The organism is Pseudomonas sp. NPDC086566 (assembly GCF_050280885.1).
Taxonomy (GTDB): Bacteria; Pseudomonadota; Gammaproteobacteria; order Pseudomonadales; family Pseudomonadaceae; genus Aquipseudomonas; species Aquipseudomonas vlassakiae.
In genome coordinates this window covers 511728-567922 of the sequence record NZ_JBNNWD010000003.1, presented here as the reverse complement: position 1 = coordinate 567922, position 56195 = coordinate 511728, and the positions used below count along the sequence as shown (strand labels likewise).

Genomic DNA, 56195 nt, shown 5'->3' with positions numbered 1-56195 from the left:
GCCGGTCGAGAAGGCCGCCGAAGCACAACAGGTTTGAGATGGCGGGGGCGCTTTGCGCCCCCAACCCCCCTCTGTTTGATATAAGATAACGCCCCTCAGATTTCCCCGCCTCGCCTTGCCCCGGAGTTCCCCATGACGGCCCCTGCCGAGCTCTCGCCCACCCTTCAACTGGCCTGCGACCTGATCCGTCGCCCTTCGGTCACCCCCGTCGATGCCGACTGCCAGGCGCAGATGATGAACCGCCTGGGCGCCGTGGGCTTCCAGCTGGAGCCGATGCGTTTTGAAGACGTCGACAACTTCTGGGCTACCCACGGTACCCAGGATGGTCCGGTACTGTGCTTCGCCGGCCACACCGACGTGGTCCCCACCGGCCCGGTGCAGCAGTGGCAACACGAGCCGTTCGAGGCGCTGATCGACGCCGACGGCATGCTCTGCGGCCGCGGCGCCGCCGACATGAAAGGCAGCCTGGCCTCGATGGTGATCGCCAGCGAGCGCTTCGTGCAGGACTACCCGAACCACCGCGGCAAGGTCGCCTTCCTGATCACCAGCGACGAGGAAGGCCCGGCCCACCATGGCACCAAGGCCGTGGTCGAGCGCCTGAAGGCACGTAACGAGCGCCTGGACTGGTGCATCGTCGGCGAGCCGTCGAGCACCACCCTGCTCGGTGATGTGGTCAAGAACGGCCGTCGCGGCTCACTTGGCGCCAAGCTGACCGTGCGCGGCAAGCAAGGCCATGTGGCCTACCCGCACCTGGCCCGCAACCCGATCCATCTGGCCGCCCCGGCATTGGCTGAACTGGCAGCCGAGCACTGGGACGAAGGCAACGCGTTCTTCCCCCCGACCAGCTTCCAGATCTCCAACCTCAACGCCGGCACCGGCGCCACCAACGTGGTCCCCGGCGAGCTGACCGCGCTGTTCAACTTCCGCTTCTCCACCGAGTCGACCGTCGAAGGCCTGCAGGCGCGGGTTTCGGCGATCCTCGACAAGCACGAGCTGGACTGGACGGTAGACTGGGCGCTGTCGGGCCTGCCGTTCCTCACCGAGCCGGGCGACCTGCTCGACGCGGTGGCGGCCAGCATCAAGGGCGTCACCGGCCGCGACACCCAGCCGTCGACCAGCGGCGGCACTTCCGATGGCCGCTTCATTGCCACCATGGGCACCCAGGTGGTCGAACTCGGCCCGGTGAACGCCACCATCCACCAGGTCGACGAGCGGATCCTGGCCAGCGACCTCGACCTGCTGACCGAAATCTACTACCAGACCCTGGTCCGGTTGCTCGCCTGATGCTCGCCTGCCCCCTCTGCCAGGCCGCCCTGTCGCGGCTCGACAACGGCGTGGTGTGCCCGGCCGGCCACCGCTTCGACCGTGCCCGCCAGGGTTACCTGAACCTGCTGCCGGTACAGCACAAGAACAGCCGTGACCCGGGCGACAACCAGGCCATGGTCGAAGCCCGCCGCGACTTCCTCGACGCCGGCCATTATGCCCCTGTGGCCCGCCGCCTGGCCGAGCTTGCCGCCGAGCGCCAACCCGGCGCATGGCTGGACATCGGTTGCGGCGAAGGTTACTACACCGCGCAGATCGCCCAGGCCCTGCCGAGCGCCGACGGCTATGCCCTGGACATCTCCCGCGAGGCGGTCAAGCGTGCCTGCCGCCGTGCGCCCGAGGTGACCTGGATGGTCGCCAGCATGGCCCGCGTGCCGTTGGCCGATGCCAGCTGCCAGTTCATCGCCAGCGTGTTCAGCCCGCTGGACTGGGACGAGGCCAAACGCCTGCTCAGCCCCGGTGGCGGCCTGATGCGCGTGGGCCCGACCAGCGGCCACCTGATGGAGCTGCGCGAAGTGCTCTACGATGAAGTGCGCCCGTACGCCGACGACAAGCACCTGGCCCTGGTGCCCGAAGGCATGGCCCACGCCCACAGCGAAACCCTCGAGTTTCGCCTGAGCCTGGCCGAACCCAAGGCCCGTGCCGACCTGCTGGCGATGACCCCGCACGGCTGGCGCGCCAGCGCCGAGAAGCGCGCCCGGGTGATCGACCAGCCCGAGCCGTTCGAGGTGACGGTTTCCATGCGTTATGACTATTTCGTGCGCCAACACTGAGCACAACCGGAGCCTTTATGCGCCAACCCGATATCGAGATCTACCTGAAGGACGCCGACGTCGACCACAAGCAGATTGCCGAGTGGCTCAGCCAGGCAATCGGCCCGTGCAGCGAATGGAAACAGAAAGGTCAGACCTTCAAATGCCAGGCCAGTAACATTCCGGTCACCTGGTTACCCAAGGCTGTAGGGAAATGGAACAGCCTCTACCTGGAAAGCGACCAGACCCCATGGGCCGATGACGTCGCCTGCGCCCGCGCCGCGTTCGCCGCGCTAAACGTCGAGGTGCGTTGCGCGCCGGGTGGCTGGGTCGAGGAGGACGGTGAAGACGATGCCGATCGCTGGATCCGCATCAGCGCCGACGGTGAAGAGGAAATCACCTGGCGTACTTGACGACATGGTTTTCTCTGTAGGAGCGGGCTTGTCCCGCGAAGCAGGCACCGCGGTGACTGGCACCGGCTGCGCCGGTGTTCGCGGGGCAAGCCCGCTCCTACAAGCCTACAGCTAGAGGCTCAGAGCCCGACTACGTCTTCGGCTTGCAGGCCTTTCTGGCCCTGCACGCAGGCGTATTCCACCCGCTGCCCTTCGACCAGGGTACGATGCCCCTCACCGCGGATCGCCCGATAGTGGACGAACACATCCGCACCACCTTCGCGCTGAATGAAGCCATAACCTTTGGCATCGTTGAACCACTTAACATTCCCAGTCTCACGAGACGACATCTGAACTACTCCGGATTTTTATTGTGAAGATCGCCTTGTAGACACAGGGTGTCCTCCCTATGTCGACGCCGCTTGCCGAAATATCCTGCAAGTGGCAGGCCGAGTATATGACACAGAACAAAAAATTTTCATGACCGTCGCGCTATTTACCGAATTTTGCTGAACTTGCGCCGATACGGCAGACTAAATAGCTGTCTATTCTCTGAAATTCATTCCCAGGGCACTCACCCCATGACCCGTTCCCCCCTGCGCCGCCTGATCTTCGGCGCCCTGCGTCGCCTGATGTACCTGTGGGTGCGCTCCGAGACCATCAACCAGTCGTCCCTGACCCTCAAGCTCGACCGCAGCCGCCCGGTGTTCTACGCCCTGCCGTCACCATCGCTCACCGACCTGGTGGTGCTCGACCGTGAGTGCACCAAAGCGGGGCTGCCGCGCCCGGTGCTGCCGGTGGCCGTCGGCACGCTGCAGGAACCTGCCGCGTTCTTCTACCTGACGCCGGACCCGGACTGGCTCGGCCGCCACGACAAGCGCGGCGCCCCGCCGACCCTGGAACGCCTGGTCGCCGCCATCAGCCAGCACGCCGAGGAAGACGCGCAGATCATTCCGGTCAGCGTGTTCTGGGGGCAGACGCCGGCCAGTGAGAACAGCCCGTGGAAATTGCTGTTCGCCGACAGTTGGGCCGTGACCGGGCGCCTGCGTCGGCTGCTGACCGTGCTGATCCTGGGGCGCAAGACCCGCGTGCAGTTCTCCGCGCCGATCCACCTGCGCGAACTGGTGCAGCACAACAAGGGTCACGAGCGCACCGTGCGCATGGCCCAGCGCCTGATGCGCGTGCACTTTCGCAACCTCAAGACCGCCGTGATCGGCCCCGACCTCTCGCACCGCCGCAACCTGGTCAAGGGCCTGGTGCATGCGCCCCTGGTCCGCCAGGCCATCGCCGACGAAGCCCAGCGCGAGAACATGCCCGTGGCTAAGGCCGAAGCCCAGGCGCTGCGCTACGGCAACGAGATCGCCTCGGACTATACCTATACCGCGATCCGCTTCCTGGAAGTGGTGCTGAGCTGGTTCTGGAACAAGATCTACGACGGCATCAAGGTCAACCACATCGAGCAGGTGCAAGGCATCGCGCCGGGCCACGAAGTGATCTACGTGCCCTGTCACCGCAGCCACATCGACTACCTGCTGCTGTCGTACCTGCTGTTCCGCAATGGCCTGACGCCGCCGCACATCGCCGCTGGCATCAACCTCAACATGCCCGTGATCGGTGGCCTGCTGCGCCGGGGCGGTGCCTTCTTCATGCGCCGCACGTTCAAGGGCAACCCGCTGTACACGGCGGTATTCAACGAGTACCTGCACACCCTGTTCACCAAGGGTTTCCCTGTAGAGTACTTCGTCGAAGGGGGCCGCTCGCGCACCGGGCGCATGCTGCAGCCGCGTACCGGGATGCTGGCGATCACCCTGCGCAGTTTCCTGCGCTCCTCACGCACGCCGATCGTCTTCGTACCGGTGTATATCGGTTATGAACGCGTACTGGAGGGCCGCACCTACCTCGGCGAACTGCGCGGTGCGAGCAAGAAGAAAGAGTCGATCCTCGATATCTTCAAGGTCTTCGGGGCACTCAAGCAGCGCTTCGGCCAAGTCTACGTCAACTTCGGCGAGCCGATCCGCCTGGCCGCATTCCTCGACGAGCAGCAACCCGGCTGGCGCGAGCAGGAGCTGGGGCCACAGTTCCGCCCAGCCTGGCTGAACGATACCACCACCCGGCTGGGCGAAACCGTTGCCCGCCACCTCAATGAGGCGGCAGCGGTAAACCCGGTCAACCTGGTGGCCCTGGCGCTGCTCTCCACCAGCCGCTTGGCGCTGGACGAGCGCGCCCTGACCCGGGTGCTCGACCTGTACCTGGCCTTGCTGCGCCAGGTACCGTACTCCGAACACACCACCTTGCCCGAAGGCGACGGCCAAGCACTGATCGAGCACGTGCGCAGCATGGACCTGCTGGCCGAACAGAAGGACGCGCTGGGCCGCATTCTCTACCTGGATGAAGCCAACGCGGTATTGATGACCTATTACCGCAACAACGTCCTGCACATCTTTGCCCTGCCGGCCCTGCTGGCGAGCTTCTTCCTCAGCAGCTCGCGCATGAGCCGCGAACTGCTGGGCCAGTACGTGCATGCGCTGTATCCGTACCTGCAGGCCGAACTGTTCCTGCGCTGGGCGCCGGAGCAACTGGACGAGGTGATCGACCACTGGCTGGCAGCGCTGGTCGAACACGGCCTGCTGCGCCACGAAAACGACCTGTACATGCGCCCGGCGCCAAGCTCACGCCAGTTCGTGCTGCTGACCTTGATGGCCCGCACCATCACCCAGACCTTGCAGCGCTTCTACATGGCCACTTCGCTGCTGCTCAACAGCGGGCAGAACACCCTGAGCGCCGAAGAGCTGGAAGACTTGTGCGTGATGATGGCCCAGCGCCTGTCGATCCTGCATGGCCTGAATGCCCCCGAGTTTTTCGACAAGGCCCTGTTCCGCCACTTCATCCAGACACTGATCCTGCAGGGTGTGCTGCGTCCGGATGGCAACGGCAAGCTGGGTTACCACGACAAGCTCAGCGAGCTGGCCGAGGGTGTGGCCAAGCGTGTGCTGTCGGCGGAGCTGCGACTGTCGATCCGCCAGGTAGCGTTGCACCGTGAGGACTCGCTGGCCACAGCGGCCATCTGAGGTCACATCTGCCGGGAAAATCCGCTAAAGTCCCAGGGGTTGGCCACAAGCCAGCCCCAAGGACACCGGAGACTCCATGAAAAAGCTCTTTATGCTGTGTTGCGCATCCCTGCTCGCAGCCTGTTCCAGCCACACCCCGCCCAGCCAGGCCAGCCTGGAGGGTGAAGTCTTCTACCTGCAGCGCATCGCCCTGCCGCCTGCCGCCACCTTGAGCGTCGAGTTGCAGGATGTCTCGCTGATGGACGCCCCCGCCGTGACCCTGGCCCGCCAGGCCGGCCCGGTCAAAGGCAACGTGCCGCTGCCGTTCCACCTCACTTACGACCCGACCCAGGTCAAGCCCGGCCACCGCTACGCGGTCAGCGCCCGGATTGAGCTGGACGGCAAGCTGCTGTTCATCAACACCGAACACCACGGCGTCGCACTCGACGGCAGCGACCCGCAGCCGCTGCGGGTCAAAGTCGACCCGGTGCGCTGAGCCCGCCCCCCTTCATCGATAAGGAAATACCCATGATTCGCGCCTTCCTGCGCTTCACTACCCTGTGCGCCGGCCTGCTGCTGTCGGCCAGCGCCCTGGCCCTGTCGCTTGGCGACCTGAGCCAGTCCGACGCCACTGGCGGCCTGAAGGATGCCCTCACCCAGGGCGCGCAGATTGCCGTCAAGCAGTTGAGCACGCCAGGTGGCTTCAGCAACAACCCTGATGTGCGCATCGAGCTGCCAGGCAACCTTGGCAAGGCTGCCAAGGCCATGAAGATGTTCGGCAAGGGCGACCAGGTCGATGCCTTGGAAGCCAGCATGAACAAGGCCGCCGAAGCCGCCGTGCCGCAGGCCCAGGCGATTCTGGTGGATGCGGTGAAGAAGATGACCGTGACCGATGCCAAGGGCATCCTCAGCGGTGGTCAGGATTCGGCCACCCAATACCTGAACAAGAGCAGCCGCGAGCAGATCCGCGCCAAGTTCCTGCCGATCGTCAAGCAGGCCACCGACAAGGTCGGCGTCGCCCAGCAGTACAACGCCTTTGCTGGCCAGGCCAAAGGCCTGGGGCTGATCAAGGATGACGCCAATATCGAAAACTACGTGACCGAGAAGGCGCTGGATGGCCTGTTCGAGATGATTGCCAAGCAGGAACAGAGCATTCGCCAGAACCCGGCACAGGCGGCTACCAGCCTGGCCAAGAAAGTCTTCGGCGCGCTCTGATGCCCATGGGGAGGGCTTTGCCCTCCCCTGCAATCCTCAGCCTTTCTTGACCCTGAACCAAGCCGCATACAACGCCGGCAGGAACAGCAAGGTCAATGCCGTGGCGACGATCAGCCCGCCCATGATCGCCACCGCCATCGGCCCGTAGAACACACTCCGCGACAACGGAATCATTGCCAGCACCGCCGCCAGCGCGGTCAGCACGATCGGTCGGAAGCGTCGCACCGTGGCCTCGATGATCGCCTGCCACCGGTCCAGCCCGGATGCGATATCCTGCTCGATCTGGTCCACCAGGATCACCGAGTTGCGCATGATCATCCCCGCCAGGGCAATGGTGCCAAGCATGGCGACGAAGCCGAACGGCTGGCGGAACGCCAGCAGGAACAGCGTCACGCCAATCAGCCCCAACGGTGCGGTGAGGAACACCATCACCGTGCGCGAGAAGCTGCGCAGCTGGATCATCAGCAAGCTCAGCACCACCACGATGAACAGCGGCATGCCGGCATTCACCGACTTCTGCCCTCGCTCCGAGTCCTCTACCGTGCCACCCACCTCCAGCAGGTAGCCATCCGGCAGCTTGGCCTTGACCTCCTGCAAGGTCGGCAGGATCTGTTTCACCAGCGTCGCCGGCTGCTCCTTGTCATAGATATCGGCACGCACGGTCACCGTCGGCAGGCGGTTGCGGTGCCAGATGATGCCTTCCTCGAAACCATATTCCAGGGTCGCCACCTGCGACAGCGCCACGCTCTGGCCGTTGCTGGTGGGCAGCGCCAGGCTGCCGAGGCTGCCCAGTTCGCCACGCTCCTGCGGGGTGCCGCGCAAGAGGATCTCGATCAGTTCGTTGTCCTCGCGGTACTGGCTGACCGTGGTGCCGGTCAGCGAGCTCTGCAAGAAGCTCGACAGCTGCGCAGTACTGACGCCGAGGGCGCGGGCGCGGTCCTGGTCGATCTCCAGAAACACCGCCTTGCTCGGTTCTTCCCAGTCCAGGTGCACGTTGACCACATGCGGGTTCTCGCGCACCTTGTCCGCCACTTCGCGGGCCAGGGCACGGGCCTTCTCGATATGCTCGCCGGTGACCCGGAACTGCACCGGGTAGCCCACGGGCGGGCCGTTCTCCAGGCGCGTGACGCGTGCACGAAGGTCGGGGAACTGCTGGTCGACGGTGCTGATCAACCAGCTGCGCAGGCGCTCGCGGTCCTCCATCGACTTTGCCAGCACCACGAACTGGGCGAAGCTGGCGGCTGGCAACTGCTGGTCCAACGGCAGGTAGAAGCGTGGCGAACCGGTGCCCACGTAGGCGACGTAGTTGTCGATGCCGTCCTGCTGCTTGAGCAGCGCTTCCAGTTGCTTGACCCGCTCGGCGGTATTGGCCAGCGAGGCGCCTTCGGCGAGTTTCAGGTCGACCATCAGCTCCGGTCGCCCTGATGCCGGGAAGAACTGCTGCGGCACGAAACGGAACAGCAGAATGCTGCCGACAAAGGCGGCGATGGTCAGCACGATCACCGTCTTGCGCCGCCGCACGCACCACTCAACCACACGCCGTACGCGCTGGTAGAACGGCGTACCGTAAGGGTCCGGCGCGTGCCCGTCCTTGCCATGGCGGGCAGCATGCAGCTTGGCCAGGTCCGGCAGCAGCCGTTCGCCCAGGTAAGGCACGAAGACCACCGCCGCGACCCACGAGGTCAACAGCGCGATGGTCACCACCTGGAAGATCGAGCGGGTGTATTCGCCAGTGCTCGACGCTGCCGTAGCGATCGGCAAGAAGCCCGCAGCCGTGATCAGCGTACCGGTGAGCATCGGGAACGCCGTGCTGGTCCAGGCGTAGCTGGCGGCCTTGAGGCGGTCATAGCCCTGTTCCATCTTGATCGCCATCATCTCCACGGCAATGATCGCGTCGTCCACCAGCAGGCCCAGCGCCAGCACCAGCGCGCCAAGCGAGATCTTGTGCAGGCCGATGCCGAAGTAGTGCATGCTGGCGAACGTCATGGCCAGTACCAGCGGAATGGCCAAAGCCACCACCAGGCCGGTGCGCAGGCCAAGGGAGAAGAAGCTCACCAGCAGCACGATCACCAGCGCCTCGACCAGCACCTGGACGAACTCGCCGACCCCGGCCTTGACTGCCGCCGGCTGGTCGGAGACCTTGCGCAGCTCCATGCCGGCCGGGAGGTTGCGTGCCAGGCGCTCGAACTCGCCTTCCAATGCCTTGCCCAGCACCAGGATGTCGCCACCGTCCTTCATCGACACCGCCAGGCCAATGGCATCCTCGCCCATGAAGCGCATGCGCGGTGCGGGCGGGTCGTTGAAGCCACGGTGCACGTCGGCCACATCACCAATGCGGAAGGTGCGGTCGCCGACCCGGATGGGGAACTGGCGGATCTGGTCAACGCTGTCGAAACGCCCGCTCACTCGCAATTGCAGGCGTTCACTGGAGGTCTCGAAGAAGCCCGCGGTACTGACCGCGTTCTGCTCGCGCAAAGCTTGCTGCACTGCCTCCAGTGACACGCCCAGGGTAGCCAGCTTGAGGTTGGACAGCTCGATCCAGACCTTCTCGTCCTGCAGGCCGATCAGCTCGACCTTGCCCACGTCCTTGACCCGCTGCAACTGGATCTGGATGCGGTCGGCGTAGTCCTTGAGCACCGCATAGTCGAAGCCGGCGCCGGTCAGCGCGTAGATATTGCCGAAGGTGGTGCCGAACTCGTCGTTGAAGAACGGGCCCTGGATCTCCGGCGGCAAGGTGTGGCGGATGTCAGCCACCTTCTTGCGAATCTGGTACCACAGCTCGGGAATGTCTTTGGAATGCAGCGAGTCGCGGGCCATGAAAGTGACCTGCGATTCACCCGGACGCGAGAACGAGACGATCTTCTCGTACTCACCGGTCTCCATCAGCTTCTTCTCGATGCGCTCGGTCACCTGGCGCGACACTTCCTCGGCCGTGGCCCCGGGCCACAGGGTACGAATCACCATGGCCTTGAAGGTGAACGGCGGGTCTTCACTCTGCCCCAGCTTGGTGTAGGACATGGCGCCAATGGCGGCCAGTAGAATCATCAGGAACAGCACGATCTGGCGGTTACGCAACGCCCATGCGGAAAGGTTGAAACCCATCGGGACTTACTCCTTGGCCGCCAGGTTCACCACGCGGTTGGTGCGGTCCACCGGCCGCACCTCCTGCCCTTCGCGCAACACGTGGCCACCTGCAGCGACCACCCAGTCGCCTGGCGCCAGGCCTTCGAGCACCGGCACGGTTTCACTGCCATACGCGCCCAGGCGCACCACAGCGCGCTCCAGGCGGCTTTCCTTGTTGACGCGCCAGACATACGCCTGGCCGTTCTCGGCGGTGACGGCCGACAACGGCACTGCAAGCGGAATCACCCCGTCATGGGCAATGAAGACCCGCGCACTCTGGCCGAGTTCGGCCGGCACCTTGGCCGAGGTGAAGGCAATCCGTGCGGCGAAGGTACGTGAGCGCGGGTCGGCGGCAGGTGACAGCTCGCGAATGCGCCCCTGGAAGCGTTCGTTGGGGTGCGACCACAACTCGACGCTGACAGCCTGGCCGACGGCAAAACGGGAGAACTGCTGTTCCGGCAGGCCGATGGCAACTTCACGCTCACCGTCGGCGGCGAGTGTGAACACGGTCTGCCCAGCCGCCACCACCTGGCCGACTTCAACCTGACGCTTGGCGATGACGCCCGCCTGCGGGGCACGCAACACGGCGTAATCCGCCTGGTTGCCGGCCACTTCGAATTCGGCCTTGGCCTGCTTCAGGCGGGCCAGGCCTGCGCGGTAGAGATTTTCTGCGTTGTCGTACTGGGAATGGCTGACCATTTGCCGGTCGAGCAGCTTCTGGTAGCGGTCGCGCTCGGTGCGCACCAGCGCCAGGTTGGCCTCGGCCGCCGCCAGCTGGGCACGGTTGGCTTCGAGCTGCAGGCGCACGTCCTGTGGGTCGAGTTCGGCCAGCGGCTGCTCGGCCCTGACCCGCTGCCCTTCCTCCACCAGGCGCTTGCTGACCTTGCCGCCGATGCGGAAGGCCAGCTCCGGCTCGAAGCGCGCGCGCACTTCGCCGGGGTAACTGTCGGCAGCGGCTTCGGCCGGCTGCGGCTGCACCACCAGGGCCGGGCGCGGCACGGCAGGTGGAGCGGCTTCCTGACCGCAGGCGGCCAGCATCAGCGCGGCAGCGACGGGCAGAACGAGGGAAAAGGCAGGACGCAGCATGATGAATCCTTTCGCGAAGTGCACATCGAATATTTATACTGGCGAGTATATTAAATCAGGGAACCGAGGCCGGGAAGCCAGCATCGGAAGAAAATCAACATTAACAGGGGCCGCGACCTGCAGCCGGAAGCCGTCCGAGCCGGTAAGATGGGCGCCCCCTCAAACGAATGCGGATTCCAATGTCCAACGACGCACCCAACGGCCCAGGCCGGCCCAAGGACCTGGCCAAGCGCGAGGCCATCCTCGAAGCCGCCAAGGCCCTGTTCCTCAGCCTTGGCTATGCCAACACCAGCATGGATGCGGTCGCTGCGGCGGCAGGTGTTTCAAAACTCACGGTCTACAGCCACTTCACCGACAAACAGACACTGTTCGGCTCCGCAGTCATGGCGACCTGCCAGAACCAGCTGCCTGACTTGCTTTTCGAGTACCCCGAAGGGGCGGCGGTGGAAGAGGTGCTGCTGAATATCGCGCGCAACTTCCAGGCACTGGTCAGCAGTGACGAGGCGGTCAAACTGAGCCGGCTGATCATGGCACAGGGCAGCCTGGACCCAAGCTTTGGCGAGTACTTCTACGAGGCCGGGCCCAAGCGGGTGCTGGCGGAGATGGAAGCGTTGCTGCGCGGGATCGACGAGCGTGGATTGCTGCGTATCGACAATCCGTTGCAGGCGGCCGAGCACTTCTTTTGCCTAGTCAAGGGCGCGCCGGACTACCGCTTGCTGCTGGGTTGTGCTGGGCCATTGCGGGAAGATGAGGCCGAGGCGCACGTGTGCGAGGTAGTGGGCGTATTTATACGGGCGTTCCAGCCCTGAGGGCACTAGATGCCTGTCGCATCAATGACGCGGCCTCTTGAGCGAAGTGCTGTCGCATAAGGGCCGCGCTCTAATACCTTTTAGCACGTCCACCTAGCAATATTACCAGTATGAAGTTCGTGGTTCATATAGCATGCTTGTACCGACTCCAGTTCATGAGCTCAATCGCCGTGCCAACAACACACACGAAGCACTTTTACAACAAGAACCACTTATCGACAATGCTCTCAAACAATGCTCATCGCTCCATCATCAGCGCTAGTCACAGAAGGCTTTGCGAAACCTCCACCCCAAATAAACTGACGCAACTGCTGGCCACAGATGAACTAAATTCAACTATTTTCGCTCAATCTGCGCGCACATTTCCCGTCATCTTTTCGCCCTACGGCCATGACACTCTTACAGCAGCCAACATACTATGCACCCGGTTCACGGGTCAATGTCGACTATCTACAATCGGATATTTGCTGGGGAATGGCCACCGGCTTTTCAATCCAGTGTTCATGCGTTTTCATAGCGCAGACCAGCTGTCGCCTTTTAGTAAAGGGGGTATTAACTGCTACGCTTATTGTGGCAACGACCCCGTAAACCGTCACGATCCAACTGGCAAAACTTTCAGCTTCAAGGAAGGACTGTGGAGTAAGAAATACTCATTCAATACTCTTTCGAGGAAACTTAAAACTAAAGACCCCTTCTTCTCACCCAAAGAATACAAAGCACTAGAAAAGTCATTTGCCAAGCCAAAACGCAGCTCCGCCATCGAACTAGATGAATTGAGCGCCAAGTTCCACGCCTTGCAGAAGAATGAAGGTCCCAAATCAGGATATTCCATTTCGAAGCAGGACCTCAGCCCTTCATTACGAGATAATATATCACTCTCTTCGAGTACTGGAGCAGCAGAATCACCAGCGGTCGAACCCCCTCAATTTAGGCCTATGAAATCCACAATCCTACCTTTTAGAAGCAACGACCCCATCATATTCGACACACAAGACTCACACTGGACATTACAGAATAAGTCCCGATTTGTTAGAACTAACCTCATATTGGCTCAACAGTTCCCTGAATTCACCTAACTTACGCCTTCAGTGCTTTCTTCGGATAAATGTCATACCGGCTCGACTTGCCTTCCAGGCTATGACTCGGCTTCGGCCCATCGATGATCGGCGCCTTGCGCGGCCGCTTCACCACCACCCGGTGGCTGGCCAATGCCAGTGCCGCCTCAAGCAATGCAGGCGCATCCAGGTCATCACCGACCAAGGGCCGGAACACGCGCATTTCCTTTTTCACCAGCGCGCTTTTGTCACGGTGCGGGAACATCGGGTCGAGGTAGATCACCTGCGGCGCCTCGCCCTCCCAACTGCGCATGCGCTCGATGGCGTTGCCGGTCAGCAGGCGCATGCGCCCGACAATCGGCCCCACCTCTTCATCCAGGCGGGCCCGCGCCAAGCCGTCTTCCAGCAATGCGGCAATCAGCGGCTGGCGTTCGATCAACGTCATCTGGCAACCCAGGCTGGCCAGCACGAACGCATCCTTGCCCAGCCCCGCCGTGGCATCCAGCACCAGCGGCCGCACACCCTGGGCGATGCCCACCGCCTTGGCAATCATCTGCCCGTTGCCACCACCAAACTGGCGCCGGTGCGCGGCCTGGCCTTCGACGAAGTCCACCCGCACCGGCCCCGGGGCCTGCGGCCCCAACTGCTGGATCTGCAAGCCATCCATGCCCACCTGCACAGCAAACGCGGCCGTATCATCCTGCAGAGGCAGCGCCAGGCGCTCGGCCCATAGCGCGGCTTGCGCCTCGAACTCCGCCGTCAGCGCCTCGACCCGGATACCTGTGCCCTGCTCTTCCATCATTCACACCTAGAAATTGAACCCTGCCCCTCATGTATCGGCCGCCACGGCCGATACAGGCAATATTCCGCTATTCTGCCAGAGCACAGCGCGCACGACTGCCATGACAGATACTCTTCCCATCGGCTTGACCTACTTGTCGCCTGTCGGCAACTACGGTCGGCAGAATACCCAGGCACTCGGGGGCGTCAGCCACCTGTGGCAGGATTTCTTTGCCCGTGCCATGGCCGAGCAGCAAGCGGAAGAACCCGACAGCGTCAGCCAGGCCATGGTGCAGTACGACCAGGCCAGCGGCGAACCGATCGGCGGGGCCAAGGCCCTGGCCCTGATCGAAACCCAGCGCGCTTGCCCGGTGCAGGAGACCATCGTCGCACCGCCCGAGCCCCTGTTCCTGCCCAAGGCGGAACTTGAGGCCAACCTGCTGGCGCCAGCGCCCGAGCCGTTCAGCGTCGCCGAGATGATCCAGCAACAGCGCCAGCTCGACCTCAGCAACACCTGGCTGCGCCCGGTGGTGATGAGCCAGGGCCACCCGCTCCCGGAGCCAGGCCCAGGCCCCTCCCCGCGTCCGCTGCACTTGCCGATCGCCGAACTCGAGATGAACCTGCTCGACCCCGCGCCGGAGCCGTTTGACGAGGCGACCCTGGCCAAGCAGCAGCACGACCTTGAGTTCGACATGCACTGGGCGCGTCCGGTAGTGCTGAACAACGTTCGCGTGCACGCCTGAGATCAGCGACAGACCTGCCAGCGCCCCATGTCCAGATGAAAGTGATTGTGGTGGGCGGCGTTGTAGTCCGGCCCCAGCACCGTGCTGAAACTGTCGCACGCCGCTTGCCGTACCTCCCTTAGAAATTCACCCTTCTGCCCGCCCGCCTGCCAGTCTCGCGCCAGCACCACGCGCTGACCGTCTTGCAGGCGAAAGCCACTGATATCCAGCGCGTTGGCGGTAGCGTGCTGGCTCAGGCGCCCTTGCTTGCGGTTGTAGACATTACGGCAGGCAAAGCTGCCCAGGTGATCCACCTGCACCACAGGCTGGCCGAATACCCGCTGCGCAGCAGGCTGTAGCCCATGCCGCTCGAACAACGCATAGGCGACCGCCAAGGGGCAGCTGGCCAGAAAGCTGCTGCTCAAGCGAACTTCCCCTTGCTCGATACGCCACACGTTCTGCAGCGGGCAGTTCGCCGACGCGCGGCTGTCGGCCTGCGCACGGTAGCGCAGCCCGGAAGTCTCCAGCGCCTGGCGGCACAAGGCTGGGTCGTTGCGCAGCCGCGACAGCTTGTAGGCCGTCAGCCAATTCGGTGGCTGACGCACATCCAGCACGGCCCACGGGTTCCAGGCGTCCGGCAGGCGCCAGCCGAATTGCCAGGCCAGGCCTGCCATCACCAACATCAGGCTGCATAGCATCATCACAGCGCGCATGGCGCCTCAGCGGCGGAACAAGTCGTTGAGCTGGGCGAATGGCATGGCCTGCTCGCCGTAACTGAATGTGCCCTGATCCCGAATCTCCAGGGCCGCACGCTGGAAAGCGCCGAGTGCTGCCCGGGCCAACGATGAACCGACACTGATACGGCGCACGCCCAGGTCCTGCAGCTGGTTGACGCTCAATGGCACGCCCGCCAGCCCCATCAGCACGTTGACCGGTTTCGGCGCCACGGCCTGCACCACCGCCCGCACCTCATCGACACTGCGCAGCCCCGGCGCGTAGAGCACATCGGCACCGGCCTCGGCAAAGGCCTGCAACCGCAGGATGGTGTCGTCCAGGTCCATGCGCCCGTGCAGCAGGTTTTCCGCACGGGCACAGAGGGTAAACGGGAATGGCAGGCTGCGGGCGGCCTGTACCGCAGCTCGGACCCTCGCCACGGCCAGTTCGAAGTCGTAGATCGGCGCCTCGGCACGGCCGCTGGCATCTTCGATCGAACCGCCGACCAGTCCTGTTTCAGCAGCACGCAGAATGGTCTGGGCGCAGTCTTCCGGCAGGTCACCGAAGCCGTTTTCCAGATCGGCGGCCACCGGCAAGGGCGTGGCATCGACGATCACTCCGGCGTTAGCCAACGTCTCATCCAGGCTCAAGGCACCCTCGGCATCCGGCCGGCCGAGGCTGAAGGCCAGGCCGGCACTGGTTGTGGCCAATGCTTCGAAACCGAGGCTTGCCAACAGCTTGGCGGAGCCGGCGTCCCAGGGGTTGGGCATGACGAAGGCGCCATCACGCTCGTGCAGTGCCTTGAAGGCTTCGGCTCGCAGGGTCTGTACATCCATGATCACAACCTCCGGGGTCAGGGAAGGGTCAGAGTAGCCCCAGTTGTTCGACCTCAGGGGCGCGTGGCAATTCAGGTAATGCGGGCAAGCCTGGCAGACGCGCCATCAGCTGTTGGTGAAAACGCTGGGCCAGCGCGGCAGCCAGACGGTTGTCGGACGTATGCAGGAACATATAAGGACTGCGCCCCTCCTCGATCCAGGCGGCGACCTTGTCTACCCAGGGCGTGAGGAACGTGTCGTTGGCCTCAAGCTGCGGAAGGCCGATGAAGCGCACTTGCGGGTGCTGGCTGAAGGCTGCGGGACGCGGTGGCACCTTGGGCTTTTTCGACTGTGCATGCAGCACTGCCGGGTCGCGTGAGGTAGAGCTGAACAGGGCGCGGGGGTCAAGGCAGATGCGCTCCACGCCGCGTTCGTGGAGCAGGCGGTTGAGCAGTCGTTCTTCCTCGCCCTTGGCGAAAAACGCCGGGTGTCGCACTTCCACCGCCACCGGCACCGCGATCTCGTCGAGGAAATGGCACAGCTCGCCCAGCCGTGCGGGGCTGAACTGAGGCGGCAACTGCAGCCAGTACGGCGATACCCGCTGGCCCAATGGCGCCATCAGGCGGGTGAAGTCGAAGGCAGACTCCAGCTGATCACGCAGGTCACCTGCGTGGCTGATATCTCCAGGGAACTTGGCGGTGAAACGGAAGTGTGCGGGCATGACCTGCGCCCAGCGGGCGACGGTGCCGGGTGCCGGGCGGGCATAGAACGTGGTGTTGCCCTCGACGGCGTTGAATACCCGGCTGTAGTAGCCAAGCATTTCATGGGTGGTGGCGTCGGCGGGATACAGGTACTCGCGCCAGGCGTTCTCGCTCCAGGACGGGCAACCTACGAAATAAGGCAAGGGTGACGGACTCATCCGTCAAATGTACAGGTCGAGCCCCAGTACTTCCATGTCCCAGTCGGTAAAACCGGCCGTGCTGAGGTAGCTGGCCAACGCGGTAGCAGTGCGCCGGTCACGGGCGCGGGGGAAAACCATGTCCTGCTGACGAGCCGGCAGGCCCGCAGGAGGACGACGCGCAGCAGCCTCCTGAGTGACTTCGCTGTCCTCGATCAGCTCGGCATCATCGACACTCTCGTCACGCACCGCTGCTTTGCGCGGCGTGCGCTTGATCGGGTAGGACTGCGATGAAAAACCGTCGATACGCATGGCGTGAGCACTCAGGACCAATGATGGCAATCTAGCAGCATCAGGATTGCGTCGCTAATGCTCGAGTGATAACTGGACCACAGTTTGCGCCTAAAGGTTTTATCGCCAACCGCGATAACCGACGAACAGCACTCAGCGCGCCTTGGGCGTGGCTACATTATCGCGCAGGTAAACCGGTTGCGCCTGTTCGGCGGCGATTGCCTCACCACGGCCCCAGGCGAAGCTGGCCAGGCTGAGGATATCCAGGGCGCTTGGCAATGCTGAAGCGTTCGTGGCGCTGGCCTGCACCGCCAGGCGCTCGGCATAGCTCCAGCCGGTACCGGCACCGAACCAGTCACCGCTGCTGCCTACAGGCAGGGCCACGCGCTCGGGCGGGAGCACGGCTTCCAGGCCTTGCAGGCGCATCTCGCCGGCTTCGGCCTTGTAGCAACCCCAATACACTTCATCCATGCGCGCGTCGATGGCAGCAGCCACCTGCTGCACGCCATGCTCGCGCAACGCGCCCTGAGCCAGCGCGGCCAGGTTGGACACCGGCAGCACCGGGCGCTCCAACGCAAAAGCCAGGCCCTGCACCACACCGATGGCGATGCGCACCCCGGTGAACGCGCCAGGGCCACGGCCAAAGGCGATGGCATCCAGTGCATTCAGTGCCACACCGGAGTCCGCCAGCAGCTGCTTGATCATCGGCAGCAGCTTCTGCGCATGCATGCGCGGGATCACCTCATAGTGACTGGTTACCTTGCCGTCATGCAGCAGCGCGACGGAACAGGCTTCGGTGGCGGTATCCAGGGCCAGCAGGGTGGTCATCGAACGGGTATCCAGGTGCTAGGGGAAAGAGCAGCAGTATAAACGACGACGGCCCGCAAGCGGGCCGTCGTGACACAAGGTGTGTGGATCAGCTCAGGGCTGCCAGCACCTTGGCGGTGATCGACTCGACCGAGCCGACACCTTCGATGTGGCTGTACTTCGGCTTGCCGGCGTTGGCGGCCGACAGCTTCTGGTAGAAGTCCACCAGCGGCTTGGTCTGGCTGTGGTAGACCGACAGGCGGTGACGCACGGTTTCTTCCTTGTCGTCGTCGCGCTGGATCAGGTCTTCGCCGGTGACATCGTCCTTGCCTTCCACTTTCGGCGGGTTGTACTGAATGTGGTATGTGCGGCCCGAGGCCAGGTGCACACGGCGGCCAGCCATGCGGCCGACGATTTCTTCGTCGTCGACGGCGATTTCGACCACGGCGTCGATATCCACGCCGGCGGCAACCATCGCTTCAGCCTGCGGAATGGTGCGCGGGAAGCCGTCGAACAGGCAGCCATTGGCGCAATCCGGCTGGGCGATGCGCTCCTTGACCAGGCTGATGATCAGCTCGTCGGACACCAGCTGGCCGGCATCCATGACTTTCTTCAGTTCCAGGCCCAGTGGGGTGCCGGCCTTGACGGCGGCACGCAGCATGTCACCGGTGGAGATCTGTGGAATACCGAACTTCTCGGTGATGAACTTTGCCTGAGTACCTTTACCGGCCCCGGGAGCTCCCAGCAGAATTACGCGCATCTCGTGCTCCTCAAATTTTTTTATGAAATTCAATGGATTCGGCAATCGAGGCCAAGTCCGGAAAATCGGGTATGACCATAAATCGGTCAAAAGGCTGCTCAAGATACACAGCGCCCGGCAGCCAGACAAGCGTCCCAAAGTTGCAGCATTGCGTCGTTTGTAACCAGAACGGTGGGTGGTTGCGCCCGGCGCAACCACCCACCTCGCCCTGTCGTGGCCGCCTGCCGGTCAACCGGCAAGGGCCGCGACGGCAGGCCTTACCCGGTGTTGCGCAGGCCTGCGGCAATACCTGCCACGGTCACCAGCAGGGCCTGCTCCAACGGGCTGTCCAGAGCGGCTTCGCGGCTGCGTGAACGGGCCAGCAACTCGGCCTGCAGACGGTGCAGCGGGTCCAGGTAGGTGTTGCGCAAGCTGATGAATTCCAGGGTCTCGGGGCTGTGCGCCAGTAGCACCGGCTGGCCGGTCAGGCCCAGCACCACCTGGCACGACTGCGACAATAGGTCGCGCAGGTGCGCACCTAAAGGAAGCAAGCCCGGTTGCACCAGACGTTGGTCGTAGGCCTCGGCGATTTGTGCATCGGCCTTTGCCAGGACCATTTCCAGCATGTCGATGCGGGTACGGAAGAAGGGCCACTGCTCGCGCATCTGCGCCAGCAGTTCGCCCTGGCCTCGCGCCAGGGCATTGCTCAAGGCGGTTTCCCACCCCAGCCAGGCAGGCAGCATCAGGCGTGTCTGGGTCCAGCCGAAGATCCACGGGATCGCCCGCAGGCTCTCGATGCCACCAGCACGGCGCTTGGCCGGGCGGCTGCCCAGCGGCAGGCGGCCCAGTTCCTGTTCGGGGGTGGACTGGCGGAAGTATTCGACGAAATCAGGGTTTTCCCGCACCACGCCGCGGTAGGCCTTCAGGCCATCGGCTGCCAGCTGGTCCATCAATGCCCGCCAGGCGGGTTCTGGCGGCGGCGGTGGCAACAAGGTGGCTTCGAGCACAGCAGCCAGGTACAGGTTGAGGTTTTGCTCGGCGATGGCCGGCAAACCGAACTTGAAGCGAATCATCTCGCCCTGTTCGGTGGTGCGGAACCGACCTGCCACCGAACCCGGAGGCTGCGACAGAATCGCCGCATGGGCCGGGCCGCCGCCACGCCCGACCGTACCACCACGGCCGTGGAACAGCAGCAGTTCGACCTGATGCTCGCGGCAGATGCGCACCAGGTTTTCCTGGGCACGGTACTGAGCCCAGGCCGCTGCCGTGGTGCCCGCGTCCTTGGCCGAGTCGGAATAGCCAATCATCACTTCCTGCGGCCCGCGCAGGCTGGCACGGTAGCCCGGCAGGCCAAGCAGGCGCTGCATCACCGGCCCGGCGTTGTCCAGGTCCGCGAGGGTTTCGAACAGCGGCACCACGCGCATCGGCCGGGTAAGGCCGGCTTCCTTGAGCAGCAGCTGTACGGCCAGCACATCAGAGGCCGCGCCCGCCATCGAGATCACGTAGGAGCCCAGCGAAGCGCCAGGCGCAGCGGCAATTTCGCGGCAGGTGGCCAACACCTCAGCGGTCTCTGCCTGAGGCTTGAAGTGCGCGGGCAGCAACGGCCGCCGATTCTTCAGTTCGGCCTGGAGGAATGCGATGCGCTGTTCTTCGTCCCAGTCGGCATAGCTGCCCAGGCCAAGGTAATCGGTAATTTCCGCCAGCGCATCACGGTGCCGGGCGGCATCCTGGCGCACATCCAGGCGGCCGAGGAACAGGCCGAAGGTCACCGCCCGGCGCAAGCTGTCGAGCAGCGGGCCATCGGCGATCACCCCCATGCCGCATTCATGCAGCGACTGATAGCACAGCTCCAGCGGTGCGATCAGGTCGCGGTTATCCACCAGCACCTCGGCGCTGGCCGGCTGGTTGCTGGTCAATGCGAGTTGGGCCCAGGCGCGGGTCGCTCGCAGCCGTTCGCGCAACTGTTTGAGCACTGCCCGGTACGGCTCGGCACTGTCGCCCACACGTCCACGCAAGGCCTCACTGGCTTGCTGCATGGACAGCTCGGCCGCCAGCGCATCGATATCGCGCAGGAACAGGTCGGCGGCCATCCAGCGGGCCAGCAGTAATACCTCACGGGTCACGGCGGCCGTGACATTGGGGTTGCCGTCGCGGTCACCGCCCATCCACGAGGCAAAGCGAATGGGCGCAGCTTCCAGCGGCAGGTGCAGGCCGGTAGCGTCGAACAGGGCCTTGTCGACCTTGCGCAAGTGGTTTGGGATGGCCTGCCACAGCGAATGTTCGATCACCGCGAAGCCCCATTTGGCCTCGTCTACCGGGGTCGGCCGGGTGCGCCGGATCTCTTCGGTGTGCCAGGCCTCGGCGATCAGCCTGCGCAGGCGCTCACGCACCTGCTCACGCTCGGCGGCGGTCAGGTCGCGGTGGTCCTGGACGGCCAGCTGGCCGGCGATGGCATCGTATTTCTGGATCAACGTGCGCCGCGCCACTTCGGTCGGGTGTGCGGTCAGCACCAGCTGGATATCGAGCTTGGCGAGCTGCCGGGCCAGGGCGTCATCCTTGTGCCCGGCCTGCTTCAGGCGAGCCAGCAGTTCGGGCAAGACCCGCGCCTCGAACGGCTCTGGCTGACCGTCATCGCGACGGCGGATCAGCTGATACTGCTCGGCCATGTTGGCCAGGTTGAGGAACTGGTTGAAGGCTCGCGCCACGGGCAGCAGGTCTTCTTCGGCAAGGTCGGCCAAGGTCGAGCTCAATTGCTCGCCAGCACCGCGGCGGTCGGCCTTGGCGCTGTGGCGGATGTCCTCGATCTTCTGCAGGAACGCATCACCGTGCTGCTGGCGGATGGTCTCGCCGAGCAACTCCCCCAACACATGGACATCTTCACGCAGGCGCACATCGATATCAGTCATTGGCCCTCTCTTCGGCGCGGCTCGCCACACTCTGCTCAGGAAACAGCACTGGCCCAAGAGTGCCCACTGCCGGGGCGCGATGGCAAGCCGCGATCGCGCAAAGCAAACTAAAGTCAAGGTAGCGCAGTCCGATGCAATGCAGCCTTTTCTGGCGTTCACAGAGGTCATCATGAAAATCCGCGAACTCGCCCAGCACTGGGAACAGAATGCCGCCGGCACCCTGAGCCCCACCGGCCACGCCTTGCACCTGGACCTGGAGTCCGAGGCACGCTTGGCCGCCCTGATCGACATGTACCCCAAGCGCACCGCCGAGGAACTGCTCGGCGAACTGGTCGCCGCCGCGCTGGAAGAGTTGGAAGCCAGCTTCCCCTACGTGCAGGGCCAGAAGGTCATCGCCACTGATGAGGAAGGAGACCCGCTGTTCGAAGATATCGGCCCGACGCCGCGTTTTCTGGCCCTGTCACGGCGCCATCTGCACGACCTCAGCAATACCGGCGACGACACCGGGAACTGAGCGTGCAGCACCACGATCCGGGCCTGCAACGGGCCCGGAAACCACTCCAGCGATGAAAAGTTCCGGGCAAACCTCACTGACCGATCAGTCAGAAATAAATGGCAAAACTGCGCATTTTTTTCGGAACCATTCAAAAAACGGTCAAGTCCCAGCCAATAGCCATCACGCTAAAACCCTGCACTCCTGCCATGTGCATCGTTGAGCGCAAGCGCAGGCACTGTCAGGGATTGAGCGATGGACTGCTACGGACATCGTCGTAATCAGGAGTGATCCAATGGAACTGACCACCATCAAGACCCGCACCCCGAAACTCTCATCTACTCACGTGCGCGGATTGAAGCTGGCCGCGCTGGCCCTGGGCAGTAGCCTGGTCCTGGCCGGCTGTGCAGGCAACCCGCCGACCGAGCAGTACGCTGTCACCGAGTCCGCGGTCAATTCGGCCGTCAGTGCCGGTGGCACCGAGTTCGCCGCCGTGGAAATGAAATCGGCCCAGGACAAGTTCAAGCAAGCCGAAATCGCCATGCACGACAAAAAGTACGATGAAGCCAAGCGCCTGGCCGAGCAGGCCGAATGGGATGCCCGCGTCGCCGAGCGCAAGGCCCAGGCAGCCAAGGCCCAGAAGGCCGTGCAGGATGCCCGCCAGGGCGTTCAGGACGTACGTCAGGAAGGCCTGCGCAGCGCTGAATGAGCGCCGCCACGCCAACCCTAGCCTTCGCAACTGATCAAAGGATGAACACTATGCGCAACTACGTCATGATTCCCGCCCTGCTGGCACTGAGCGTCGGCCTTGCCGCCTGTTCCCACGACCCGAACCCCAACCTGGAGTCGGCCCGCACCAACTTCTCTGCACTGCAGAGTGACCCGCAGGCAAGCAAGGTCGCCGCGCTCGAGACCAAGGATGCCCAGGACTGGCTGAACAAGTCCGACAAGGCCTTCATGGACCGTGAAGACACCCAGAAGGTGGACCAGCTCGCCTACCTGACCAACCAGCGGATCGAGGTGGCCAAGCAGACCATCGCCCTGCGCACCGCCGAGAACGAGCTGAAGAACGCCTCGGCCCAGCGCGCCCAGGCCAAGCTCGATGCCCGCGACGCACAGATCGCCAAGCTGCAGGAAAGCCTCAACGCCAAGCAGACCGACCGCGGCACCCTGGTGACCTTTGGTGATGTGCTGTTCGACTTCAACAAGGCCACCCTGAAGAGCAACGCCTACCCGAACATCACCAAGCTGGCCCAGTTCCTTCAGGAGAACCCGGAGCGCAAGGTGATCGTCGAGGGCTACACCGACAGCGTCGGCTCGGCCAGCTACAACCAGGGCCTGTCCGAACGCCGCGCCGCCAGCGTGCGCGCGGCGCTGGTACGCGCAGGTGTAGACCCTGCACGTATCGTCGCCCAGGGTTATGGCAAGGAATACCCGGTGGCGGACAACGGTAGCAACTCGGGCCGTGCGCAGAACCGTCGCGTGGAAGTGACCATTTCCAACGACAACCAGCCGGTGGCACCGCGTTCGGTCAGCCAAGTCAGCCAGTAACAACGGTTGACTGAAATGACAAAGCCCCGCGTTCTACGCGGGGCTTTTCTTTTGCCTTGCTGGCCCTTTCGCGGCTAAAGCCGCTCCTACAGGGAGTACCTGTGGGAGCGGCTTTAGCCGCGAAAGGGCCGGGACAGCCACTGTAAATGCTTGGTCATTGCACCTGCTGCGGCGTTTCCTGCCCCATGCAGCGCACCGCTCGCTTGCGGTTGTCCACCAGCACACCGGTCAGGCCTTTCTGCCCGGTATCGAACAGCACCAGCACACCGTCCACGCACTGGGCCACCTGGGGTGCCGGGTCCAGCGAGACCTTGTAATCCTCGCCAGGAATTGTCTTGAGCATGGTGAAGTCCTGCAGCAGCAGCGCATCCTCAGGTTTGGCGAAATGCAGGTAGCCGTAGTACCAGAGGGCTCCCACCGTCACGATGATGCTGCCGACACCGGTCAGGATCAGCGGGATGGCGTTGCGTTCTTCACTCATTGGGTGTTCTTCTCGTCAGGGTAGTTGGGCACTTCGGCAAGCCGCCGCAGGCCGTTGAAATGGCTGGGGTCATCGAGGAAGCGCAGCATCACCTGGCGCCACACCGGGTCGGCGAAGGTCTGCACGTGGCCGCCACGGGTCAGCTGCAGCACGCGTGGCGCCGGTGCGTGCTGGTACAGGCGGATGCCGTTGTCCATCGGCACCAAGGTGTCGTCGATGCTGTGGAAGAACAGCTTTGGCGGGCTGTTCAGCTGCCCGATCGAATGGATTGCACTGTCACCATCCGGTACCAGCCAGGACAGCGGCACCTGCAGCGGCCAGGTCATCCACGAGGTGCCCAGGGCGTAACGCCCTACCCCACGGTAGCTGGCCGGCACGCCGTCGAACACCAGGGCACTGAAGCGCTGGCGCTGCTCAGGGTGCTGCGCCAGGTAGTGGATCGCCATCGCCCCGCCAAGGCTCTGACCGAGCAGTACCAGCGGCTTGCCCTTGACCTCGGGGGCCTGGGCCAGCCATGCCATTGCCGCGTCGATGTCCAGATAGACCTCAGGCAGGCTTGGCGAGCCCTCGGACAGGCCATAGCCACGGTAATCGATCATCAGCACCTGGTAGCCCTGCTCCGGTAGCCAATAGCTGCCGCCAAGGTGGCCCGGCAGATTGCCACCGTTGCCGTGCAGATGCAGCACCGTCCCCTTGAGCTCCACCCCCGCCTTGGCCGGCAGCCACCAACCATGCAGGCGCAGCCCATCGGCGGTGGTGATGCTGATATCGCGGTACTCCAGCCTGGCGCGTTGCGGAGTGAACGGTTCGCCGGGTTCGGGATAGAACAACAGGCTGCTGCAGCCGCACAGCCCCAGCAGGAGCATGCCCAGCGTCAGCAGGCGGCAGCGTTCAGAGAATGTTCGCGTAGTCGGCTTCAATACGATCCAGGCTCAAGTGGTTGAGGAAGTTGGAGAAGCACATCCAGGCCGACAGCGCGTTGAGGTCGCGGAACTGCTCCGGCAAGTACTTGGGCGGCTCGACCAGCCCCTCCTCGACCAGTTGGCGCAAGGTGCGCATGTCTTCCAGGGTGGTCTTGCCGCAGAACAGCAACGGTATCTGCTCGAGCTTGCCCTTCTTCACGGCCAACTGAATGTAGTTGTAAACCATGATGAAGCCCTTGAGGTAGGACAAGTCCTTGGTGAATGGCAGGCCATTGGGCACCGAACCCCGGAACACCCGGCTGGCGTTGCTGTAGCTCTGTCCCATCTCGAAGCCCTGCTCGCGGAAGAACTCGAACACTTGCAGGAAATCGGCCCCCTCTTCGACCATGTGGATGGCGCGGGTGCGGTTGGTCAGCTTGCGCAGGCGGCTGGGGTAGGAAGCGAAGGCAATCACCTCCATGAGGATGGCCAGGCCTTCCTGGGTCACCGTCGACGAGGGCGGGCCCTTGGCCAGGAAGGTGCAGATCGGCTGGTTCAGACCGTTGAGGGTGGTCCCCACGTGCACCAGGCCTTCATGCACCTCCAGCGCCCGCACGTCACGGTTGTTGAACATGGCATCGGCGCGCACCTTGATGTAGTCGGCACCGGCCGCGGCATCGGCGACGATACCGTCCGACTCGAACACGCGGATGGTCTCCTCGGCCTCGCCGAACACCTTGTTCAGGCGGCGCTGGAGGATGTCCACGGCCTCCTTGGCAGTCAGGTTCTTCGGCTCGTCCTTGAGGTCGCCACGCCCATCGATATTGTTCAGGTAGTCCGAAAGCATCAGCCCCAGGTCGGCCAGGGTCGGGTCACCCGCGTGAAAAGCGTCGGAGGCCGCGCCGTACAGCTCCTGGGAGATCAGCCCGAAGTCTTCGGTACCACGCGCTTCGAGCATGCGCACGACCATGCGGTACTCGCGGCACATGCGCTTCATGATCTGCCCGACCGGGTTGAACTGGCCGAGCTGGCGAATGATGTCGCGCTCGATGGCCTGGAACTCGGCCTTCACCGCGCTGGAGTCGAAGGCCAACGGGCGGGCGAGGTAGTACTGGCGATCAACGGCGGGCGGCTCCTTGCCCTTGGCCTTGAGGAAGCCCTGGCGAATGTTGTCGTCCCATTTCACCGCGTCCAGGACCCGGATCGGGGTCTGCGCCGCGACGATGCGGTCCGACAGGGCGCGGATGGTTTGCTGGTACTCGTCCACGGAGGACTCCTTGGTCTGTCCTGACTACTTGCCGGAGCGCTGGAACCGCGCCACTTCGACGAACAAGTCGGAATTGGCAGGATCATCGAGGTACGCCAGCACACGTGGCGACGGGCTGTCGATCAGCACGCCCTGTTCGTTTTCTTCGGCAACCTCGGTGCTGCGCCCGCTCAGTTCCTTCTTCTCGACCGCCTGCTGCACTTGCTCGACATCAAGGTTGTAGACCACCAGTTCCTTGCCATCGACGATGTCGAAACCGCCAATCAGGAAGTTGCCGCCCAGGCGCTTGGGCACGCCAGCCGACAAGTACCAGCGGTTGCCGTGGCGCGAGACGGTGAAGGTGTATTCCTCCGGTGCCTTGCCTTTGGCCGTGGCCACCGCCTTGTACGCATCTGCGCCGCTGCGGCTGATGGTCAGCTTCAGCGGCTCGCCCCAGGCATCCTTGCTGCTCCACTTGCCGAGCAAGGCCTTGGGCGCAGCCTGGTTGCTCGGCAGCGGCTCATGAAAGCTCACAAGGCAACCGCCCAGCAGGAGGAATGACAACGTCAACAACACCACACGCCAGGCTTTCATCAGGTTCTCCTTGAAAGTTCGGTCACTGCTCAGGCCGAGGCCAACACCAGGTGCAGGTAACGGGTAAGCATAGCGAGCATCTGCCCATCGGCTTGCGCATCGGCATCCTTGAGCAGGCCCTGATATTCCATCTGCTCGATAATCGCCGTCAACATTTGGGCGTCCTGTTCCGGTTGCTGCGAGCCGACCACCTGCAGCAGCTGGCGGGCGCCGTGCAGCAGGATCTGCTCGTGCGCGCACACCAGTTGCGCCAGGCGCGGGCACAGCAAGGCCTCCTGGCGGAAGGCCTGCTCGGCCATCATGAAGTCACGGCGGCTGAGCAGTTGACGCTGCACATAGTCGGCGGTCATGCGGGCGATTTCATCAGCCAGCCGCGCCCGCGAATGCACACTGCCATCCCCCTGGGCCAGCAACTGGCGCAGGACTACCTCGGTGTTGGCCCAGAGCTTGGCCATGTAGGCGGCGCTGCGCTCGACATACTGGGCGAAGGTGTCGGTGAGCAGGTCTTCGATGTCCTTGAAGTAGTACGTAGTGGCCGATAGCGGCACACCCGCCTCGGCGGCCACCGCCCGGTGGCGCACGCCTCGCACGCCATCGCGCACGACAATGCGCATGGCGGCGTCAAGGATCAGCTGGCGGCGCTGTTCGCTGCCTTGACGGGCGGTCTTACGACCCTGGTATTGCACGCTTTCGGCGACGGCGGTGGCGATGCCGGCGGCGCCTTGTTGGGCCATTGCGGGTGTCACAGTGGTTACCTCATGGTTCGAGTCATCTGCTGCCTGTACCGGCCCTATCGCGGCTGAAGCCGCTCCTACAGGACCGCGCATACCTGTAGGAGCGGCTTCAGCCGCGATAGGGCCGGTACAGACAACATAAAGCTTCAGGCATGAAAAAGCCGCCCCGAAAGGCGGCTTGTTCAGTTCGTTCAGGCCTGTGGGCGCATGTGCGGGAACAGGATCACGTCGCGAATCGACGGCGAGTTGGTCAGCAGCATCACCAGGCGGTCGATACCAATGCCTTCACCGGCAGTCGGTGGCATGCCGTACTCCAGGGCCCGAACGAAGTCGGCGTCGTAGTGCATGGCTTCGTCGTCACCGGCGTCCTTCTCTGCTACCTGGGCCAGGAAGCGCTCGGCCTGGTCTTCGGCATCGTTGAGCTCGGAATAGGCGTTGGCGATTTCGCGGCCACCGATGAACAGCTCGAAGCGGTCGGTCACGGCCGGGTTGTCGTCGTTGCGACGGGCCAGTGGCGACACTTCGAACGGGTATTCGGTGATGAAGTGCGGCTGCTCCAGCTTGTGCTCGACCAGCTCTTCGAAAATCATTACCTGCAGCTTGCCCAGGCCTTCGTGGCCCAGCACCTTGGCGCCGGCCTTCCTGGCGATGTCGCGGGCACGGTCGACATCCTGCAGGTCGGCAGCGGTCAGCTCGGGGTTGTACTTGAGGATCGAGTCGAATACCGACAGGCGAGCGAACGGCTCGCCGAAGTGGAACACCTTGTCGCCGTACGGTACGTCGGTGGTGCCCAGCACCAGTTGCGCCAGCTCACGGAACAGCTCCTCGGTGAGGTCCATGTTGTCGCGGTAGTCGGCGTAGGCCTGGTAGAACTCGAGCATGGTGAATTCAGGGTTGTGACGAGTCGAAACGCCTTCGTTGCGGAAGTTGCGGTTGATCTCGAACACTTTCTCAAAGCCGCCAACCACCAGGCGCTTGAGGTACAGCTCCGGCGCGATACGCAGGAACATGGCCATGTCCAGGGCATTGTGGTGGGTTTCGAACGGCTTGGCCGCTGCACCGCCGGGGATGGTTTGCAGCATCGGCGTCTCGACTTCGAGGAAGTCTCGCTCGATGAGGAACTTGCGGATGTGCGAGATCACCTGCGAACGCACCCGGAAGGTGTGGCGGGTTTCTTCGTTGACCATCAGGTCGACGTAACGCTGGCGATAGCGCTGCTCAGTGTCGGTCAGGCCGTGGTGCTTGTCCGGCAGCGGGCGCAGCGACTTGGTCAGCAGGCGCACGTTGGTCATCTCGACGTACAGGTCGCCCTTGCCGGAACGGGCCAGGGTGCCTTCGGCGCTGATGATGTCGCCCAGGTCCCAGGTCTTGACGGCGGCCAGGGTTTCTTCCGGCAGGGTCTTGCGGTTGACGTAGACCTGGATGCGGCCGGTCATGTCCTGGATGACCATGAACGAGCCACGGTTGAGCATGATGCGACCGGCAACCTTTACCGGGATCGCGGCTGCTTCCAGCTCTTCCTTGGTCTTGTCCGCGTACTGTTTCTGCAGGTCGTTGCAGTAGCTGTCGCGGCGGAAGTCGTTGGGGAAGGCATTGCCCTTGGCACGCTCGGCGGCAAGTTTTTCCTTGCGCAGGGCGATCAGGGCGTTTTCTTCCTGTTGCAGGTCTTGCGATTCGGTCTTGAGGTCGCTCATGTCGTCATTCTTTCCATCAGGTATTCGTTGCCCTTTCCGGGCAGGGCACGCGCCACCGGCAAATGGCCTGGCAGCGCGGCAGTGGTGTACGGCTTACAGCCCCTGCTTGAGGCTCGCTTCCAGATACTGGTCGAGGTCGCCGTCCAGGACCTTCTGGCAGTCGCTGCGCTCGACGCCGGTACGCAGGTCCTTGATGCGCGAGTCATCCAGCACGTAGGAGCGGATCTGGTGGCCCCAGCCGATGTCCGACTTGCTGTCTTCCAGCGCCTGCGAGGCGGCGTTGCGCTTTTGCATTTCCAGCTCGTACAACTTGGCCCGCAGCATTTTCATGGCGGTGTCCTTGTTGGCGTGCTGGGAACGTTCGTTCTGGCAAGCCACCACGGTGTTGGTCGGTACGTGGGTGATACGCACCGCCGAGTCGGTGGTGTTGACGTGCTGACCACCGGCACCGGAGGAGCGGTAGGTGTCGATGCGCAGGTCGGACGGGTTGATCTCGATCTCGACCTTGTCGTCGATCTCGGGGGACACGAACACCGCCGAGAACGAGGTGTGGCGACGCGCGCCAGAGTCGAACGGGCTCTTGCGCACCAGGCGGTGCACGCCGATCTCGGTGCGCAGCCAGCCGAAGGCGTACTCGCCCTTGATGTGCACGGTGGCGCCCTTGATGCCGGCGACTTCACCTTCGGACAGCTCGATGATGGTGGCGTCGAAGCCACGCTTGTCGGCCCAGCGCAGGTACATGCGCAGCAGGATGTTGGCCCAGTCCTGCGCCTCGGTGCCGCCAGAGCCGGCCTGGATGTCCAGGTAGGCGTTGTTCATGTCCATCTCGCCGCTGAACATGCGACGGAACTCAAGCTGGGCGAGGGATTCTTCCAGGGCCTGCAGCTCGGCCTCGACGTCGCTGACGGCCCCTTCATCACCTTCCTCGACAGCCATGTCGAGCAGGTCCTTGCAGTCGGCCAGGCCGTTGGCCATCTTGTCCAGGGTCTCGACGACCTGCGCCAGCATGGCACGCTCGCGGCCCAGGGCCTGTGCGTACTCGGGCTTGTTCCAGACGGCAGCGTCTTCCAGCTCGCGGTTGACTTCGATCAGGCGGTCATGCTTGTGATCGTAGTCAAAGATACCCCCGAATGGACAGGGAACGCTCGGTGAGGTCCTTGATGGTGTTCAGGATTGGTTGGATTTCCATGGGCGGCTGGCTCTCGTGCGAATTCGGTGAAAAGCCCGCGAGTATAACCCATCCAAAGAGCGGCGGCAGCCCGTTGGGCAGCCGCATCGGCGTCAGGCAATGCCGACCTGGTTGCGCCCGTTGTTCTTGGCCTGGTACAGCCCCTTGTCCGCCGCCGAAATCAGCTGCCGGCAATGGCTGCCAATGGCAGGCGTCTGGGTCGCCAGGCCGATGCTCACGGTCAGCAGCGAGCCTGCCGTCGGCACACTGTGCGCAATGTTCAGGCCAAGCACGGTCTGGCGCAGCTTTTCGGCGATCAGGCGTGCACCGCCAGGCGAGGTGTTGGGCAACACCAGGGCGAACTCCTCGCCGCCGTAGCGCGCCGGCAGGTCGGTCGGCCGCGAGCAGGAGCCGCGAATGGCCTCGGCCACCTGGCGCAGCGCCTCGTCGCCGGCCAGGTGACCGAAGCTGTCGTTGAACGCCTTGAAGTAATCGACATCGATCATCAGCAACGACAATTGCTGCTGCTCGCGCATGGCCCGGCGCCATTCCAGCTCCAGGTATTCGTCGAAGTGGCGGCGGTTGGACAGCCCGGTCAGGCCGTCGGAATTCATCAGCCGCTGCAGCATCAGGTTGGTGTCGAGCAGCTGCTGCTGGCTGACACGCAAGGCGCGGTAGGCCTCGTCGCGTTGCAACAGGGTCATGTAGGAGCGCGAGTGGTAACGGATGCGCGCCACCAGCTCGATGTTGTCTGGCAACTTGACCAGATAATCGTTGGCACCGGCGGCGAAGGCGGCGCTCTTGACCAGCGGGTCTTCCTTGGTCGACAGGACGATGATCGGGATGTCCCGGGTGGCCGGGTTGTTGCGGTACTCGCGTACCAGGGTCAGGCCGTCCAGGCCGGGCATGATCAGGTCCTGAAGGATCACCGTGGGTTTGATGCGCACGGCCTGGGCTACCGCCTGATGCGGGTCGGCGCAGAAGTGAAAATCGATGTTCTCTTCCACTGCCAGGCCACGACGCACCGCTTCACCGATCATCGCCTGGTCATCGACCAGCAGGACCATCGCCATGTTTTCATTGGGGGTCGTGAACCCTTCGATCGGTAGATCAGTCATTCGAATTCACCTGACCACGTCCGCTCAAGCGGCGCGATTCAATACAAGTCGTCATTTTGCGAAGAGTTCCATCAAGCGCCCGGCGATGCGTTCCAACGGGCGGATTTCCATTGCGGCATCAATCGCCGCAGCGGCCTTGGGCATGCCGTACACCGCACTGCTGGACTGGTCCTGGGCAATCGTCAGAAAGCCCCGTTGGCGCATCAGTTTCAGGCCCTGGGCGCCATCACGCCCCATGCCGGTAAGCAGCACGCCCACCGCATCGCCGCTCCAGTAGCGCGCCACGCTCTCGAAGAACACGTCGATCGAGGGCCGGTAGATTTCGTTGACGGGCTCGGCAGTGTAGGCCAGCTGGCCGCCCTGGAGCAGGCGGATATGGTGGTTGGTGCCGGCCAGCAGCACCTGCCCGGGCTGGGGCGGTTCGCCCTCCCGGGCCAGGCGCACCGGCAAGCCGCTGGCACTGGCGAGCCATTCGGCCATGCCGGCAGCGAACACCTGGTCGACATGCTGGACCAGTACGATCGAGGCTCCAAAACCGCGCGGCAGGCCTTTAAGCAGCACTTCGAGGGCGGCCGGGCCGCCTGCGGAGGAGCCAATCGCCACCAGGCCACTGCGCTGGGAAGCCTCGCGCAGGGGGGCAGCGACCGACTTGCTCGCGCCGGGCCGCTGCTGGCCGATCAACCAGCCAATATTGAGGATCTTGCGCAGCAGCGGCGCCGCAGCCTCGCGTGCGTCACCGGCGCCCAGTGCGGGGGTGTCGACCACGTCCAGGGCACCATGGCCCATGGCCTCGAACACTCGGTGCACGTTCTGCTTGCGGTCGACCGTGACAATGACGATGGCGCAGGGCGATTCGGCCATGATCCGCCGGGTCGCCTCGACGCCATCCATCACCGGCATGATTAGGTCCATGAGAATCAGGTCGGGGGTGTATTCGGCGCACTTGCGCACGGCATCGGCGCCATCGCTGGCCACCCAGATCACCTGGTGCGCCGGCTCGAAGGCCAGGGCCCGGCGCAACGCCTCTACCGCCATGGGCATATCGTTGACGATGGCGATCTTCATCCCTGAGCACCTCCGATCAGTTCCCCCACGGCATCCAGCAACGCATCATCGTGGAAGCTGGCTTTTGCCAAATAGTAGTCGGCCCCCGCATCAAGGCCACGCCGGCGATCTTCTTCACGGTCCTTGTACGACACCACCATCACCGGCAGTGACTGCAACCGTTGGTCGCGGCGCACCAGGGTGACCAGTTCGATGCCATCCATGCGCGGCATGTCGATATCGGTGATCAGCAGGTCGAAGTCTTCGCTGCGCAGGGCATTCCAGCCGTCCATGCCGTCCACCGCCACCGCAACGTCATAGCCACGATTACTCAGCAGCTTGCGCTGCAGCTCGCGCACGGTGAGCGAGTCATCGACCACCAGGACACGCTTGCGGCTGGCGCCTCGCGCCCCTTGCGCGCCGCGTTCGATGCGCTCCAGCCGGCCCGTGCTGAGCAGCTTCTCGACCGAGCGCAGCAAGTCTTCGACATCGATGATCAGCACCACCGAACCATCATCCAGCAATGCCCCTGCCGAGATGTCCTGGACCTTGCCCAGGCGCGGGTCGAGCGGCATCACCACCAGCACCCGCTCACCGACCAGGCGCTCCACGGCTACCCCGTAAAGCTGCTCACGCTCACGGATCACCACTACCCGCAGGCTGCTGGCCTCACCCTGCCCTGCCGGCCGGTTGAGCAACTGGCTGGCAGCCACCAGGCCGATATGCCGGCCTTCGTGCCAGAAGTGCTGGCGGCCCTCGATCTGCACGATGTCTTCGGTTGCCACTTCAAGGGTGCGCTCGATATGCGCCAGCGGGAACGCATAAGCCTCGCCACCGACTTCCACCACCAGACTGCGCACCACCGACAGGGTCAGTGGCACCTCCAGGTGGAAACGACAGCCCTGGCCGGGCAGCTGCGTCAGCTCGATCGAACCACGCAGGTCGCGGACCATGTGCTGCACCGCATCCAGGCCGACACCACGGCCAGACACTTCGGTGACCTTGTCGCGCAGGCTGAAGCCCGGCAGGAACAGGAAGGTCAGCAGCTCGGCCTCGCTCATCTGTGCCACGGTGTCGGCCGGCGACAGGCCGCGCTCGACGATGTTGCGCTTGAGGCGCTCAAGGTCGATGCCCGCGCCGTCATCGCTCAGTTCGAGGATCAGCAGCCCGGCCTGGTGCGAGGCGCGCAGGCGGATCGTACCTCCCTCCGGCTTGCCCGCCAGCAGGCGCCGCTCGGGCAGCTCAATGCCATGGTCGACGGCATTGCGCAGCAAATGGGTCAACGGCGCTTCGAGTTTTTCCAGCACATCCCGATCGACCTGGGTTTTCTCGCCTTCGATCTGCAGATGCACCTGCTTGCCGAGCGAACGCCCGAGGTCGCGAACCATGCGGGTCTGGCCGGTGAGAACGTCGGCGAACGGGCGCATGCGACAGGCCAATGCCGTGTCGTACAGCAACTGGGCTCGCTGGCTGGCCTGCCAGCCAAACTCGTCGAGGTCGGCGGCTTGCTGCTGCAGGATCTGCTGGGTTTCCAGCAACAGGCGCTGGGTCTGCGCAAGGGCATCCAGCACCTCGGGGCTCTGGCCGCTGTCTTCAAGCTGGGTCTTCAAGCCGTCGAGGGCTCGCATGCCCTGGCCATGCATGCGTTTGAGGCGCTGCAAGGTGGCCAGGTAGGGCTTCAGGCGTTGGGTCTCGACCAATGACTTGCTGGACAGGTCGAGCAGGCTGTTCAGGCGATCGGCGGTGACCCGCAAGACCCGCTCGCTGCCCTCAACTGCGCGCTTGCCGGCCTTGCGCGGCATGGCGGGTTCGACTTCGGCCACGACGGCCGGCGCCATCGGCTCAGGCTTGGGCTCGGGCGAGGACGGCGGGGCCACGGCAAGCGCCGGTTCGAGCGCAGCCGCTGCCGGTAGCGAGCCAGTGGGGTCGAGCAGGCCGGCCATCTGCACCAGGAACGCCGGCACCAAGGCTTCGCCATGCGGATCGCCGGGGGTGGCGATGTGCATCAGCAAGTCGGTGCCGCGCAGCAGTGCATCGATGTGTTCGGCGCGCAACAGCAGCCGGCCTTCCTGCGCAGCTACCAGGCAGTCTTCCATGACATGGGCGACGCTGACGCCAGCATCGATGCCGACGATGCGGGCGGCGCCCTTCAACGAATGCGCCGCCCGCATGCAGGCTTCCAGCTGGTCGGCCTGGGTCGGGTTGTGTTCCAGTGCCATCAGCCCGGTACTGAGCACCTGAGTCTGTGCCTCGGCCTCCAGGCTGAACAGTTCGAGCAGCGATGCGTCGCGCATTTGCTCTGGGGTCATGACAGGCTCCGCTGCACGGCAGACAGTAAATGTTGATCGTCCAGCACCCGCACACTGCGCCCCCGCCACTGCAACACCGCCGCGGTAAACGGCGCGGCATCCTCGCTGGCCTCATGCAAAGCGGCATCGAGGCGATGAATGCCGTCGATCTCGTCCACCGCCATCACCACCGGCCCGCCCGGCGCTGCCAGGATCAGCATGCGCGGCATCGCCCGACCGCTGCGCGGCTGCTCGGACGATCGCTCCACACCCAGCAGGTCGGCCAGTGACAGGCACGGCACCAGCGCGCCGCGCACATTGGCGACCCCTTGCAGTACCCGCGAGCGTTGATGGGGCAACGAATGCACCGGTTGCAAGGGAGCGATCTCGGCCAGGCAGGCTGTGGCCAGGGCCAGCCACTCCTCGCCCAGGCGGAACAGAAGCAGCGAACGCCCGGCCGAGGTTTCGACCGGGGCCGCCTCGTGCGCCAGGTCCGTTTCGATCAACGCGTAGCGGTCAAGCAGGCGCGTGGCCGCCGCCGCGTAGACTTCGCAATTGCGACAATGGATATGCCGCTCCAGCAACGGGCAGTCCTTGCTGCCGTGGACACCGATACGGTTCCAGCAGTCGTCGATGCGTTCATCGTCATTGGCCAGCAGCTCGACCGCGTGTTCGGCTTTCATCGTTCAGACTCCCGGCCGGCACGTGCAGCACGTTCCTGCAAGCGGCGGGCACCGGCTTCGTCCCCTTGGGCAGCCAGCAGCGTGGCCAGGTGCAACAACGCCTCGGGATGCTGCGGCTCCAGGTAAAGGGCCTTGCGGTAAAGGCTCAACGCCTGCTGTGCATCACCTTCGGTATCGCTCAGCAGCCCCAACCAGTAGTAGACCTGGGCTTTTGGGGCGAACAGGCGCAGGTAGCGCTGGCAACTGGCGCGGGCCTGGGCGCTGTCGCCGGCATTGGCCTGGCGCGCGATGTTGGCCAGCAACTCGCTTTCGCTCTCCCGCGGTTCGGCTGCCTGGGCGGCCGGTGGCACCACGCGCAGGGGCCGAGCCGGTGGCACCGTTACCGGGCGCGGGCGGCCCGGTGCTGCCGCAGCGGGCAGTGGCCGTGGTGGCTGGGCGGGTGCAGCCGGCACATCGGCAGGCTGACGAACGTAGGCAAACGACTGGGCGATGCCCAGCGGGCGCATGCCCAACCGCGCCAGCAAGCTGCCTTCGGCAGGGCCGATGAACAGCACGCCTTGCGGCTGCGCCAGGCGCTTGAGCACTTCGAACACCCGCTGCTGGGTCGGGACGTCGAAATAGATCAGCAGGTTGCGGCAGAACACGAAATCATACTGCCCATAGCGGCCGGCCAGCGCTGGGTCGAGCACGTTGCCAACTTCCAGGTTCACCTGCTGCAGTACCCGCTCATTCAGCTTGTGGCCGTCATCAACCTCGCGGAAATGCCGCTCGCGAAACCCAAGTTCAGTGCCGCGGAACGAGTTGCGCCCATAGACGCCCTGTATGCCTTTGGCCACCGAGATGGGGCTGATATCGATACCGTCGATGCGGAAATCGGCCGGGCTCATACCCGCATCGAGCAAGGCCATGGCCAGCGAATACGGCTCCTCCCCGGTGGAGCAAGGCAGGCTGAGCAGGCGCAAAGGCCGCTCGCCGGCCAACTCGGCCAGGCGTTTCTGGGCCAGCCCGACCAGCGCGGTGAACGAGTCCGGATAACGGAAGAACCAGGTTTCCGGGACGATCACCGCCTCGATCAGCGCCAGTTGTTCATCCGGCGATTGCTGCAGGCGAACCCAGTAGTCATCCAGATCGGCGGCGTTCAGGGCGACACAGCGCTGGCGCAAGGCCCGCTCCACCATCGGCACGCCAACCGACTCGACATCCAGGCCGATACGTTCCTGCAGGAAGCGGAAGAAACGTTGCTCGCTCATGGTGTCACCTGTTCTGGAGCCTGCGGGAACAACAGTTCGCGCACGCGCGCTGTCAGCAGGTCATCGACTTCTATCCGTTGCAGCAAGCCTTGGGCGTCCTGGCGGACCGGGCCCAGATAGCGCGCTTCGCCGTTGTCCAGGCCATAGGGCTGGAACTCGTCCGGCATGCAGCGCAGGGTTTCGGTCGCTTGTTCAAGGATCAGGCCCAGCACCTGGTCGTCACGGTAGCGCACCAGCACCAGGCGCGTGCTGGTGCGCTCGGCTGCCGGCTGGCCAAAGCTCAGCGCGCCGAGGTCGACCACCGGCACCAGCACACCGCGATGCCCCAGGATGCCAGCCACCCAAGCCGGCGCCTGGGCAATCGGCTTGAGCGGCCGTCGTGGCAGCACCTCGATCACATCGTGCACATCCAGGGCAAAGCGCTGCTGGTTGAGGCAAAACTGCAGGTACAGGGTGCCCTTGGCGCTGGCCGCCGCTGCCGGGGAGGAATGCAAACCGGTCATGGCGGTCAGACTTTGAAGCGCGATACACCACCGCGCAGGCCGGCGGCCACCTGGCTCAACTCATCGATGGCAAAGCTCGCCTGGCGCAGCGATTCCACCGTCTGAGTGCTGGCATCACTGAGCTGGGCCAGGGCCTGGTTGATCTGCTCGGCGCCAGTGGCCTGGGCCTGCATGCCTTCATTGACCATCAGTACCCGCGGCGCCAAGGCCTGGACCTGGTGGATGATCTGGCTCAGTTGCTCGCCCACCTGCTGCACTTCGAACATGCCACGGCGCACTTCTTCGGAGAACTTGTCCATGCCCATCACCCCGGCCGATACCGCCGACTGGATCTCGCGCACCATCTGTTCGATGTCGTAGGTGGCCACCGCAGTCTGGTCGGCCAGGCGCCGTACCTCGGTGGCGACCACGGCAAAACCGCGGCCATATTCACCGGCCTTTTCCGCCTCGATGGCGGCATTGAGCGAGAGCAGGTTGGTCTGGTCGGCCACCTTGACGATGGTCACCACCATCTGCGTGATGTTGCTGGCCTTTTCATTGAGGATGCCCAGCTTGGCGTTGACCAGGTCGGCGGCGCCCATCACCTGGTGCATGGTTTCTTCCATGCGCGCCAGGCCCTGCTGGCCGGAACCGGCCAGGCTCGAGGCCTGGTCGGCGGCAGAGGTCACCTCGGTCATGGTGCGCACCAGGTCGCGCGAAGTGGCAGCGATTTCACGCGAAGTGGCGCCGATTTCGGTGGTGGTGGCGGCCGTTTCGGTGGCGGTGGCCTGCTGCTGCTTGGAGGTGGCGGCGATCTCGGTGACCGATGTGGTCACCTGCACCGACGAGCGCTGCGCCTGGGCCACCAGGTTGGCCAGGGCTTCGGCCATTTCGTTGAAGCCGCTTTCGATGGCGCCGAACTCATCCTTGCGGTCCAGGCTCAGGCGCATGCTGAGGTCGCCCGAACGCAGTTTGTCGAGGGCATGCACAATGCGTTGTACCGGTGCAGTGATGGCACGCATCAACAGCAGGCCGCAGATACCGGCGGCCACGATCGCCAGCAGCAGCGAGACCATCATGCTGCCTTTGGCGGTGCTCACCGCCGTGACGATTTCACGGGTCGCAGCATCTGCAGACTCGCGATTGTGCTCGATTACCGTGTTGAGGTGCTTGCGCCCTTCGACCCAGGCCGGGGTGAGCACATCCCTGATCAGCCGCTCGGCTTCGACGTAGTTCTGCTGGCGGTAAGCCTCAAGCACTTGGCCGACGATCTTGAGGTAGTTCTCTTCAAGTTTGATGAAGGTGTCGAAGCGTTCCTGGTCATCGGTGTCCTGAATGGTGCCTTGGTAGTTCGCCATGGATTGCTTTAGGCGATCTTCGAAGCTCTTGAACAGCTCCATGTCGGCCGTGGTGATTTCGCGGTGGCTGGACAGCCCCACCAACTGCTGGCTGGTGACGTAGCTGTCGACCCAGGCGCTGCGGATCATCGAGCTGTAGTAGAGCCCAGGAATGCTGTCTGTCCCCACTGCCTCCTCGGCACTTTCGATCGTCACCAGCCGCGAGTAGGCGGCTACGATCATCAGCAGCATGATGGCGATGATCACGGCGAAACTTGCCAGGATCCGTTGGCGCAAGGTCCAGTTCTTCACATTCAGCCCTCAGGAATTCACAACGAGCGGGAAAAATCGCCGAAGTATAGCCCAGGCTTCCTACACTATTGCGGCTGAATGCGCGGTATTCAGGCCTCCAGCCCTGGCGGACAGGCCATTTGCCCGCTCATTGGCCTGCGGCCAGCCGTATCTGGTTCTCCAGTTCCTGGCGCAGGGCCGGGTCGAGGCGCAGCTGACGGGCCAGTTCGTCGAGGTAGGCGCGCTCCATGAAGTTTTCCTGATCGACCATCATCACGCTGGCCAGGTACATCTCGGCCGCCATCTCCGGTGTTTGCGCCGCGCGGGCCACTTCGGCCGGGTCCAGCGGCTTGTTCAGCTCATCGTGCAGCCAGTGCTGCAGGTCGCGGTCGCTGTCCAGGCGGGTGAACTCGCCTTCGATCAAGGCCCGCTCGCGGTCGTCGATATGGCCATCGGACTTGGCCGCCGCCACCAGGGCACGCAGCACCGCCTGGCTGTGCTGCTCGGCCTGGGCCGGCGGCAGGCGGTCGAGGGTCTGCGGCTCGGCGCCCTGGCCTGCGCCCTGGCGCGCCTGCCAGTTGCCATAGGCCTTGTAGGCCAGCACGCCAAGTGCGGCCAGGCCACCATAGGTGAGCACCTTGCCGCCATACTTGCGGGCCTTCTTGCTGCCCAGCAGCAGGCCCAGCGCCCCCGCCCCCAAGGCACCTCCTCCGGCCCCGGATAGCAAGCTGCCCAACCCACCAGCGCCAGCCGACGGTTTGCCCGCAGCAGATTGCTTGTTGAGCAGTTCCTGACCGGATTTGAGCAGTTGGTCGAGCAGGCCCCGGGTGTTCATGCGCGCGTCTCCACGGTACTAGAAGGAACGCCCAGAGTAAGGCTTGCCACCCGGCACGCCACCCAGGGATTTGCTTCCGGATGTTGCATTAGCTGGCAAAAAGCCAACTAGACTCGTCATCGCCAACCCCTTGCACAGGCGACTACGCTTATAACCGTTGCTTCACTGCTTTCTTGACGACTGCCCCGACCAGAATCTCCAAAAAGAGGGAACACCATGTCAGTGCACAAGACCGCATTGCTCGGCGCCGCGACCGGCGCGCTGCTGGCCAGCGCCAGCCTGCAGGCCGCCGAGATGCCCAAGGCCCTGGGCGCCGGTGAAGGCCGGCTGGATATCGTCGCCTGGCCCGGCTACATCGAGCGCGGCGAAAGCGACAAGGCCTATGACTGGGTCACCGGTTTCGAAAAGGAAACCGGCTGCAAGGTCAGCGTCAAGACCGCGGCCACTTCCGATGAAATGGTCAGCCTGATGACCAAGGGTGGCTACGACCTGGTCACCGCGTCAGGCGACGCCTCGCTGCGGCTGATCGCCGGCAAGCGCGTGCAGCCCATCAACACTGCACTGATCCCCAACTGGAAGAACATCGACCCGCGCCTGCAGAACGGTGGCTGGTACGTGGTCGACAAGCAGGTGTACGGCACGCCGTACCAGTGGGGCCCGAACGTGCTGCTGTACAACACCAACACTTTCAAGCAGGCACCGACCAGCTGGGGCGTGGTGTTCGAGCCGCAGGACCTGCCCGATGGCAAGCCGAACAAAGGTCGGGTGCAGGCGTATGACGGGCCGATCTACATCGCCGACGCGGCGCTTTACCTGAAATCGGCCAAACCCGAGCTGGGCATCAACGACCCGTACGAGCTCAATGAGGCGCAGTACAAGGCCGTGCTCGAACTGCTGCGCCAACAGCAACCGCTGATCCACCGTTACTGGCACGACGCCACAGTGCAGATGAGCGACGTGAAGAACGAAGGCGTGGTCGCCTCCAGTTCGTGGGGTTACATGGTCAACGGCCTGAAGGCCGAGAACCAGCCAGTGGCCTCGACCATCCCGAAGGAAGGCGCCACCGGCTGGGCCGACACCACCATGCTGCACAGCGAGGCCAAGCACCCCAACTGTGCCTACAAGTGGATGGACTGGTCGCTGCAACCCAAGGTCCAGGGCGATGTCGCGGCCTGGTTCGGCTCCTTGCCGGCCGTACCGGCAGCCTGTACCGGCAATGAACTGCTGGGGGCCGAAGGGTGCAAGACCAACGGTTTCGACAACTTCGACAAGATCGCCTTCTGGAAAACCCCGCAGGCCCAGGGCGGCAAGTTCGTGCCGTACAGTCGCTGGACGCAGGATTACATTGCGATTATGGGCGGGCGCTAAAGCCGGTTGAAACCTGTACCGGCCTCTTCGCGGGACAAGCCCGCTCCCCCAGGACGCTCACAACTTTCAAGCCAGTGATGATCTTGTGGGAGCGGGCTTGCCCCGCGAAGAGGCCAGTACAGGAGACAGGAATCGAACGGAGCCAATGCAATGCCCCCAGCCGTCCAGTTCACCCAGGTTTCCCGCACCTTCGGCGAGGTCAAGGCCGTCGACCAGGTCAGCATCGACATCGATGACGGCGAATTCTTCTCCATGCTCGGCCCTTCCGGCTCGGGCAAGACCACCTGCCTGCGCCTGATCGCCGGCTTCGAGCAACCGAACAGCGGCTCGATCCGCATCCATGGGGTCGAGGCCGCTGGCGTGCCGCCCTACCAGCGCGACGTCAATACCGTGTTCCAGGACTACGCCCTGTTTCCGCACATGAACGTGCGCGACAACATCGCCTATGGCCTCAAGGTCAAGGGCGTGGCCAAGGCCGAGCGCCATGCCCGCGCCGAAGAAGCGCTGGCCATGGTTGCCCTGGCCGGCTACGGCGAACGCAAACCGGCGCAACTCTCCGGCGGCCAGCGCCAGCGCGTGGCCCTGGCCCGCGCACTGGTCAACCGGCCACGGGTACTGCTGCTCGACGAGCCGCTGGGCGCGCTCGACTTGAAGCTGCGCGAACAGATGCAGGGCGAATTGAAGAAGCTGCAGCGTCAGCTGGGCATCACCTTCATTTTCGTCACCCACGACCAGACCGAAGCGCTGTCGATGTCGGACCGGGTGGCGGTGTTCAACCGTGGGCGCATCGAGCAGGTCGACACGCCGCGTAACCTGTACATGAAACCCGCGACCACCTTCGTCGCCGAATTCGTCGGCACCTCCAATGTCATCCGGGGCGACCTCGCGGAACAACTCAATGGCAGCCGCTCGCCGTTTTCCATTCGCCCAGAGCACATCCGCCTGGTGGAGCAGACCGGCCAGGCGCAAGATGTCCAGCTCAGTGGCCTGCTGCGCGATATTCAGTACCAGGGCAGCGCCACGCGCTATGAGGTGCAGCTGGACAACGGCCAGCTGCTGGCTGTGAGCCACGCCAATGACCGCTGGCAGGCGCAACCGCAGCCCTGGCAGGCCGGCCAGCAGGTGCAGGTGCGCTGGCCGCGCGAGGCGATGACCGCGCTGCAGGAAACTGTCCTGGCTGAGGCCCGCTGACATGCGCCCTCTGTCCGACCTGCTGTACCGGCGCCCCAATCTCTACCTGGCACTGTTGCTGATCCCGCCGCTCACCTGGTTCGGCGCCATCTACCTGGGCTCGCTGCTCAGCCTGCTGTGGCAAGGGTTCTACACCTTCGACGACTTCACCATGGCGGTTACCCCGGAACTGACCCTGGGCAACTTCGCCGCGCTGTTCAACCCGTCGAACTTCGACATCATCCTGCGCACGCTGGCCATGGCCGTGGCGGTCTCGCTGGCCAGTGCGGTGCTGGCCTTCCCCATCGCCTACTACATGGCGCGCTACACCCGCGGCAAGACCAAGGCGTTCTTCTACATTGCGGTCATGATGCCGATGTGGGCCAGCTACATCGTCAAGACCTACGCCTGGACCCTGCTGTTGGCCAAGGGTGGGGTGGCCCAGTGGTTCATCCAGCAGCTGCACCTGGGTGCGCTGCTAGAGGCTGTGCTGGCCGTACCCGGGGTTGGCGGCAGCACGTTGTCGACCTCGCACCTGGGGCGCTTCATGGTCTTCGTGTACATCTGGCTGCCGTTCATGATCCTGCCCATCCAGGCCTCGTTGGAGCGCCTGCCGCCCTCGTTGCTGCAGGCTTCGGCAGACCTCGGGGCCAGGCCCGGGCAAACGTTCTGGCAAGTGATCCTGCCGCTGTCGATCCCCGGCATCGCCGCCGGCTCGATCTTCACCTTCTCGCTGACGTTGGGCGACTTCATCGTGCCACAGCTGGTCGGCCCGCCGGGTTACTTCATCGGCAGCATGGTCTATGCCCAGCAAGGGGCGATCGGCAACATGCCGATGGCGGCAGCCTTCACCCTGGTGCCGATCGTGCTGATCGCGGTGTACCTGTCCATGGTCAAGCGGTTGGGGGCCTTCGATGCACTCTGAAAAAGCGTCTGTCGGCTTGCGTCTGGCGGCCTGGGGCGGGTTGCTGTTCCTGCACTTCCCGATCCTGATCATCTTCCTGTACGCCTTCAACACCGAAGATGCGGCGTTCAGCTTCCCGCCCAAGGGCTTCACCCTCAACTGGTTCAGCGTGGCCCTCGCCCGCCCCGACGTGCTCGAAGCCATCAAGCTGTCGCTGCAGGTGGCCTGCCTGGCCACGCTGATCGCGCTGGTGCTCGGCACCCTGGCCTCGGCGGCGCTGTACCGGCGCAGCTTCTTCGGCAAGGAGAGCATCTCGCTGATGCTGATCCTGCCCATCGCCCTGCCCGGCATCATCACCGGCATCGCCCTGCTCTCGGCGTTCAAGAGCCTGGGGATAGAGCCCGGCGTGTTGACCATCGTGATAGGCCACGCCACGTTTTGCGTGGTGATCGTCTATAACAACGTCATAGCCCGCCTGCGGCGCACCTCGCAGAGCCTGATCGAGGCGTCCATGGACCTGGGGGCCGACGGCTGGCAGACCTTCCGCTACATCATCCTGCCCAACCTCGGCTCTGCCCTGCTGGCCGGGGGCATGCTGGCGTTCGCCCTGTCGTTCGACGAGATCATCGTCACCACCTTCACCGCCGGCCACGAGCGCACCTTGCCGATCTGGCTGCTCAACCAGCTCAGTCGTCCCCGCGACGTGCCGGTGACCAACGTGGTCGCCATGCTGGTGATGCTGGTGACCATGTTGCCGATCCTCGGCGCCTACTACCTGACCCGTGGCGGCGAAAGCGTCGCGGGCAGCGGCAAATGACCCTCAAGGAGTCCCTCAATGCAAACCCGAATGCTGATCAACGGTAAGCTGCTCGCAGGCGATGGCCCGACCTGGACCGTGCTCAACCCGGCCGAAGGCAGCGCCCTGGCGCAGATCAACGAAGCCACCGAGGCCCAGGTCGATACTGCCGTGCGCGCCGCCGACCTGGCGTTCGACAGCTGGTCACAGACCAGCCCCAAGGAGCGCTCGCTGGTGCTGCTGGCCCTGGCCGACACCATTGAGGCCCATGGCGATGAACTGGCCCGGCTCGAATCGCAGAACTGCGGCAAGCCGTTTGCCGCGGCCCTGAATGATGAAATCCCGGCCATCGCCGACGTATTCCGCTATTTTGCCGGCGCCGCCCGCTGCCTCGGTGGATCGGCAGCGGGTGAATACCTGCCGGGCCATACCTCGATGATCCGCCGCGACCCGCTGGGAGTGGTGGCTTCAATTGCGCCGTGGAACTACCCGTTGATGATGCTGGCGTGGAAGATCGCTCCCGCCCTGGCTGCAGGCAACACGGTGGTCATCAAGCCTTCCGAGCTGACCCCGCTGACCGCCCTGCGCCTGGGCGAGCTGGCCAAGGACCTGTTGCCACCCGGCGTGCTCAATATCCTGTTCGGCCGTGGGCAGACGGTCGGCAACCCGCTGGTCACCCACCCCAAAGTGCGCATGGTGTCGCTGACCGGCTCCATTCCCACCGGCGCGCACATCATTGGCGCTACCGCCAGCAGTGTGAAACGCATGCACATGGAGCTGGGCGGCAAGGCGCCGGTGCTGGTGTTCGATGATGCCGATATCGACGCCGCCATCGATGGCATTCGCACGTTCGGCTTCTACAACGCCGGCCAGGACTGCACGGCGGCCTGCCGCCTGTATGTGCAGGCGGGTATCTATGACCGCTTCGTCGAGCGCCTGGGCACGGCCGTCTCCAGCCTCAAGGCCGGCCTGCAGGATGCCGAGGACACCGAGCTCGGCCCGCTGATCAGCGCACAGCACCGCGACAAGGTGGCCGGCCTGGTCCAGCGCGCCATTGCCCAGCCGCACATCCGCCTGGTGACGGGCGGCAAGGTGATTGCGGGGGACGGCTTCTTCTTCGAACCGACCGTACTGGCCGACGCCTTGCAGGATGACGAGATCGTTCGCAACGAGGTATTCGGCCCGGTGGTGTCAGTGACCCGCTTCAGCACCGAGGAGCAGGCGCTGGAATGGGCCAACGACTCCGACTACGGCCTGGCATCATCGGTGTGGACCCGCGACACCGGCCGCGCCCACCGCCTGGCGGCGCGGTTGCAGTATGGCTGCACCTGGGTGAATACCCACTTCATGCTGGTCAGCGAAATGCCCCATGGCGGGCAGAAGCATTCGGGGTATGGGAAGGACATGTCGATGTATGGGCTGGAGGATTACACCTGTGTGCGGCATGTGATGATCAAGCATTGAGGTGGGGCGGGTGGGTATGCCTTTAGTTGTCTAGCGCCTGTGAGATCGAGCGCCGCCCGCGCGGCGCATCGCGAGCTGCGCTCGCTCCTACGTTTATTTCGGGCCAGTTTTTCCTACGGAATCTGCGCGCGAACGCCTTGGCGCATGGCTTGATGTTGCGTGGTATGAACAAAACGGTCGCGCGCACCTGTCACTTGCGTTATTGGCCCGAAACAAACGTAGGAGCGAGCGCAGCTCGCGATGCGCCGCGCGGGCGGCGCTCGATCTCCGCCACACCGCACGGCTGTCGCCATGCCCTCAACTTTTCTAATCGCGCAAATCGGACTCGTGAATCGGATTGGCGCGGCTGGTTGCCCGTTGATACTGCGCCGGCCAGGTGGCTTTGTTACCGCCAAGATCATCATCGGCATGCAACGGCCAGTAAGGATCGCGCAGCAGCTCCCGCGCCAGGAAGATCACGTCAGCCTGCCCGGTGCGCAGAATGTGCTCGGCCTGGGCCGGTTCGGTGATCATGCCGACCGTGCCAGTAGCGATCTCCGCCTCCTTGCGCACGCGCTCTGCAAAGCGAGTCTGGTAACCAGGGCCGGTGGGAATTTCGGCGTTGACCGAAGTGCCGCCAGAGGACACATCGATCAGGTCAACGCCCAACACCCGCAGCCGACGAGCCAGTTCGACGGTTTCATCCGGGTTCCAGCCATCCTCCACCCAGTCGGTCGCCGATACCCGCACGAACAGCGGCAATTCAGCCGGCCAGACCTCGCGTACCGCTTTCACCACCTCCAGGGTCAGGCGGATGCGGTTTTCGAAGCAGCTGCCGTATTCGTCGCGGCGCTGGTTGCTTAGCGGTGAGAGGAACTGGTGCAGCAGATAACCATGGGCAGCGTGGATCTCGACCACCTTGAAGCCGGCTTGGAGCGCCCGCTCGGTCGAGGCGACGAAGGCGCTGATCACATCCTGGATCTCGTCCTTGCTCAACTCGCGTGGCGGTGTGTGTTGCGGGTCGAAGGCAATCTTCGACGGCCCCACGGGCTGCCAGCCGCCGTCTTCGAGCTTCACACTGCCCTGCTTGCCCAGCCAGGGCCGATAGGTACTGGCCTTGCGCCCGGCATGGGCCAGCTGGATGCCGGGCACGGCACCTTGCGCGGTAATGAAACGGGTGATGCGCTGCAAGGGGGCAATCTGGGCGTCGTTCCACAGGCCGAGGTCTTCGGCGGTAATGCGACCATCGGCAGTCACCGCGACTGCTTCGCTGATGACCAGGCCGGCGCCACCCACGGCGCGACTGCCCAAATGAACAAGATGCCAATCGTTGGCCAGGCCATCGACGGCGGAATACTGGCACATCGGCGAAACCGCGATGCGGTTGGGCAGCGTCAGCTGACGCAGGGTGTAAGGCTCGAGCAGCAGGCTCATGAGGGCACCTCCCAAGGACTCCAATGGTGATCCGGCCCGGACACTCAAATGCACATCCCTGGCCCGGTGCCGGTCATTAATCAGACTAGACCAGATTGGTGGGGGGGAAGGTTCACTGGCATTGCTGACTGGTCTGACGCATGTATCGGACGTTTCCTACGCATATGAACTGGCGGTGCCTAGCTGAGGAAAATATCCTACAACCCCTGTCGACTCGCGTCTGATTGTTCCTGGAAACACCGCCCTTTAGGCTTTTCGTGTCGCTGAAAGCATCAGCGATGCGGGTGTGGAAACCCGGTCAATCTTCAAGTGCCTGTCGTTATGGCAGCTGTACACGGGAGGCCGTATGGCCTACCGGGGTTCCTTGAAGACCGGTTTTCCACCCCGTGTACAGTTGCCGCCCTTCGTGTGGAAACGGCGGAGGCAACTCCTTTAATCTTCAAGGAATTGCTATGAAAAAGATTGTCCCCGACCCACCCCATCATTTCGACCTTCCCTCCGACAAGACTCTCACCAACGCCGTCAGCGACGGCATCGTGCCCATCGATCACGTGGTGATGAACGTCACCCATTACCTGATGCTTGCCTACAACCATTGCCACCGAATCCTAGATGCCATCGAAGATGACCGCACCCGGGAATCGCTGGTGAATGGGTTGCGCGCCATGCAGATTGCCTGGGGCCAGGCGGATGCGCTGTCACTGGCCCTGGAGCGGAGTAGCAATCTGCATTGAGGTTGGATTTGCGGGCCTCTTCGCGGGTAAACCCGCTCCCACAGGGTCATCACAGATCTCAAGATTTGCACATCACCTGTGGGAGCGGGTTTACCCGCGAAGAGGCCAAAACAGGCAATCGAGAAATATCAGGAGGGCATTCGATGAGCACAGACGACACCCAATTCACCGTCGGCAAAACCACCTTCTTCCAGGGCGAACACCAGACCCATCCCCTGTTTCGCATCGAGCCAGGCATTCCCTGCCGGGATGCCCGCGAGCAGGCCTCGGAGTTGATGGGCTATGTAAGAGAGCTGACCATCATCGGCCTGATGGATGATAAACCGATGATGATCTGGGCATCCCATTACCTCAGTGCCATGGCGAAGGCACTGATGGATGATGCCGAGTTAGGTATGACACGCTAGCTAAAGTGTCAGGGCCACCAGGTGTTCGCCGAAAGGTTTGCAGCGCTTGTTAAATCAAGCGCCGCTTACTTGCATTTCTGACTAGTCCGGCGCGCGCATCAGATGCTCCCTACACATGTGAACTGGCGGTGCATTGCTAAGGAAAATATCCTACAACCCCTGTCGACTCGCGTCTGATTGTCCCTAGAAACACCGCCCTTTAGGCTTTTGCGAGTCGCTGATGTTTAGCGTCCGGGTGTGGAACCCTGGTCAATTACTAAGAGGTTGTCGTCATGGCAGTTGTGCGTGGGAGGCTGCAAAGCCTGCCGGGTTTACTCGTAGCCTGAATTCCACATTGCGTACAACTGCCACCCTTCCTATAAGCATAGAAAGCATAGGCAGTGTAATCCCCGACTTAGCCATCAATCGCTGTACTTATACAAGGCAATCAAGACAATCGTATATGTTGCAGCGGCGCACAACATGACCAGTATCACTAACCGATCTGTTAACAACCCAACAACGCACCGACCCCAACATGAATATCTGGCAATACTCGCTAAAACTCATGCGAGAACTTCCGCCTCGCAAACAAGCAAAAGCCTTGCTGCTCGGCGGTATTCTTAATCTCATCTTAAGTGCTGGCTTTACACTTATGTGGCACGAACACGAAAAAACCAGCGAAGAGTCATGGTTACGAGTTCCGGCATCTCTCACATCTAAACCTGAAACCTGGGATAGCGACAGATCGCTCTACACATTCAGCATCAGGTTTAAAACTTCAAATGGAAAGCGCTACAACCCACATCTTTATGCAGAAAAAATTTACTATGACGCAGCGAACCTGGACCGAAATGCGCCACTTTTTGTTGACATAGCAACCTCTAAAAGCGCTGCAACAGTCCAGCGTTTAATCGCCCCTAATGGAATGGTTCTTTATGATCCTGCAATGGCGGCACATGTCACCCATGTAAGAAACCGGGAGACCACACTAGCAGTTATCATTTTCTCATTTAGCGGCATCAGCATCTTGATTGCGACAGCGGTGATCTACTTCCTCCCCAGAAAGGAGTGCAACTTAACCTGAGCAGCACCTGGGAGATTGAGCGCCGCGCGGGCGGCGCTCGATTTATGCCTCCCTGCAAAGATCAAGGCAGGCACCCGGCGACAAGATCAGCGCGGCTCCATATGCGCAATCATCAACTGCACACTCTCATTCCCACGAAACTCGTTCACATCCAGCTTGTACGCCAGCTCCACCCAACGCACCGTCGGGTTCGGCCACACATCACGGTCGATGCCGAAGGCAATACCATCCAGCCGCACCGACCCGCACTCGCTCTTGAGCACCACCTTCAAGTGCCGCTCGCCGACCACGCGCTGCTCCACCAACTGGAACACCCCATGGAACAGCGGCTCGGGGAAGTGCTGCCCCCAAGGCCCGGCATTGCGCAGGGCCTTGGCCAGGTCGAGGTGGAACTCCTCCACGGCCAGGCTGCCGTCCGAGAGCAGACGACCGGTCAGGTCCTCTTCACGCAGCTGGCGCCGGACCTCCTCATCGAAGGCTTCGGCAAACGCCGGGAAGTTGCTTTCCGGCAGGGACAAGCCCGCCGCCATGGCATGCCCGCCGAACTTGCTGATCAACTGCGGATGGCGCGCTGCTACTGCATCCAGCGCGTCGCGAATGTGGAAGCCCGGCACCGAACGCGCCGAGCCCTTGAGCATGCCGTCGCCAGCATCGGCGAAGGCGATGGTCGGCCGGTGGTAACGCTCCTTCAGGCGCGAGGCGAGAATCCCGATCACGCCTTGGTGCCAATCGGCATCGAACAGGCACAGGCCATAAGGCATGGACTCGACCGGCAGGTCCTTGAGCTGGGCCAGGGCCTCACGCTGCATGCCCTGCTCGATCGACTTGCGGTCCTGGTTCAGGTCATCCAGCTGCTGGGCCATGTCCTGGGCCAGGGCTGCGTCTTCGCACAGCAGGCATTCAATGCCCAGGCTCATGTCGTCCAGGCGCCCGGCAGCATTGAGCCGTGGGCCAAGGATGAAACCAAGGTCGGTGGAAGTGATGCGCCGATGGTCGCGTCGCGCCACTTCCAGGATGGCCTTCAGGCCAGGCCGCGCGCGGCCGGCGCGAATGCGCTCCAGGCCCTGGTGGACGAGGATGCGGTTGTTGGCATCCAGCGGCACCACGTCGGCCACACTGCCCAAAGCGACCAGGTCGAGCAGCTCGCCGATGTTCGGCTGCGGCCGCGTTTCGTAACGCCCCAAGCTGCGCAAGCGGGCGCGCAAGGCCATGAGCACGTAGAAGATCACCCCGACGCCGGCCAGCGACTTGCTCGGGAAGTCGCAGCCAGGCTGGTTCGGGTTGACGATGGCATCGGCATCGGGCAACTGCTGGCCCGGCAGGTGATGGTCGGTGACCAGCACCTTGAGCCCGGCCGCCTTGGCGGCGGCAACACCCTCGACGCTGGAGATACCGTTGTCGACGGTAACCAGCAAGTCCGGCTGGCGCTCGAGCGCGACCTTGACGATCTCCGGGGTCAGGCCGTAGCCGTATTCGAAACGGTTGGGCACCAGGTAGTCGACGTGGGCCGCGCCCAGCAGACGCAGGCCAAGCACGCCGACGGTGCTGGCTGTGGCGCCGTCGGCGTCGAAGTCACCGACAATCAGGATACGCTGGCGCTGGTCGAGGGCTTCGACCAGCAAGTCCACCGCGGCCTCGATGCCCTTGAGCTGCTGATACGGCACCAGCCGCGCCAGGCTCTTGTCCAGTTCGGCCTCGGACTGCACGCCACGGGCGGCGTACAGGCGAGTCAGCAGGGGTGGCAGATTACCCAGGAATGGCAGGGTCGGGGGCAGCGGGCGGGGTTCGATACGCATGGTGTCTTCGGCAGTCAGGTGTCAGTCGGTTCAGCCACGCTCACCGAGCAGCCATTGCAGTTGCACTTCGTGCTGGCCACGGTCATCGGTGACGAACACCGTGCCTTCGCTGATCATCACATCCCACTTGATGGTGCGCGGCATGTCGGTAGCCAGGACCTCCAGCACTTCCTGCGGCACGGCGGCAATGCTCAGGTTTTTCAGGCCCTTGACCGCGCCCACCACCTTGCCTTCCCACACCCGCAGGCTGCCGTAGGCCAGCAGGCTGGTGCGTTCGGTGCGGCGCGAGCACCAGGTCAGGCGGTCGGCATCCGGCTGGCCGACTTCGATCCAGTGCAGGATGCGGTCGTCCAGGCTCTTTTCCCACAGCGCCGCTTCATCGACATCGGACAGGCCACGGCCGAACGACAGATTCTCGTTGTACCACAGCGCATAGGCCAGCAGGCGCACGGCCATGCGCTCTTCGGTTTCCGATGGGTGACGGGCGATGGTCTGGCGGACGTTTTCATACACGCCGCGATCGAGGTCGGTCAGGTTCAGTTCGAATTTATAGGTGGTGGACGGCTGGGCCATGGTCGAATGGGCTTCGTGCGTAAAGAAATGGCCGCTAGTCTAACCGATCCTGCCTGCGCTTGCGCCGGAGCAGTATCGGCCGCTTCGGACCTATGCTAAAACCACGGCTCTGACCAGTTGCCACGGATGCCTAATGTCTACGCCCAGCAAACCCCTCGCCGGCCTGAAAGTCATCGAACTCGGCACCCTGATCGCCGGGCCGTTCGCCTCGCGGATCTGCGCCGAATTCGGCGCTGAAGTGATCAAGGTAGAGTCGCCGGACGGCGGCGACCCGCTGCGCAAGTGGCGCAAGCTGTACGAGGGCACATCACTGTGGTGGTTCGTGCAGGCGCGCAACAAACAGTCGCTGACGCTCAACCTCAAGCACCCCGAAGGCCGTGAAGTACTCAAGCGCCTGCTCGGCGAGGCCGACATCCTGATCGAGAATTTCCGCCCAGGCGTGCTGGAGAAACTCGGCCTGGGCTGGGACGTGCTGAACGCCCTCAACCCGCGCCTGGTCATGGTGCGCCTGTCCGGCTTCGGCCAGACCGGGCCGATGAAGGATCAGCCGGGCTTCGGTGCGGTCGGTGAATCGATGGGCGGGTTGCGCTACATCACCGGCTTCGACGACCGCCCGCCCGTACGCACCGGGATTTCCATCGGTGATTCGATCGCTGCGCTGTGGGGCGTGATTGGCGCACTGATGGCGCTGCGTCATCGTGAAGTCAATGGCGGCCAGGGCCAGGTGGTGGACGTGGCCCTGTACGAGGCGATCTTCGCCATGATGGAAAGCATGGTGCCGGAGTTCGACGTGTTCGGCTTCATCCGCGAGCGTACCGGCAACATCATGCCCGGCATCACGCCCTCTTCCATCCACACCAGCGCCGACGGCAAGCATGTGCAGATCGGCGCCAACGGTGACGCCATCTTCAAGCGCTTCATGCAGGCAATAGGCCGTGCCGACCTGGCCGACGACCCGAGCCTGGCCAGCAACGACGGCCGCGATGCCCGGCGCGACGAGCTGTACGGGGTGATCGACCGCTGGGCCAACAGCCTGCCGCTGGACCAGCTGATGCAGGTACTCAACGACGCGCAAGTGCCGGCCAGCCGGATCTACTCGGCCGAGGACATGTTCAACGACCCGCAGTACCTGGCCCGTGAAATGTTCCTGCAGGCGCGCCTGCCGGACGGCAAGCCGTTCAAGATGCCGGGTATCGTGCCCAAGCTTTCGGATACCCCGGGCTCTGCCGAATGGGTTGGTCCGACGCTGGGTGAACACACCGATAGCGTGCTGGCTGCCCTGGGCTATGACCAGGCGGCGATCGCCAGCCTGCGCCAGGCGGGCACGGTCTGAAGCGGCTGCTGATGCGTTCACTGGCCCTGTGCTGCGCGCTGCTGCTTGCGCCGCTGGTAACGCCGGCACACGCCAAGGAGCGCCTGTTGTGGCTGGTGCGCGACCTGCCGCCCTTCACCGTGTTCGAAGGCACGGAGAAAGGCCAGGGGGTGATCGACCAGATGCTGCCGCTGCTGATCGAGCAGATGCCCGAATACGAGCACAGCGTCATCCGGGTAAACCGTGCGCGTGGGCTTCAGATGCTCCAGGACCCGTCCAGCTTCACCTGCGACCCGACGCTGCTATGGACTGCGGAGCGGGCAAAGTTCGTACGCTTCTCGCAACCGATGCTCGGCGTGCTGAGCAGCGGCGTGGTGGTGCGCAAGAGCGGGCAGGCGCTGCTGGCCCCCTACCTTGATGGCCAACAGGTCGACCTCAAGGGCTTGCTCGGCAATACCCGGCTGAAGCTGGGCATCGTCGCCGAACGCAGCTACAGCAGCCAGGTCGACGAAATCCTGCGACAACTGCCCGACTCGGCATTCAGCCGCCACTACGGCAACGATGCCACCGCCAACCTGTTGCAGATGCAGCAGCTCGGGCGCCTGCAACTGGTGCTGGGCTACTGGCCTGAGTTGCGCTACCTGATTCAACAACAAGGCGGCTCGCCGGCGGACTATCAGTTCCATCCGATCCAGGGTGTGAGCCACTATCAGTTTCTGCATGTAGGCTGCTCGGACACGCCACTGGGGCGCACCGCCATAAGCCACATCGACCAGTTGCTACCGGCCCTGCGCGTGGATACCCTGCCCGCCTTGTACGCACACTGGCTCGACCCGGAGCTGCGCGCAGCCTACCTGGAAGAGAGCAAGCACTTTTTCGAACACCGCTGAAAAAGCAGGCAAAAAGAAACCCCGGGCGCTGGGGTGGACGCCCGGGGCCAATCGAAAGTCCTGATGGACTTCCCACGACAACCCGCCAGTGCCGGAGCTGTGCACTGGCCGGCTGCCCTTGATGTTTAGGATAGGCCTTTCAGGCAAAGGTTCCCTGTGGCTGCTGGCGCTGTTGCAAGGCCGCGATCACACAGGGCTGCAAGCGCCCCTCGACAATCTGCAAGTCACGGTGCAAGCCATCCACCAGATCGATCAGCAGGCTTTGCTCCTGCAGCTGGCGTTGGCTGACCGTACGCCGCAAGGCCGTGCCGCCGAGGCTGTCGTACACGGTCAATTGGCGGTTGCCGTTGGCATCCGTGGCGCCCAGCATGGCCTGGTAGGGCGTCAGTGCGTCGTTGAGCAGTCTGCAGATTCTTTCCATCCGGATCACTCGCATGTAATGGGACATGAAGGAACTGACCAGCACGCGTGGCGAAAAGTTCGTTACGCCACAGCTGTTTCAATGAGGATGCGTGGGTGACGTGACAGTTTGAATACGCTGCAGGGCTCGTTGCCAGCGCCGCACTGGCAGGGGCCAAGGGAGGTCGGCGAGGACCCACAGGCCTTGGCGTCGGGCTTCATGGGCGAGGTTCGGGAAACCCGCGTTGGCATGCCCGACAAACAGCACGGCGCGGCTGCGACAGGCCCGTTCGAGCAAGGCCAGGCCATCGTCCACCGCATGCTCGAGAATCAGCAGGTCAGCGGGCGGTTGACGGGCCAGGCAGCTGTCGAGGTCGGCCAGGTCGTGGGTGACGCGCACGTTGAACAGGCCCAGGGCATTGCAGGCCTGGTGCAGGAGGATCTGGTGGGATGGGCGTGCCGGGTGAATCAACACAAAAGGCTGTCGCATATGCCGCTCCTTGGGGAAGGACCGGTCACTCTAGGCAAGGTTTCTAGGGCCTTACATAGGACAATTCCGCGACGAGCTGAGGAAAATCTGAAATCTAGGGGCCGCTTTGCGGCCCCCGATATTAATGCGATTACAAAGGCTTGCCGCGATTACCATGCTGGCTGACAAAGGCCTGAACAGCCTTCAGGTCATTGGCCAAGACGGTGCAGCGCTCTTCACGGCTGAACAGGTCGCTCAGGTGCGCCGGCAGCTCCAGCGCCTTGCCAACACCAGCCTTCTCCACCGCTTCGGGGAACTTGACCGGGTGCGCGGTGCCCAGCACCACCATTGGCGTATCCAGGCTGCGGCGGCACTCGCGGGCAGCCTTGACACCGATTGCCGTGTGCGGGTCGAGCACCTCGCCCGTGGCGGCAAACACCTCGGCGATGGTCTCGCAGGTCTGCTCATCGCTGACTGCCAGCGAATCGAACAGCTTGCGTGCTTCGGTCCAGCGGTCTTGCTCGACGCTGAAGCCGCCACCCTGCTTGAAGCTGGCCATCAGCTCGGCCAGTGCGGCGCCGTTGCGGCCGTGCAGGTCGAACAGCAGGCGCTCGAAGTTGGACGAAACCATGATGTCCATGGACGGCGACAGGGTCGCGTGCAGGGTTTCCTTGACGTACTGGTTACCGCTCATGAAGCGGTGCAGGATATCGTTGCGGTTGGTGGCGACGATCAGCTGGCTGACCGGCAGGCCCATGTTGCGCGCCAGGTAACCGGCGAAGATATCGCCAAAGTTGCCAGTCGGTACCGAGAATGCCACCGAACGGGCCGGGCCGCCCAGCTGCAGGGCCGCATGGAAGTAATAGACGATCTGGGCCATGATCCGCGCCCAGTTGATCGAGTTGACCGCGACCAGGCGGGTGCCCTTGAGGAACGACTGGTCGGCGAAGCTGGCCTTGACCATTTCCTGGCAGTCGTCGAAGTTGCCTTCGATGGCGATATTGTGCACGTTATCGCCGAACAGGGTGGTCATCTGCCGACGCTGCACTTCCGACACACGCTGGTGCGGGTGCAGGATGAAGATGTCGACGTTTTCGCAGCTGCGGCAGCCTTCGATGGCGGCCGAACCGGTGTCACCGCTGGTGGCGCCGATGATCACCACGCGCTCGTTGCGCTTGGCCAGCACGTGGTCGAGCAGGCGGCCGAGCAGTTGCAGGGCGAAGTCCTTGAAAGCCAGGGTCGGGCCGTGGAACAGCTCCAGCACCCACTCGTTGCTGTTCAGCTGGCGCAGCGGGGCGACCGCAGCGTGGGCAAACTCGCCGTAGGTTTCTTCGAGGATCTTCTTGAAGTCGGCGTCGGCGATGCTGCCCTCGACGAACGGGCGCATGACCCGGAAGGCCAGCTCGTGATACGGCAGGCCGGCCCAGGAGGCGATTTCTTCCTGGGTGAAGCGAGGCAGGTTCTCAGGGACGTACAGGCCGCCGTCGCTGGCCAGGCCAGCCAGCAGCACGTCTTCGAAATTCAGGGCCGGAGCCTGGCCGCGGGTACTGATATAGCGCATGGGTGCAAACCTTCGATGCTAGGGCCGCCCGAGCGGCCCGATTGGCAGATTAATTCAGCTGTTCGACGCGGATGCGTACGACCTTGCCGACCACGTCCTGCAGGGCTTCCAGCGCGACGATGGCGTCGTTGATGCGCTGCTCGACCACACCGTGGGTCAGCAGGATCATCGGCACCAGGCCGTCCTGCTCCTCGGCTTCCTTCTGCAT

General features: G+C 63.6%; 56 protein-coding genes (2 of these 56 cut by a window edge). 23 read left to right on the top strand and 33 right to left on the bottom strand.

The features are described from left to right. From ACQKPS_RS09855 to ACQKPS_RS09840, 4 genes are all read left to right on the top strand, one after another. Positions 1-37, top strand: partial view of a glycosyltransferase gene (locus ACQKPS_RS09855; protein ID WP_254483579.1) — the end only. It extends 2555 nt beyond the left edge of the window; only the last 37 of its 2592 coding nucleotides appear in the window; its start codon lies beyond the left edge, outside the window; the stop codon is at positions 35-37. A gap of 95 nt (positions 38-132) precedes the next feature. Beyond that, the gene (gene dapE / locus ACQKPS_RS09850) at positions 133-1284 is read left to right on the top strand and encodes a succinyl-diaminopimelate desuccinylase (RefSeq protein WP_427603822.1); all 1152 of its coding nucleotides are present in this window, start codon (positions 133-135) and stop codon (positions 1282-1284) included. Then, positions 1284-2096, top strand: coding sequence for a putative RNA methyltransferase (locus tag ACQKPS_RS09845; RefSeq protein ID WP_283723829.1), 813 nt, complete (start codon positions 1284-1286; stop codon positions 2094-2096). Before dapE ends, ACQKPS_RS09845 begins: the two co-directional genes overlap by 1 nt. Before the next feature lie 17 nt (positions 2097-2113). After that, positions 2114-2488, top strand: a complete 375-nt coding sequence (locus ACQKPS_RS09840) for a hypothetical protein (RefSeq protein ID WP_427603820.1) — start codon at positions 2114-2116, stop codon at positions 2486-2488. 119 nt (positions 2489-2607) lie between these two features. Here ACQKPS_RS09840 and ACQKPS_RS09835 read toward each other — a convergent pair whose 3' ends face one another. Beyond that, entirely contained in the window at positions 2608-2817 is a 210-nt protein-coding gene (locus ACQKPS_RS09835) for a cold-shock protein (protein WP_003252255.1), read from the bottom strand. A gap of 231 nt (positions 2818-3048) precedes the next feature. Here ACQKPS_RS09835 and plsB point away from each other — a divergent pair, with 231 nt between their 5' ends. The 3 genes from plsB to ACQKPS_RS09820 all read left to right on the top strand — a co-directional run bounded on the left by plsB (position 3049) and on the right by ACQKPS_RS09820 (position 6729). Beyond that, the gene (gene plsB / locus ACQKPS_RS09830) at positions 3049-5535 is read left to right on the top strand and encodes a glycerol-3-phosphate 1-O-acyltransferase PlsB (RefSeq protein WP_283723831.1); all 2487 of its coding nucleotides are present in this window, start codon (positions 3049-3051) and stop codon (positions 5533-5535) included. A 76-nt stretch (positions 5536-5611) separates the two neighbouring features. Continuing rightward, positions 5612-6010 carry a YbaY family lipoprotein gene (locus ACQKPS_RS09825; protein ID WP_283723832.1) on the top strand — a complete coding sequence of 133 codons (399 nt, stop codon included), beginning with the start codon at positions 5612-5614 and terminating at the stop codon, positions 6008-6010. A 32-nt stretch (positions 6011-6042) separates the two neighbouring features. Further along, entirely contained in the window at positions 6043-6729 is a 687-nt protein-coding gene (locus tag ACQKPS_RS09820; RefSeq protein ID WP_427603818.1) for a DUF4197 domain-containing protein, read from the top strand. A gap of 36 nt (positions 6730-6765) precedes the next feature. Here the strand turns inward: ACQKPS_RS09820 and ACQKPS_RS09815 are convergent, their stop codons facing one another. Together ACQKPS_RS09815 and ACQKPS_RS09810 are read right to left on the bottom strand one after the other, a co-directional pair. Then, positions 6766-9831: an efflux RND transporter permease subunit gene (locus ACQKPS_RS09815; protein ID WP_283723834.1), complete on the bottom strand. Its 3066-nt coding sequence runs from the start codon at positions 9829-9831 to the stop codon at positions 6766-6768. Positions 9832-9837: 6 nt separating this feature from the next. After that, entirely contained in the window at positions 9838-10938 is a 1101-nt protein-coding gene (locus ACQKPS_RS09810; protein ID WP_427603815.1) for an efflux RND transporter periplasmic adaptor subunit, read from the bottom strand. Positions 10939-11105: 167 nt separating this feature from the next. On the opposite strand from ACQKPS_RS09810, the gene ACQKPS_RS09805 reads away from it, so the two are divergent. Together ACQKPS_RS09805 and ACQKPS_RS09800 are read left to right on the top strand one after the other, a co-directional pair. Further along, complete coding sequence (locus ACQKPS_RS09805; RefSeq protein WP_283723836.1) at positions 11106-11747, top strand: TetR/AcrR family transcriptional regulator; 642 nt, start codon at positions 11106-11108, stop codon at positions 11745-11747. A gap of 155 nt (positions 11748-11902) precedes the next feature. Next, entirely contained in the window at positions 11903-12823 is a 921-nt protein-coding gene (locus tag ACQKPS_RS09800) for an RHS repeat-associated core domain-containing protein (RefSeq protein ID WP_427603813.1), read from the top strand. A gap of 1 nt (position 12824) precedes the next feature. On the opposite strand, the gene ACQKPS_RS09795 is transcribed toward ACQKPS_RS09800, so the two are convergent. Next, on the bottom strand, positions 12825-13601 hold the full coding sequence (locus ACQKPS_RS09795) for a class I SAM-dependent methyltransferase (protein ID WP_427603849.1): 777 nt from the start codon (positions 13599-13601) through the stop codon (positions 12825-12827). A 103-nt stretch (positions 13602-13704) separates the two neighbouring features. Between ACQKPS_RS09795 and ACQKPS_RS09790 the strand changes: the two genes are divergently transcribed. After that, positions 13705-14325 (top strand): energy transducer TonB, encoded by a 621-nt coding sequence (locus ACQKPS_RS09790; protein ID WP_427603811.1) that lies wholly within the window; start codon positions 13705-13707, stop codon positions 14323-14325. 2 nt (positions 14326-14327) lie between these two features. On the opposite strand, the gene ACQKPS_RS09785 is transcribed toward ACQKPS_RS09790, so the two are convergent. The 7 genes from ACQKPS_RS09785 to ppc all read right to left on the bottom strand — a co-directional run bounded on the left by ACQKPS_RS09785 (position 14328) and on the right by ppc (position 21474). Beyond that, entirely contained in the window at positions 14328-15017 is a 690-nt protein-coding gene (locus ACQKPS_RS09785) for an extensin family protein (RefSeq protein ID WP_427603809.1), read from the bottom strand. A 6-nt stretch (positions 15018-15023) separates the two neighbouring features. Next, entirely contained in the window at positions 15024-15854 is an 831-nt protein-coding gene (locus ACQKPS_RS09780; RefSeq protein WP_283723841.1) for an isocitrate lyase/PEP mutase family protein, read from the bottom strand. 28 nt (positions 15855-15882) lie between these two features. Continuing rightward, positions 15883-16752, bottom strand: coding sequence for a DUF72 domain-containing protein (locus ACQKPS_RS09775; RefSeq protein WP_254483565.1), 870 nt, complete (start codon positions 16750-16752; stop codon positions 15883-15885). Between the two features lie 3 nt (positions 16753-16755). Then, positions 16756-17043 carry a hypothetical protein gene (locus tag ACQKPS_RS09770; protein ID WP_254483564.1) on the bottom strand — a complete coding sequence of 96 codons (288 nt, stop codon included), beginning with the start codon at positions 17041-17043 and terminating at the stop codon, positions 16756-16758. Between the two features lie 132 nt (positions 17044-17175). Continuing rightward, the gene (gene tsaB / locus ACQKPS_RS09765; protein WP_254483563.1) at positions 17176-17850 is read right to left on the bottom strand and encodes a tRNA (adenosine(37)-N6)-threonylcarbamoyltransferase complex dimerization subunit type 1 TsaB; all 675 of its coding nucleotides are present in this window, start codon (positions 17848-17850) and stop codon (positions 17176-17178) included. An 88-nt stretch (positions 17851-17938) separates the two neighbouring features. Beyond that, the gene (gene adk / locus ACQKPS_RS09760; RefSeq protein WP_028691565.1) at positions 17939-18589 is read right to left on the bottom strand and encodes an adenylate kinase; all 651 of its coding nucleotides are present in this window, start codon (positions 18587-18589) and stop codon (positions 17939-17941) included. A 257-nt stretch (positions 18590-18846) separates the two neighbouring features. Next, positions 18847-21474: a phosphoenolpyruvate carboxylase gene (gene ppc, locus ACQKPS_RS09755; RefSeq protein ID WP_427603806.1), complete on the bottom strand. Its 2628-nt coding sequence runs from the start codon at positions 21472-21474 to the stop codon at positions 18847-18849. A gap of 169 nt (positions 21475-21643) precedes the next feature. Here ppc and ACQKPS_RS09750 point away from each other — a divergent pair, with 169 nt between their 5' ends. The 3 genes from ACQKPS_RS09750 to ACQKPS_RS09740 all read left to right on the top strand — a co-directional run bounded on the left by ACQKPS_RS09750 (position 21644) and on the right by ACQKPS_RS09740 (position 23518). Beyond that, a complete protein-coding gene (locus ACQKPS_RS09750; RefSeq protein ID WP_054886926.1) occupies positions 21644-21988 on the top strand; it encodes a hypothetical protein in 345 nt (114 codons plus the stop codon). Positions 21989-22262: 274 nt separating this feature from the next. Continuing rightward, complete coding sequence (locus tag ACQKPS_RS09745; RefSeq protein ID WP_254483561.1) at positions 22263-22676, top strand: DUF4398 domain-containing protein; 414 nt, start codon at positions 22263-22265, stop codon at positions 22674-22676. Positions 22677-22726: 50 nt separating this feature from the next. Continuing rightward, complete coding sequence (locus tag ACQKPS_RS09740; RefSeq protein ID WP_254483559.1) at positions 22727-23518, top strand: OmpA family protein; 792 nt, start codon at positions 22727-22729, stop codon at positions 23516-23518. A gap of 154 nt (positions 23519-23672) precedes the next feature. Here ACQKPS_RS09740 and ACQKPS_RS09735 read toward each other — a convergent pair whose 3' ends face one another. From ACQKPS_RS09735 to ACQKPS_RS09665, 15 genes are all read right to left on the bottom strand, one after another. Further along, the gene (locus ACQKPS_RS09735; RefSeq protein WP_254483557.1) at positions 23673-23999 is read right to left on the bottom strand and encodes a hypothetical protein; all 327 of its coding nucleotides are present in this window, start codon (positions 23997-23999) and stop codon (positions 23673-23675) included. Continuing rightward, positions 23996-24919, bottom strand: a complete 924-nt coding sequence (locus ACQKPS_RS09730; protein WP_254483555.1) for an alpha/beta hydrolase — start codon at positions 24917-24919, stop codon at positions 23996-23998. The genes ACQKPS_RS09735 and ACQKPS_RS09730 overlap by 4 nt, the downstream gene beginning before the upstream one ends. Then, positions 24891-26168 (bottom strand): flavohemoglobin expression-modulating QEGLA motif protein, encoded by a 1278-nt coding sequence (locus tag ACQKPS_RS09725; protein WP_254483553.1) that lies wholly within the window; start codon positions 26166-26168, stop codon positions 24891-24893. Before ACQKPS_RS09725 ends, ACQKPS_RS09730 begins: the two co-directional genes overlap by 29 nt. Positions 26169-26192: 24 nt before the next feature. After that, positions 26193-26741 carry a hypothetical protein gene (locus tag ACQKPS_RS09720; protein ID WP_254483551.1) on the bottom strand — a complete coding sequence of 183 codons (549 nt, stop codon included), beginning with the start codon at positions 26739-26741 and terminating at the stop codon, positions 26193-26195. A gap of 29 nt (positions 26742-26770) precedes the next feature. Further along, positions 26771-27475: a TetR/AcrR family transcriptional regulator gene (locus tag ACQKPS_RS09715; protein ID WP_254483549.1), complete on the bottom strand. Its 705-nt coding sequence runs from the start codon at positions 27473-27475 to the stop codon at positions 26771-26773. 191 nt (positions 27476-27666) lie between these two features. Then, positions 27667-29169, bottom strand: a complete 1503-nt coding sequence (gene lysS / locus ACQKPS_RS09710; protein ID WP_254483547.1) for a lysine--tRNA ligase — start codon at positions 29167-29169, stop codon at positions 27667-27669. A 93-nt stretch (positions 29170-29262) separates the two neighbouring features. Continuing rightward, positions 29263-30358 (bottom strand): peptide chain release factor 2 gene (prfB, locus tag ACQKPS_RS09705; RefSeq protein WP_254483545.1). Its coding sequence is split into 2 segments (ribosomal slippage): positions 29263-30285 and positions 30287-30358, totalling 1095 coding nucleotides; the frame shifts between segments, so codons are not numbered across the junction. A gap of 92 nt (positions 30359-30450) precedes the next feature. After that, positions 30451-31455 (bottom strand): response regulator, encoded by a 1005-nt coding sequence (locus tag ACQKPS_RS09700; RefSeq protein WP_254483544.1) that lies wholly within the window; start codon positions 31453-31455, stop codon positions 30451-30453. A gap of 51 nt (positions 31456-31506) precedes the next feature. Then, a complete protein-coding gene (locus tag ACQKPS_RS09695) occupies positions 31507-32520 on the bottom strand; it encodes a chemotaxis response regulator protein-glutamate methylesterase (RefSeq protein WP_254483543.1) in 1014 nt (337 codons plus the stop codon). Then, positions 32517-34808, bottom strand: a complete 2292-nt coding sequence (locus tag ACQKPS_RS09690; protein ID WP_254483542.1) for a hybrid sensor histidine kinase/response regulator — start codon at positions 34806-34808, stop codon at positions 32517-32519. The genes ACQKPS_RS09695 and ACQKPS_RS09690 overlap by 4 nt, the downstream gene beginning before the upstream one ends. Then, positions 34805-35470, bottom strand: coding sequence for a chemotaxis protein CheW (locus ACQKPS_RS09685; RefSeq protein ID WP_254483541.1), 666 nt, complete (start codon positions 35468-35470; stop codon positions 34805-34807). Before ACQKPS_RS09685 ends, ACQKPS_RS09690 begins: the two co-directional genes overlap by 4 nt. Beyond that, positions 35467-36720 (bottom strand): CheR family methyltransferase, encoded by a 1254-nt coding sequence (locus tag ACQKPS_RS09680; protein ID WP_427603800.1) that lies wholly within the window; start codon positions 36718-36720, stop codon positions 35467-35469. The genes ACQKPS_RS09685 and ACQKPS_RS09680 overlap by 4 nt, the downstream gene beginning before the upstream one ends. Continuing rightward, a complete protein-coding gene (locus ACQKPS_RS09675) occupies positions 36717-37223 on the bottom strand; it encodes a chemotaxis protein CheW (RefSeq protein ID WP_427603798.1) in 507 nt (168 codons plus the stop codon). Before ACQKPS_RS09675 ends, ACQKPS_RS09680 begins: the two co-directional genes overlap by 4 nt. Positions 37224-37228: 5 nt before the next feature. After that, on the bottom strand, positions 37229-38851 hold the full coding sequence (locus ACQKPS_RS09670; protein WP_427603796.1) for a methyl-accepting chemotaxis protein: 1623 nt from the start codon (positions 38849-38851) through the stop codon (positions 37229-37231). 127 nt (positions 38852-38978) lie between these two features. Further along, a complete protein-coding gene (locus ACQKPS_RS09665) occupies positions 38979-39665 on the bottom strand; it encodes a tellurite resistance TerB family protein (RefSeq protein ID WP_283723861.1) in 687 nt (228 codons plus the stop codon). A gap of 216 nt (positions 39666-39881) precedes the next feature. On the opposite strand from ACQKPS_RS09665, the gene ydcS reads away from it, so the two are divergent. From ydcS to ACQKPS_RS09640, 5 genes are all read left to right on the top strand, one after another. Then, positions 39882-41033, top strand: a complete 1152-nt coding sequence (gene ydcS / locus ACQKPS_RS09660; protein ID WP_254483534.1) for a putative ABC transporter substrate-binding protein YdcS — start codon at positions 39882-39884, stop codon at positions 41031-41033. A 150-nt stretch (positions 41034-41183) separates the two neighbouring features. Then, positions 41184-42224 carry an ABC transporter ATP-binding protein gene (locus ACQKPS_RS09655; RefSeq protein ID WP_427603793.1) on the top strand — a complete coding sequence of 347 codons (1041 nt, stop codon included), beginning with the start codon at positions 41184-41186 and terminating at the stop codon, positions 42222-42224. 1 nt (position 42225) lies between these two features. Further along, positions 42226-43128: an ABC transporter permease gene (locus tag ACQKPS_RS09650; RefSeq protein ID WP_427603791.1), complete on the top strand. Its 903-nt coding sequence runs from the start codon at positions 42226-42228 to the stop codon at positions 43126-43128. Beyond that, on the top strand, positions 43118-43924 hold the full coding sequence (locus ACQKPS_RS09645) for an ABC transporter permease (protein WP_254483528.1): 807 nt from the start codon (positions 43118-43120) through the stop codon (positions 43922-43924). Before ACQKPS_RS09650 ends, ACQKPS_RS09645 begins: the two co-directional genes overlap by 11 nt. An 18-nt stretch (positions 43925-43942) precedes the next feature. Further along, positions 43943-45367, top strand: coding sequence for a gamma-aminobutyraldehyde dehydrogenase (locus tag ACQKPS_RS09640; protein WP_254483526.1), 1425 nt, complete (start codon positions 43943-43945; stop codon positions 45365-45367). Between the two features lie 306 nt (positions 45368-45673). On the opposite strand, the gene ACQKPS_RS09635 is transcribed toward ACQKPS_RS09640, so the two are convergent. Continuing rightward, entirely contained in the window at positions 45674-46780 is a 1107-nt protein-coding gene (locus ACQKPS_RS09635) for an NADH:flavin oxidoreductase/NADH oxidase (protein WP_427603788.1), read from the bottom strand. Positions 46781-47232: 452 nt separating this feature from the next. Here ACQKPS_RS09635 and ACQKPS_RS09630 point away from each other — a divergent pair, with 452 nt between their 5' ends. From ACQKPS_RS09630 to ACQKPS_RS09620, 3 genes are all read left to right on the top strand, one after another. Then, a complete protein-coding gene (locus ACQKPS_RS09630; protein WP_427603786.1) occupies positions 47233-47514 on the top strand; it encodes a hypothetical protein in 282 nt (93 codons plus the stop codon). A 143-nt stretch (positions 47515-47657) separates the two neighbouring features. After that, entirely contained in the window at positions 47658-47921 is a 264-nt protein-coding gene (locus ACQKPS_RS09625) for a DUF3077 domain-containing protein (protein ID WP_427603784.1), read from the top strand. Between the two features lie 517 nt (positions 47922-48438). Further along, the gene (locus tag ACQKPS_RS09620; RefSeq protein WP_427603782.1) at positions 48439-48987 is read left to right on the top strand and encodes a hypothetical protein; all 549 of its coding nucleotides are present in this window, start codon (positions 48439-48441) and stop codon (positions 48985-48987) included. 86 nt (positions 48988-49073) lie between these two features. Here ACQKPS_RS09620 and recJ read toward each other — a convergent pair whose 3' ends face one another. Beyond that, the gene (gene recJ / locus ACQKPS_RS09615; protein ID WP_427603780.1) at positions 49074-50783 is read right to left on the bottom strand and encodes a single-stranded-DNA-specific exonuclease RecJ; all 1710 of its coding nucleotides are present in this window, start codon (positions 50781-50783) and stop codon (positions 49074-49076) included. A gap of 30 nt (positions 50784-50813) precedes the next feature. Beyond that, positions 50814-51356, bottom strand: coding sequence for a YaeQ family protein (locus ACQKPS_RS09610; protein ID WP_054887014.1), 543 nt, complete (start codon positions 51354-51356; stop codon positions 50814-50816). 133 nt (positions 51357-51489) lie between these two features. On the opposite strand from ACQKPS_RS09610, the gene ACQKPS_RS09605 reads away from it, so the two are divergent. Together ACQKPS_RS09605 and ACQKPS_RS09600 are read left to right on the top strand one after the other, a co-directional pair. Next, a complete protein-coding gene (locus ACQKPS_RS09605; protein WP_427603778.1) occupies positions 51490-52689 on the top strand; it encodes a CaiB/BaiF CoA transferase family protein in 1200 nt (399 codons plus the stop codon). A gap of 11 nt (positions 52690-52700) precedes the next feature. After that, positions 52701-53558: a TIGR02285 family protein gene (locus ACQKPS_RS09600; RefSeq protein WP_254483515.1), complete on the top strand. Its 858-nt coding sequence runs from the start codon at positions 52701-52703 to the stop codon at positions 53556-53558. A gap of 139 nt (positions 53559-53697) precedes the next feature. On the opposite strand, the gene ACQKPS_RS09595 is transcribed toward ACQKPS_RS09600, so the two are convergent. From ACQKPS_RS09595 to ACQKPS_RS09580, 4 genes are all read right to left on the bottom strand, one after another. Then, on the bottom strand, positions 53698-53979 hold the full coding sequence (locus ACQKPS_RS09595) for a DUF3509 domain-containing protein (protein WP_176509754.1): 282 nt from the start codon (positions 53977-53979) through the stop codon (positions 53698-53700). A gap of 78 nt (positions 53980-54057) precedes the next feature. Continuing rightward, positions 54058-54447: a histidine kinase gene (locus ACQKPS_RS09590; protein WP_254483514.1), complete on the bottom strand. Its 390-nt coding sequence runs from the start codon at positions 54445-54447 to the stop codon at positions 54058-54060. Between the two features lie 130 nt (positions 54448-54577). Continuing rightward, positions 54578-55987: a threonine synthase gene (gene thrC / locus ACQKPS_RS09585; protein WP_060512579.1), complete on the bottom strand. Its 1410-nt coding sequence runs from the start codon at positions 55985-55987 to the stop codon at positions 54578-54580. A 49-nt stretch (positions 55988-56036) separates the two neighbouring features. Continuing rightward, positions 56037-56195 carry the 3' end of a homoserine dehydrogenase gene (locus ACQKPS_RS09580; RefSeq protein WP_099815331.1) on the bottom strand. It continues 1146 nt past the right edge of the window, so the window shows 159 of its 1305 coding nt (coding positions 1147-1305); its start codon lies off the right edge, out of view — the gene reads right to left on this strand; it ends in the stop codon at positions 56037-56039.

Coding starts and splice junctions, on each gene's coding strand:
- ACQKPS_RS09845 (WP_283723829.1), top strand. CDS start 1,284: ATGCTCGCCTGCCCCCTCTGCCAGGCCGCCCTGTCGCGGCTCGACAAC.
- tsaB (WP_254483563.1), bottom strand. CDS start 17,850: ATGACCACCCTGCTGGCCCTGGATACCGCCACCGAAGCCTGTTCCGTC.
- ACQKPS_RS09775 (WP_254483565.1), bottom strand. CDS start 16,752: ATGAGTCCGTCACCCTTGCCTTATTTCGTAGGTTGCCCGTCCTGGAGC.
- lysS (WP_254483547.1), bottom strand. CDS start 29,169: ATGAGCGACCTCAAGACCGAATCGCAAGACCTGCAACAGGAAGAAAAC.
- ACQKPS_RS09750 (WP_054886926.1), top strand. CDS start 21,644: ATGAAAATCCGCGAACTCGCCCAGCACTGGGAACAGAATGCCGCCGGC.
- recJ (WP_427603780.1), bottom strand. CDS start 50,783: ATGCGTATCGAACCCCGCCCGCTGCCCCCGACCCTGCCATTCCTGGGT.
- ACQKPS_RS09740 (WP_254483559.1), top strand. CDS start 22,727: ATGCGCAACTACGTCATGATTCCCGCCCTGCTGGCACTGAGCGTCGGC.
- ACQKPS_RS09690 (WP_254483542.1), bottom strand. CDS start 34,808: ATGACCCCAGAGCAAATGCGCGACGCATCGCTGCTCGAACTGTTCAGC.
- ACQKPS_RS09840 (WP_427603820.1), top strand. CDS start 2,114: ATGCGCCAACCCGATATCGAGATCTACCTGAAGGACGCCGACGTCGAC.
- ACQKPS_RS09600 (WP_254483515.1), top strand. CDS start 52,701: ATGCGTTCACTGGCCCTGTGCTGCGCGCTGCTGCTTGCGCCGCTGGTA.
- ACQKPS_RS09630 (WP_427603786.1), top strand. CDS start 47,233: ATGAAAAAGATTGTCCCCGACCCACCCCATCATTTCGACCTTCCCTCC.
- ACQKPS_RS09700 (WP_254483544.1), bottom strand. CDS start 31,455: ATGACTGATCTACCGATCGAAGGGTTCACGACCCCCAATGAAAACATG.
- ACQKPS_RS09590 (WP_254483514.1), bottom strand. CDS start 54,447: ATGCGACAGCCTTTTGTGTTGATTCACCCGGCACGCCCATCCCACCAG.
- ACQKPS_RS09770 (WP_254483564.1), bottom strand. CDS start 17,043: ATGCGTATCGACGGTTTTTCATCGCAGTCCTACCCGATCAAGCGCACG.
- ACQKPS_RS09610 (WP_054887014.1), bottom strand. CDS start 51,356: ATGGCCCAGCCGTCCACCACCTATAAATTCGAACTGAACCTGACCGAC.
- ACQKPS_RS09695 (WP_254483543.1), bottom strand. CDS start 32,520: ATGAAGATCGCCATCGTCAACGATATGCCCATGGCGGTAGAGGCGTTG.
- ACQKPS_RS09625 (WP_427603784.1), top strand. CDS start 47,658: ATGAGCACAGACGACACCCAATTCACCGTCGGCAAAACCACCTTCTTC.
- ACQKPS_RS09640 (WP_254483526.1), top strand. CDS start 43,943: ATGCAAACCCGAATGCTGATCAACGGTAAGCTGCTCGCAGGCGATGGC.
- ACQKPS_RS09650 (WP_427603791.1), top strand. CDS start 42,226: ATGCGCCCTCTGTCCGACCTGCTGTACCGGCGCCCCAATCTCTACCTG.
- ACQKPS_RS09745 (WP_254483561.1), top strand. CDS start 22,263: ATGGAACTGACCACCATCAAGACCCGCACCCCGAAACTCTCATCTACT.
- ACQKPS_RS09675 (WP_427603798.1), bottom strand. CDS start 37,223: ATGACCGGTTTGCATTCCTCCCCGGCAGCGGCGGCCAGCGCCAAGGGC.
- ACQKPS_RS09825 (WP_283723832.1), top strand. CDS start 5,612: ATGAAAAAGCTCTTTATGCTGTGTTGCGCATCCCTGCTCGCAGCCTGT.
- ACQKPS_RS09665 (WP_283723861.1), bottom strand. CDS start 39,665: ATGAACACCCGGGGCCTGCTCGACCAACTGCTCAAATCCGGTCAGGAA.
- ACQKPS_RS09720 (WP_254483551.1), bottom strand. CDS start 26,741: ATGAAAGCCTGGCGTGTGGTGTTGTTGACGTTGTCATTCCTCCTGCTG.
- ydcS (WP_254483534.1), top strand. CDS start 39,882: ATGTCAGTGCACAAGACCGCATTGCTCGGCGCCGCGACCGGCGCGCTG.
- ACQKPS_RS09800 (WP_427603813.1), top strand. CDS start 11,903: ATGAGCTCAATCGCCGTGCCAACAACACACACGAAGCACTTTTACAAC.
- ACQKPS_RS09655 (WP_427603793.1), top strand. CDS start 41,184: ATGCCCCCAGCCGTCCAGTTCACCCAGGTTTCCCGCACCTTCGGCGAG.
- ACQKPS_RS09680 (WP_427603800.1), bottom strand. CDS start 36,720: ATGAGCGAGCAACGTTTCTTCCGCTTCCTGCAGGAACGTATCGGCCTG.
- ACQKPS_RS09735 (WP_254483557.1), bottom strand. CDS start 23,999: ATGAGTGAAGAACGCAACGCCATCCCGCTGATCCTGACCGGTGTCGGC.
- ACQKPS_RS09795 (WP_427603849.1), bottom strand. CDS start 13,601: ATGGAAGAGCAGGGCACAGGTATCCGGGTCGAGGCGCTGACGGCGGAG.
- ACQKPS_RS09605 (WP_427603778.1), top strand. CDS start 51,490: ATGTCTACGCCCAGCAAACCCCTCGCCGGCCTGAAAGTCATCGAACTC.
- ACQKPS_RS09685 (WP_254483541.1), bottom strand. CDS start 35,470: ATGAAAGCCGAACACGCGGTCGAGCTGCTGGCCAATGACGATGAACGC.
- ACQKPS_RS09815 (WP_283723834.1), bottom strand. CDS start 9,831: ATGGGTTTCAACCTTTCCGCATGGGCGTTGCGTAACCGCCAGATCGTG.
- thrC (WP_060512579.1), bottom strand. CDS start 55,987: ATGCGCTATATCAGTACCCGCGGCCAGGCTCCGGCCCTGAATTTCGAA.
- ACQKPS_RS09780 (WP_283723841.1), bottom strand. CDS start 15,854: ATGGATGTACAGACCCTGCGAGCCGAAGCCTTCAAGGCACTGCACGAG.
- ACQKPS_RS09835 (WP_003252255.1), bottom strand. CDS start 2,817: ATGTCGTCTCGTGAGACTGGGAATGTTAAGTGGTTCAACGATGCCAAA.
- plsB (WP_283723831.1), top strand. CDS start 3,049: ATGACCCGTTCCCCCCTGCGCCGCCTGATCTTCGGCGCCCTGCGTCGC.
- ACQKPS_RS09715 (WP_254483549.1), bottom strand. CDS start 27,475: ATGGCCCAACAAGGCGCCGCCGGCATCGCCACCGCCGTCGCCGAAAGC.
- ACQKPS_RS09805 (WP_283723836.1), top strand. CDS start 11,106: ATGCGGATTCCAATGTCCAACGACGCACCCAACGGCCCAGGCCGGCCC.
- dapE (WP_427603822.1), top strand. CDS start 133: ATGACGGCCCCTGCCGAGCTCTCGCCCACCCTTCAACTGGCCTGCGAC.
- ACQKPS_RS09645 (WP_254483528.1), top strand. CDS start 43,118: ATGCACTCTGAAAAAGCGTCTGTCGGCTTGCGTCTGGCGGCCTGGGGC.
- ACQKPS_RS09820 (WP_427603818.1), top strand. CDS start 6,043: ATGATTCGCGCCTTCCTGCGCTTCACTACCCTGTGCGCCGGCCTGCTG.
- ACQKPS_RS09620 (WP_427603782.1), top strand. CDS start 48,439: ATGAATATCTGGCAATACTCGCTAAAACTCATGCGAGAACTTCCGCCT.
- ACQKPS_RS09810 (WP_427603815.1), bottom strand. CDS start 10,938: ATGCTGCGTCCTGCCTTTTCCCTCGTTCTGCCCGTCGCTGCCGCGCTG.
- ACQKPS_RS09635 (WP_427603788.1), bottom strand. CDS start 46,780: ATGAGCCTGCTGCTCGAGCCTTACACCCTGCGTCAGCTGACGCTGCCC.
- adk (WP_028691565.1), bottom strand. CDS start 18,589: ATGCGCGTAATTCTGCTGGGAGCTCCCGGGGCCGGTAAAGGTACTCAG.
- ACQKPS_RS09595 (WP_176509754.1), bottom strand. CDS start 53,979: ATGGAAAGAATCTGCAGACTGCTCAACGACGCACTGACGCCCTACCAG.
- ACQKPS_RS09790 (WP_427603811.1), top strand. CDS start 13,705: ATGACAGATACTCTTCCCATCGGCTTGACCTACTTGTCGCCTGTCGGC.
- ACQKPS_RS09785 (WP_427603809.1), bottom strand. CDS start 15,017: ATGCGCGCTGTGATGATGCTATGCAGCCTGATGTTGGTGATGGCAGGC.
- ppc (WP_427603806.1), bottom strand. CDS start 21,474: ATGACTGATATCGATGTGCGCCTGCGTGAAGATGTCCATGTGTTGGGG.